Here is a 57,671-nt window from a genome sequence, read left to right on the forward strand (position 1 = left end):
AGACGGGAACGTTTTTTTATTATGCTTAATGGCAGATTCTCTCTATGCTAAGAGCATTATCTCCATGGATTATAAAAACGACCATGATTGAAGAAAATTAATCCAATACTAATCCCCAATATAAGGATAGCTGATAGGATGACAAGGTAATCTTGTTTCATCAAAGATTTATGCACATACCATGTACGTTTTTTGTAGCGACCAAATCGTCGTAACTCCATGGCTGTCGATATGGTATCAATTCGTTCGAGAGATGAAAAAATTAGTGGAAGAACAATTTGGAGATTCCCGCGAATGCGTTTGACCAATCCCACCTTTTGCGACAAATCCAAACCACGAGCCTCCTGAGCCTTACGAATCGTAAAGAATTCTTCTTGAACATCTGGAATATAACGCAAGGTTAAACTCACGGAATAGGCAAATTTATAAGGAACCCCAATTTGATTTAGGCTAGCCGCAAACTGACTCGGATGAGTGGTCATAAGAAAAAGAATGGCAAGAGGGACCGTTGAAAAATACTTGAGCAATAGATTTGCAAGGTAAAAAAGCTCCTGACTGGTTAGATAGAAACGCCCCCAGCCTTCAATAATAACTGTCTTAGCCCCATAAATTTCTTCACCATAGCCAGGTGCGAAAAGGTAGACCATAAGTAAATTAAAGAGAGCAATCGATCCAATAATCTTAACAACGAAAGAAATATCTCGCCAACGAATCTTGGCCAAATAAAAGAGATAAATAGAAAGTAAGCCTACTGCTAGAATAAAACGTGGGTCATAGGTTGCCATACAAGCAACTGAAACCAAGATAAAGAAAAGCATCTTACTTGCCCCAGACAAATCATAGAGGAAACCTTGACCTGACTGATAACCAATTAAACGATTAGACATTAGGGCCTCCTTTTTTCGATATAATACTGGGTTACTTCTACTGGATCACTTGACAATTTCTGACCCAAAGTATAAAGAGATGTCTGCTTGAGATTAGCTGACTCTAGTAAATCCTTCTGATTAAGAATTGTAACAGGCTTGTCGTCTGCAATGATTTCACCCTCAACCACAACGAGACAACGATCGCTATATTCCAACATGAGCTGCATGTCATGAGTAATCATCACAATCGTATGACCTTGCTTTTGAAGACTGTCCAAGAAATTCATGATATCTGTGTAAGTCTTGTAATCTTGACCAGCCGTTGGCTCATCCAAGATAATGATTTCAGGTTTCAAAACTAAGATAGACGCAATGGTCACGCGCTTTTTCTGACCAAAGGAAAGCGCAGAAATGGGCCATTTACGAAAACTATAGAGACCACAAGTCTTCAAGACCTCATGAACACGCTCTTCAACCTCAGCCTCTTCAATACCTCGCAAACGCAAACCAAGAGCGACCTCATCAAAAATCATAGTTTGGCTAATCATCTGATTTGGGTTTTGCAAAACAAAGCCTATACGTTCTGAACGCTCGGCAATGCTATCCTGACTAATATCCTGACCCTCGTAAGTTAATTTCCCTTGACTAGGGACAAAACCGCATAGAGCCTTGGCAAGCGTCGACTTCCCAGCCCCATTTTTACCGACAATCGCTAGTCGCTCACCTTTTTTCAAGCTAAAGGACAGATCCTCTATAATTGTTGGATTATCTCCATAGGAAACACTAAGCCCCTCAACCTTCAAAATAGAGTCACTCGAACTGTCTCTTTTATCTTTCAAAACTCTGTCTGGCAGAGCAAGGTCAGATAAGTCTAAAGCATCTAATTGACTAAGATTTTGTGCACTCCTTGTGTCAAATCCCAACTGACGTAAAACCGTCACATATAGAGGTTCGCGAATCCCATTTTCTAGCAAGAGCGTACTCGATAAAAGCTCATCTGGGCTACCATTAAAGATGAGCTCTCCTTCATTGACCAGTAAAATGCGGTCAACGGGACGATAAAGAACATCTTCTAGGCGATGTTCAATAATAATCGTCGTAGCTCCCACCTCCTTGTGGATCTTATCAATGAGATCAATGGTTTCCTGTCCTGATTTAGGATCTAAATTTGCCAGAGGCTCATCAAATAAAAGAATAGGACTCTCATCAATCAAGACACCAGCCAAACTGACTCGTTGCTTTTGGCCACCTGATAAATCTTGAGGGCGGTGATTCAAAAGAGAGGTCAAGTCTAGACGCTCAGCCCAGAGGGCTACCTTATCTTTCATCTCACTTTGATCAGCACAATCATTCTCCAAAGCAAAAGCCAAATCCTCGGCTACAGTTAGGCCAATAAACTGACCATCCGGATCCTGCAATACCGTCGATACCAACTGTGACTTATCATAGATAGATTGCTTAAAAATATCCTGACCATCTATCCTTACCTGGCCTTGTGCCTGACCTTTATGAATATTAGGTATGATACCATTGAGACACTGAGCTAGAGTCGACTTTCCACTACCAGAAGGACCTAAGATTAGGACTTTCTCGCCCTTGGCAATATCAAAGCTGATATCTTTAAGCGTCGCTTCTGCTTGCGCATCATATTGAAATGTAAACTGATTAAAACTAATGTATTTATCCATGTTTCTACTAAAAAAGAGAGGAGGTATCAAAACAAACTGACAGTCCCACTCTCCTATGATTCATGCTAGTCTTTGGTAAGACTACCAGATTGTGTACGTGAGCTAGCATAGATTGCAAGAAGGAGGGTTCCTCCAATTGCAATTGTAATAAAGTTAGCTACGCCAGCTACAAAACTTTGTGCATAAAGGTATGACCAGGCTTGTGCAAATTGGAGTCTATCACCAATAGGAGTAACGATACCATAGGCAATAAGGAGGGCCAATGCTTGTACTAGGTTAAACCAAATCATACTCATCAAAGAGAACTTGCCAGTTGTGACGTCATATTTTTTACTAAATAGACCAATCACAAGACCTGTAATAGCACTTGCAAGTACCCAAGCCCATGAGATATTTCCGTATTGAATGCCATCTTTAAGCGCATGCCCAATAAAGCCCATAAAGAAACCTGTAATAGGCCCAAAAACAACTGAGAATAGTGCTTGAACAGCATACTGAAGTTGGATGCTAGTGTTCCCAAAAATAGGAATATTAACAAACATACCAATGATAATAAAGAGTGCTGCACCAATACCTGTCGCAACTACTGTACGAATTGAATTATTCTTCATAATCTTACTTTAATCTCCTAAACGTTTAATTTCAATGTGCCAGTTAGAGCCTACACCAATATTATATGCCTTGGCAAAAGACACTTGGTTAATGGCTAAACCGACACGATAGAGGGAATTGATATAAATAATTGGTTGACCAATACGAACATCCGCAAATGATTTTCCATAGGTAACCTGATTTTGATAAACCAACATATCATTGTTAAAGATGGTTACTTCAAAGCGGTCACCAAAGTTTGGGTCTAAAGCGTAAAAATCATCACGTGTGATAGAGGTCCAAAGAGAGCCAAAACGGACATCCAAAATGTCAATCGCACCACGAACTAAATTATCCTCTATGATGGTTTCAACCACTGGAAGTTCTAGAATTTTGTCCACAGGTAACTCAGGACCGACTTCTTCAAAACTGATATGACCAGAAGCTAATTTAGCCCCTGTATAGGCATAAACATCACGACCATGGAAGGTATAAGAAAGTTCTGTATTGCTACGACGATTCTCAACCTCTGAAATCTCACGAACAGCCACGATACCAACAACCTTTTTGATATAAGAAAGTGTCCCGTTATCTGGTGTGACGATATATTGCCCCGTCTTTGTTAAGGCAACCACACTTTTACGTGAGAAACCTACACCCGGATCAACTACCGAAACAAAGGTTGTCCCCTCAGGCCAGTATTCAACGGTCTGAAACAGACGATAAGAAGCCTCAAAAGTGTTGTAGGGGGTAATCTCATGTGTCAGATGATGAACTCCCAAACTAGGTTCTTCCTGAAGGGCCACACCAATCATGGCCGAAACAGCACCATCAACCAAACCAAAGTCTGATTGAAGCACCAATAAATTATTAGTCATAAATGTTTCACTTTTTCTCTTTGAACGGTTTATTTTACCATATTTTATGGGCTTTTTAAAGATGATAGATCCTTGAGCTAGCTATAGTCTTTGACTATGTTTTCTCTAAAATCAAAAAGCCAGCCAAATAGGCCGACCTTATACAATTAGCTATGCTTTCTTCCAACGGCTCTTTTCTGCTACTGCTGTAAAGAGAACGTCTGTTGAAGAGTTAAGGGCTGTTTCACAGGAGTCTTGGATGACACCTACGATAAAGCCGACACCGACAACCTGCATGGCCAAATCATTTGAGATACCAAAGAGGCTACATGCTACTGGCACTAATAGGAGGGATCCTCCAGCAATACCTGAGGCACCACAAGCAGAAATAGCTGAAACCACACTAAGAATGAGTGCTGTCGCAAAGTCGACCTGAATTCCCAAAGTCGTTACTGCAGCAAGCGTTAAGACATTGATTGTCACGGCTGCTCCAGCCATATTAATAGTTGACCCCAAAGGGATAGAAACCGAATAGGTATCAGGATTCAAACCAAGATCCTTACAAAGTTGAAGGTTAACTGGAATATTGGCTGCTGACGAGCGAGTAAAGAAGGCTGTAATCCCAGAGTCTTTCAAACAACGGAAAACTAGTGGGAAAGGATTTTTGCCCATCATCACAAAAGCAATGATTGGATTAACAACCAAGGCAACAAAGGCCATTGTTCCCACTAAAACAAGGATTAGGATACCATAATCTGCCAAAACACCAACACCATTCTCAGAAATAGTATTAAAGACAAGACCAAGGATACCAAATGGGGCCAAGTTGATAATCCAACGAACGATTTGTGACGTCACTTCTGCCAAGGTATTAAGCAAATCCTTCGTATGATTGCTAGCTGTTCGCATGGCGAAACCAAAGACAACTGCCCATACCAAAACACCAATATAATTGGCTTGAGCCAAGGCATTGACAGGGTTATCTACCATCTTAAGCAATAAATCTTTAAAAACTTCTCCCACACCTTGAGGTGCCGTTGCTTTAGTCGCTGCAGCTGCTCCCAACTTCAAAGAAATTGGAAAAATATAGTGAGAAATAACTGCCGTCAAAGCAGCCGCAAAGGTCCCAAAGAGATAAAGAACAATAACTGTCTTCATGTTGCTTTGTTGACCTTCTCGCGTTTGGGAAAGGGCATTGGCAACCAAGGCAAAGACCAAAAGTGGGGCAATTGCCTTCAAACCACCAACAAACATGTCTCCCAAGAGACCAATAACCGTAAACTTAGGAACAAGCAAACCAAGCACAGCACCCACTACCACACCAATGGCAATACGCTTAATTAGACTGGTCCTATTCCAAGTTGAAATAAAACGTTTCATAACTCATTAACTCCTTTTTTATGGTTAGCTTAACCATAAGCATTCGATAGCTTCCATACTATGATAAATATCTGAAATCGTCAAGACATGAGAAAAGCCTGTAGCAAACAGGCTCTCAAATCCTATTTATGACTCAATTTACGAGTCAAGAAATCACCCAAGAATTGGATAAGGAAAATCAAAATCAAAATCAAGAAAGTTGCCAAAATGGTAACTGATGTACTAGAACGGTTATATCCATAATAGATGGCGATGTAACCAAGACCACCGGCACCGATAGCACCGGCCATTGCAGTCTCACCGACTAGGGAAATCAGAGTTACGGTTGATACACGAACCAACTCAGGTAGACCTTCACTAAGGTAAACCTTAATCGTATCCCAAAGTGTTGCACCACTAGCTTGTGCTGCTTCAATAACGCCACGGTCAAGATCTGCAAGCACCACCTGTACTTGACGTGCAAAGAATGGGAAGGTTGCAGCTGACAATGGAACCAAGGCCGCTGTCATACCGAGGTTAGTCCCCACGATAAAGTAAGTGAATCCTTTCAAAATCGCCAAGAGGATAATGAAAGGAATGGCACGGAAGATTGAAGTGATTTTATCCAAGATTTGGAAAACAAATTTATTTTCAATAACTCCACGAGGACCTGTCAATACCAAGAAGAGCCCCATAACAAGACCAAGAAGTCCCCCAATGATGAAGGAAATAACCGTCATGTAGAGAGTCGCATAGATGGCGTCTGGCCAAGAGTTAACCCCCTGCATACCGATACGATAAATATCTGGAAAGTTTTGTTGAATCCAATCTGCCATTATTGGGCTCCTTTCTTAAGTACTTGCAAGCTGACACCTGCATTTTCAATCGCTTTTTGAGCAGCAAGAACCTGATCCGCTTCACCATCCAAGACAACGACCAATTCACCAACAGGAGTATCACCTAGAATCTCAACGTTACCATAAAGGATGTTACTTGAAACTCCGTACTCTTTGAAAAGTTCGGTCAAGAGTGGCTCATCTGTTGAAGAACCAGCATATTTAAGTTGAACGAGAAGGGCTGAGCTTGGTAAGTTTTTCACCAAAGGTTGTGCATTAATCTTAGCCAAGGCATCTTCAATCCCTGCTGCAGTTTCAATAAATTCTTGTGTCAAATCTTCTTGAGGATTTGAGAAGATATCAAGTACACTGCCCTCTTCCAAAAGTTGACCATTTTGCATAACGGCAACACGGTTACAAATATCTTTAACAATTTGCATTTCGTGGGTGATCATAACCACTGTCAACCCAAGTTTTTTATTCAAATCCTGCAATAGTGAAAGAATTTGCTTAGTTGTTTTAGGGTCAAGAGCTGATGTAGACTCATCTGAAATCAAGATTTCAGGATCATTAGCCAAGGCACGGGCAATCGCTACACGTTGTTTTTGACCACCTGATAATTGTGCAGGATAGTTTTCAGCACGATCAGCCAAATCAACCAATTCCAAAAGACCGCGAATTTTTTTGTCTTTCTCTTCATTGCTTAGTTTAGAATGACGAAGGGCAAAGGCTACATTTTCATAAGCCGTCTTTTGAGCCATAAGGTTAAAGTGTTGGAAAATCATCCCAATCGTTTGACGTTTCTGACGCAATTCTTTTGTCGACAATTGGACCTTACCATCTGCAAAAGTCACATCTTTACCGATAGTGATTTTACCAGCTGTAGGCACTTGCAAAAGATTGATCGCACGCACAAGGGTAGATTTACCAGCCCCTGAATAACCAACAATTCCGTAAATATCACCTTTTTCAATCTGGATAGACACATCCTTAACCGCTTGAATAGTGCGGCGTTTCTGCGTAAAGGTGATATCAATATTTTTCAAATCAATAATGACATTACTCATAACTTGCAATTAACTCCTTAATTAGTTCAATGTGGGTGTAGTAATCTGCTAAGCTGACATTTTCATCCCCACCATGGTCACGACTGTTGGCATTTCCTATACCAAAGGCTGCCATAGGAACACCCAAAGCCTGATGAATCATATGCATAGGCCCTGTACCTGCTGCCGTTGGAAGCACAGCAACGCCTTCTTCATAAAAGCCTTTTGCTAACTCAATAACATTGACAATAGCTGGATCAGACATATCACTACGATAACTTTCTTCACCAAGAGTGAAGGTCACCTTGATACGGTCAAATCCTTCTTTTTTGAGGTGTGCCTTGATACACTCCAAAACGTACTCAGGCGTCAAGCCAGGGACCAAACGCATCTCCATCTTAGCTCTGGCTTGGGCTGGTAAGATAGTCTTAACCCCTTGCCCCTGATAACCTGTTGAAATGCCTTCAATGGAAAGGGCAGGTTCAAAATAGTAAGTTTTTAAGAAAGCTCGGCGGTCACTTTCTAAAATGGGTAGTTTTAAGCCGTAAATCTTACGAAGACTATCTGCATTTTCAATGGCATAAGTTTCAATAAGATCCATCTCTCGTTCGTTTGGTTGGACAATCTTTTCATAGATACCGTCGATAAGGATACGTCCCTGATCATCTCTCATGCTTGAGATAGCGTTGAGCAAGTACCACGAAGCCGATTCAATCACTGCACCAAATTTAGAGTGGATATCAACATCAGCACTCTCGACAGACAAGTCAAAGGTAATAATCCCCTTGTTGCCCCCTGTGATTTCCAATTGACCTTTACTATTTCGATTTCCTTGCTCCCAAACCAATAGGTCTGCTGGAAGAAGGTCATCTCGGTATTTTTCCAAATATTTTTCAAGGTCAGTTGATGCAGATTCTTCAGCCCCTTCCATCATAAACGTAATATTTACAGGAAGGTCGCCAACCTCTCGAATATATTTCCGCAGGGCTGTCAAACGAGCTGTAATATGCCCCTTATCATCATCAACACCACGACCATACATGTAGCCCTTACGAACTGTCAGACGGAAAGGTTCATCTGTCCATGGCTGATCATTATCCGCAGGAACCGTATCATAGTGTTGATAGAAAATAATTGTTTTCGCATCTGGATTTGGACTCTTGAATTTTGCCAAGACAAATGGTGCCGTATAGGTCTCGTCAATTGTCACCTCTGCACCAACACCAGAGAAAATCTCACCAAGGTAAGCAGCCACGTCATAGAGACCAATATTTTGAGCAAAAATAGATTTTTTAGAAATCAAAGTCCGCAAGACTTCAAAATAGTGCTGAGCAATTTCATCGTTACGAAATTTTCGTAACTGCTCTTCTTCACTTGAAAATGCCATCAAATCGTCTCCTTCATACACGACAAAATGGCGTGCTCTCACACGCCCTCTGTCTTTAGCTTATTTCTTTGAATTAGCTTTCAATTGATCTTGTGTTGGGGCACCTTTCCATGCTGGAAGGTCAACCTTGTTAGATGCATCATAGATGATTTGTGCTACTTCATCGTTTTGGTATGCTTTAATCAAAGTCTTGATAGCATCAGCTTTATTTGATTTTTCCCAATCTTTATTAGCTGCAATGACGTTAACCCAATCTTTCAAATCTTGACTTGGTTCTTCTTGGAAGAGAGTTGTATCATAGTTAACGTTTTGTTGTTGTGCGTATGAGTTATTAACAACCGCTGCATCTACTGATGAAAGCGTTTGGGCAGCTTGTTCAGCTGAGATTTCTTTGATGTCCAATTTCTTTGGATTCTCAGAAATGTTCTTGATAGTTGCCAATTCACCATCTTTAACATCCAACTTAATCAAACCAGCTGTTTGAAGAAGTGTCAAAGCACGGCTTTCGTTTGTACCATCGTTAGGTACTGAGATTGTAGCTCCTTCTGGAAGCTCTTTAACATCTTTATACTTAGCTTTTCCGTTTTCAGTACCTGAGAAAAGGTGGATTGGGCTAAGAAGTGTGTCAGCTGCCGCAACAACATCACCTTTATTTTCTTTGTTCCAGTTGTTCAAGAAATAAATGTGTTGGAAAGCATTAACATCGATTTCACCGTTTTTAAGGGCTTCATTTGGTTGGTTGTAGTCTGTGAACTCTTTCAACTCGATAGTAACACCCTTGTCTTTAGCCAATTCTTTGACTTTATCCCACAATGGCTCAGTTGTATCATCCAAAGTCATGATACCAACTGTCAAAGTTTTATCATCTTTAGCTGATTTATTACCACCAGCACCACAAGCAGCCAAAGCTACTGTTGAAGCGACTGCCAATCCTGTAATTCCGAGAATTTTTTTAAGTTTCATAACGAACTCCCTTTAATTGTTTTAAGTATAAAATTATTATCCCATAGGATGAGAATTGTATCAAATTGTTTATAATTGTATATATCTATAGTTTTTAACTATAACTCGCCCTAGATTTTAATTATATGAAAAAGCTGAGAATCACTCCCAGCCTTCCTTATTATTTTTTACTAGGAACTTTCAAAGCATCTTTAGTTGGAATATAATCTTTATTTCCAAGGAATTTTTCAGCCAACTTAGCCAAAGTACCATCTTTTTGGAGTTCTTCCAAACGTTTGTTTACAAATGTTTGAAGATCTTTTTGGTTATCTGCGAACAAGAAGTAGATGTATGGTTGTTGATCAGATTTAAGTTCAATCGTCTTCAAGTTGCTCAATTTATTGTTTTTGATGATTGCATTAACAGTTGGTGCATCAAAGATCTTGAAGTCGTACTTGCCTTCATTCAAACTTGTCAACATTTGTGTAATATTTTCATTTGTGTAGTTAAGTTCAACTGGCTTGTCTGAATGTTTATCGTTAAATTCAGTTAATTGTGTCGCTGTCGATGTCCCTTGAACAACCTGCGTTGAGTGTCCAGCAATATCATCATATTTCTTAATATTACTATCTTTTGGAACAGTCAAAACAGCTGGTGTGGTACCAATTGGATATGAGAAGAGGTATTTTTGGTCACGTTCTTCTGAATAAGAGATATTGTTCCCAGCCATTTGGTATTTAGCTGAGTCAAGACCTGTGAAGACTGAAGACCATTCTGTTTTTTGGAATTTCACTTCATATTTGTCAGAGTCCTTGAAGACTGCTTTAGCCACTTCCACATCGTAACCAGTCAATTCACCGTTTTCTTCATATGAGAACGGTGCTGTTGTCCCAACTGTGGCAAAGTTAATTGTTTCTTTAGCACCTGAAGATTTAGATGCTTCTTTTGATGATTTAGATGAACATGCAGCAAGCAATGCTACTGAAGCAATGGCTACACCTGTAATTCCAAGAATTTTTTTAAGTTTCATAATATTCTCCTTTGAGATTGATTGTTTTTATTGTAACAGAATTCACTAAGCTTAACTAATACTTAAACATAATCAAGGTGATAAGAAAATACTATCACCTAAAAATATCAATTGTTTGACAAGAAAAAAGTAGAAAACCAATAACGATTTTCTACCTTATTCCTAATTAATAATGTGACAAACGCTCAATCACTTGCTGGTTATTGAGCACTTCCTGGGCAGGAAAGAAATCAGCTTTGCCATCTTCAAAAAGAAGAACATCAGCCTTTTCATGATGAAGGTGCTTAAAGTGATGAGCAGACATGATAATGGTTTTCCCAGATGAATGAAGCTCATGTAGAAGTTCCCTAAAAAATTCTTCATATTCTTTAGAAAGATTATTGAAGGGTTCATCAAGAATATAGACATCTGGATTCGTTACCATGATACTGGCAAAGGCCACTTTCTTCTTTTCTCCACCAGACAGTTGATAGGGAACGCGATCCCTTAAATCTTCAATTTTCAGCAGGGATAGTGTGTCTTGGACCCGCTGTGAGACTTCTTCTTCGGTCAGACCTAGCTGACGAGGACCAAAAGCAATCTCATCATAGACAGTACTATTAAATAACTGACTATCCACATCCTGAAAGAGGATTCCGAGGCGGCTATAAAAATCTCGTTTTTGACGTTTGTCCTTCAGCCATTCTTTGAGGTCCTTACCTAAGAAAAGAATGCGTCCAGATTCTTCCTGCTTGAAGCCGGTTAATAAACTGATAAGACTTGATTTCCCAGTCCCGTTTTCTCCCATCAACATCACATATTGTCCTTGTCTAATCTCCAAATCAAGACCAGTAAAGACCTTTTTTTGTTCATAGGCACAGGCCACTTGATTCAATTGAAACATCTCATCCTCCTAACAGAATCTGTCCTAAAATCACTGCTACTAGACTTATCAAGGCCAGCCAATCCTTCCATGTGAATGACTGTGATGACTTGACATACTCACCAACAAAGCAACGTGCTTCCATGGCTTGAGTCAGTTCCTCACCATAGCGAATAGCTTTAAGGTATAAAATCCCCCAGATATTACTTCCAATCCGGAAACGATGATTGCCACCAAAGCTTCGTGCTTCAATCCCTTTGAGCAAATCCATTAATTGTTTTCCAAAGACATCGATATATTTTATGGTGATATCTAACTGGAGCAGAACAAGATCAGGAAAATGCAATCCTTTTAATGCCGCTAACATCTCACTTATTGTACTCGTCTCTGAATAATAAGCAATGGCTACAGCAATCAAAGGAAGTCTAAAGAGAAAGAGCGATTGACCTCCGCTAAGTAAGAGATGTGGTAGATAAAGAACTAAAGGAAAAATCAACAACACTACGGTCTTTTTCAAGGTTCTTACTAAAATAGAATGTGGCAGAAAAGCCACTCCAGCTCCTAAAAACAAGGCTAGAATCCACAAAACTGTGAGATTTCGGCTAATTCCTACTGAAATAAGTAAGAAAAAGAGAAGTAAAACCTTAGCAGTTGGATGAAAGACTGATGCTACTTTTAAAGGAGGCGTTTCAAACTTTTGAAGAAGAGCTTCCAGATGGTGACGATTCCGGATAAGAAAGTTATTTCTACCGACTTTAGTGACTACCGGGCGCTCTTCCGACATCCAATCTGGCAGAATCATTTTTCAACCTTTCTACCGAAAATCAAGCGATAGAGGATGAAGAAAATCAAAACAGCAGAAGCAGCGCTCAAGACATAACCCAAGACTTCTGGAATACCTGCAATACTATAATCTGGGAAGAGAGCATTGAATGAGAAACCATTCAACATTCCTTTTGGCGCTTGGGCTTCCACATGATAATGAGCCAATTTTTCCACCAACTCTTTGACATCCCATTCCGCAAAAGCTGTTCCCGTCGCCAATAAACCAAGTGGTGTTAGGATAATCAAGGCTAGGATAAAGAGCAATAACGGACGTAGTTTTTTAGTCGTTAGTTCCTGAGTATTATCAATATTCAAACGTTCAATGAATTCTTGAACACCAGCTGTGAAGAATCCTTCTACCAAACCGATGAGGAGGTGAGTCAAGCCCATTACTGGAAGTGTCACTCTCAAAGGGTATGGATTGTAAAGCGGATTACCACTGCTATCTTTAAAGAGAATAGGCTGAATTCCTAATAAAACTGCAACAGTCAGAGCCGCAGCTACAATCCCAATATAACCTCCAAAAAAGCTGGCAATTATCCTGTTCTTTGTCCACTTATTCAAGAGTTTATAAACAGCATAACCTACAAATGGCATAACAACGGCCATACAAAAGGCGTTAGCACCAAAGGCCAAGATTCCACCATCACCAAAGAGCAAGGCCTGCATAGCCAGGGCCACACTAACTGCTAAACAGGAGGCCCAAGGCCCTAACAATATAGCAATTAGCACTGCTCCAACAGCATGGGCACTAGTTCCACCTGGGGCTGGAAGATTAAACATCATGATAAGGAAGGACAAGGAAGTCCCGATTCCCAACATAGGAATCGTTTTTTTATCCGTATCAACTTTAACCTTTACTTCCTTGACAGCCTTATACCAAATAGGCAACATAACTGCCCCCATTGCCGCACAAGTCGTAGGGCTTAGGTAATTTTCAGGAATATGCATTTTTTATCTCCTCATATCATTTTTTCTCAAATTCAAAGGGGTTAATCCATGTATTTCTTGTCTAAAATAGTCTGCACAGGCATAAATGACGCGACGATTATCCTCAGCAGTTTTTCCTAAGATACGTAACACCAGACCTGGGATATCTAAGGATGAAATAGCAAAATCAGACTCTAAATTCAGATCTTCTAAGTGCTTCTGCAAAGCCTTAACAAAAGCCTCGTCAATATTTGGTGACACCATTACCAAACTATTATAATTACGCCAGCCTTCAAAATAACCAAGTTTAAACATATCTTGTTTCTGAGGCTCTAAGAGGGTCTGATCGCTATAAACAAGCTCATTATCTTGGTAGATTTGTGTCAAATTACGAAAATAATGGTATTGAAACGGCAAATCCTCATGAGACCAACCTGCCGTCACACCATCTGAATAAATCAAGTGGGCAGACTTGTCCATATCAATACGACTTGTTTGGAAATAGCGTGATTTCAAATAGGGAATAACTTCATCAGCCATGTACTCCAAATAGCTATTTTCTTCAAGTGTGATGGACGTATGTTGTTGCGTCAACTGCCCTCTTTCACACTTGTAAACATAGGTAGGTGTTTGGGTTGTTACCAAGGCATGAGCATCTTTATTAACATCAATAGTCACTTGATACTGCTCACCCTCGACAAAGCCCCCACCCATATTAATTAGGAAATAGTAAGGAACACCATTGGCATCTGAATTATCCGCTGACACTCGAGAGTTACCTTCTTGGTATTTCTTGTGGGAAATTGTACGACCATTTCGATTTGAAAATCCAAGATGGACAAAGCCATCGTATACTTGTGTCATCTTACAAGTCCTCTAGTAGGAAATTCTTACGAATCCATTCTTCCACTTCCTTAACATTGTCATCATTATTCAAATTTGTGAAAATGAAAGAATCTTCGTTACGGAAATGAAGGGTATCTTCACGCATACGATCTAGGTTAGCTCCAACATAAGGTGCAAGGTCAGTCTTATTGATCAAGAACAAATCACTCTTAATCATCCCTTGACCAGCCTTACGTGGGATTTTTTCACCCTGAGCAACGTCAATAATATAAATCGTAAAATCAACCAAATCAGGACTGAAGGTCGCAGCTAAGTTATCCCCACCACTTTCAAGGAAAATAACATCCAAATCATGGTCAAAGCGCTCTTGAAGAGTTTCAATCGCTTCAAAGTTCATAGAAGCATCCTCACGAATCGCAGTATGAGGACATCCACCAGTTTCTACACCAATGATACGGTCTTCATCTAAGCTTGAATTTTTAGCCAAGAAAAGAGCATCTTCTTTTGTATAGATATCGTTAGTAATAACTGCTAAATTTAAGTCGGACATACGTCGTGTAAGACGCTCAAGTAAAAGAGTTTTACCTGAACCAACAGGTCCACCAACTCCAATAATTACAGTACGTTTTGTCATTGTTTTTTCCTCTCAACCTTGTTGATATTTTAGGACATGAATAGGCGGAATACCTGTGTTTCATGTTTCATCTGAGCTAATTCAAGACCAGGCGTATTGGCCCCAAGGTAGGACGCGTCCAGTTCTTGAATTTCCTGTGTCATTTTTTCTAATTGCGAAAAGCTACGTAAAACAATCTCTTGTCCAGCAAACTGTCCAAGTGGAATGGCACGAACAGCATTTTGAACCATCGTCGAAATCACGCTATAGCCATAAAGTGCAATGGCTTCACTACATCCCAAGCCCTTGTTAAACACATAGAGCGCAAAGACAATAGCTGGATTGCCGAAGACCTCACCCTTACGTATTTTGGACTGATAGTCATCCAATACCGGAATAGCATGAAGCCTTTGAATGAGTCGAAGCATTTGCTTAGCAATCATTTTAGTCCCCTGTCTTGTTTCACGCGCTTGCGTCGAAACTGTCAAGACCTTATCATAATGCCAAACCTGCTCTAAGTTGTCTGTAGCCATAGCATCATAAACCAGTTTGATTACAAGACCTTCACCATATTTAAACTGACTAGCTAAATAGGCTTCTTGCCACTCTTCGTAACCTTTATCATCTGTTACAGTGTCTTCGCGCAGATAATTTTCCATCCCAAAAGAGTGGTTAAACGATCCAATTGGAAAGGTTGAATCGACAATTTGCACAATTTCAAGATAATCTTGCAAAGACACATTAGCAAAAGGATTAATGTTCATGGGCAGTTAAATTCACATGGCGTAGGGGCTTATCAAGGACCACTTCTTCAATCGTGTAGGCAATCTCTTTTTGAGTCAAGACTTGCTCTACAACTGGGTCAACCTCTAAATAAATCTTGGCATCTTTCACCTCAATCGGTTTATGAGTATTCCCAAGAATATGAGCTGTGATTCCCATTTCATCCATATCTTTAGGTGAGATGACAATCAAATCCTGTGACTCAACACCAATAGCTAGGACATGGTGATCATCGATAAAAAAGGCAGAGCCATTTTGCAATTTTTGTCCCTTATCAAGACGAATACCAAATTCATTCCCGTGATCACTCTTCACACGAATAATTTTTTTGTTAAGGTCATCACTCGAAAGAATGACTGTTTCAATATGGTATTTGTCCACATCGATATCTTTAACAAGAGCGTCTACTTTTGTAAAAATCATACTTTTTCCTTTTCTATTACATTTTAAAAATCTAGCATCAAACTCATATAGCAACTTAATTAAGCGCTAAAAATGTTATGGCTATAAAATACAAAAGAGGTTGGAGGAAAAATTCCAGCCTCATTTATATAGCGTCTTCCTTAGAACAAGAAATAACGTTGAGACAATGATGTCGTATGGATTGGTTCACAAGTAACCAACTCATCATCAATAAAGACATCAAAGGTCTGTGGATCGATACGGATTGTTTTTGGAGCGTAGTCATTAAGCTTCATATCACGCTTAGTCAAGTTACGCGTATTCTTAACAGGAAGAACAATCTTATTCAAACCAATTTCTTCTTTGATACCGTGATCATAAGCATATTGAGAGACAAATGTAAGATTTGTTTCATGAACCGCTTGACCGTAAGCACCATATAATTTACGCATGATACGTGGTTGAGGTGTTGGAAGACTTGAACCAGCGTCACCCATAACACCATAAGTTAACATACCACCCTTAAGCACCAACTTAGGTTTTGCACCAAATTGTGCTGGTTCCCAGATAACCAAATCTGCAAATTTACCAACTTCTACAGAACCGATATAGTCTGCAATACCGTTAGTGATGGCAGGGTTAATTGTATATTTAGCCACGTAACGTTTGATACGGTTATTATCGTTAAACTCTGAATCCCCTTCAAGCGGACCACGCTGAGCTTTCATCTTATCAGCTAGTTGCCAACAACGCATGGCTACTTCACCGACACGTCCCATAGCCATGGCATCTGAAGTCATGATACTAAGGGCACCCATATCATGAAGAACGTCTTCTGCAGCCACTGTTTGTTTACGTACACGTGATTCAGCAAAAGAGACGTCTTCTGGAATTTTTGGATCCAAGTGGTGGCAAACCATAACCATATCTAACAACTCACCAATAGCATTTGTAGTGTATGGGTTAGTTGGGTTAGTTGATGATGGCAAAATATTTTCCTTACCAGCAAAGACCATAATATCTGGAGCATGTCCACCACCTGAACCTTCGGTGTGGAAGGTATGAACGGTACGACCTTGGAAGGATTCCAAAGTATTTTCCATAAATCCACCCTCATTCAAAGAGTCAGTGTGGACCGCAAAAGAAACATCGTATTTATCCGCAACTTTAAGGGAATTATCAATTCCTGCGTAAGTCGCACCCCAGTCCTCGTGTGTCTTAATTCCTGCTGCACCGGCCTTAATTTGCTCTTCAACCACTTCAGTCTCAGAACCAACACCTTTGGCAAGGAAACCAAAGTTAGCAGGCATATCATCAACAGCTTGCAACATACGAGTAATATGGAATTTACCTGGTGTACATGTTGTTGCATTACTTCCATCAGCAGGACCAGTACCACCACCAAAGAGGGTAGTAATCCCGTTATCCAAACCAAATTCAGGAAGGTCGGCAGAAATATAGTGCACGTGAAGGTCAATACCACCAGCAGTCACAATCAAACCTTCAGCAGCAATGGCTTCTGTACTAGCACCCACAACAAAGTCCACATTGTCCATTGTATCTGGGTTACCACCGCGACCGATAGCAACAATCTTACCATCACGAATACCGATATCCGCTTTAATAATACCTGTATAGTCAATGATGGTTGCACCTGTAATAATGGTATCAACAACTGATGGATTGTCACGTGTTTCCGTAGCACTAACACCCATACCATCACGCAAAACTTTACCGCCACCAAACTTAGATTCCTGTCCATAAACAGTAAAGTCTTTTTCAATGGCTGCAAAAAGATTGGTATCTCCAAGACGTACGCTATCACCTACAGTTGGTCCGTAGTGTTGAGCATACTCTTCACGATCCATTTTAAAACTCATCGATTTGTCCTCTTTCTAGTCTAAGAAACCATTGACCTTGTTATTGAAACCAAAAATACGACGTTTCCCTCCAAAGTCAATAAGTTGTACTGTTTTCGTTTCACCTGGCTCAAAACGAATGGCTGTACCTGCTGGAATATCTAGACGTTTGCCTCGCGCCTTTTCACGATCAAACTGAAGACCAGCTTCGTTTGCTTCATAAAAATGGTAGTGAGAGCCCACTTGAGCAGCACGGTCACCCACATTTTTCACTTCAAGACTAATGGCTTCGTAACCACCGTTATAATCAATTGGCTCACTCGCCACATGGTATTCACCTGGAATCATTACATTTCTCCTTACTGAATAGGATCATGAACAGTAACCAGTTTTGTACTGTCCGTAAAAGTAGCTTCAACTTGAATCATTGGAATCATTTCCGCAATACCTTCCATAACATCTTCACGTGTTAAAAGATTGCGAGCTTCATCCATCAATTGGGCAACAGTTTTACCTTCTCTTGCACCTTCAAGCACATAGTCTGTAATCAAAGCAACCGCTTCTGGATGATTCAATTTGATTCCTTTATCTTTACGTCGTTGAGCAATCATAGCCGCAAGGCTAATCATCATTTTTTCCTGCTCACGCATTGTCAATTGCATCGTTTTTCCTCCTTAAATCAATGCTTACCACTTGCCCCAAAGCATCAAAAGCCCTGGAATCCAAGCTGTTACAATTCCTTCAAAAATAGCTAGGTAAGGGACAAATTTCCCTAGGTGCTTCTTAAGGTTAATTTCAATAAAGGCAGTTAGCCATAGAATACCCCACAAGAACCAAATAATACCATACCAAGCATTACCACCGTATCCAGATGTTAAGCAAAGAATCCCTGCTGGTAGCGTATTAATCGCCACAAATAAACTAAACCACCCATACAAACGTTGATCAAAATCGAAAATCGTATTGATAGCTGAGTAAAGGTAGGTGAAGGCAAATAAAAGGCCAGTGGCGCTACCATAAAACCATTCAGCGCCTTGCCCTGTACAAGCTCCATAAGCAATGACAATAATGTTGAGAATCAACCCCAAACCACCCGTAAAGATATTCATGACAACATTTGACTTATCAGGAATACCCTCTAAACGATGGAGTCCATTACTCATCAAAACCATACCAACATAGAGTAGGATGACACCTAACATAAGAACCTCCTAAGTTTTTTATGTTAATATCATACTACTTTGACAACACATGTCAACGAATTTTCAGAAATTTTGCAACATTTACATATTAGTCAAGCTAACATGTGGTGTCAAAAAATGACATTACATTTGGTAATTCTCAATAGGAGTCCTTTGCTTAATCCCAGATAAATAAACAGTTAATCTATAAAAAGCTTCCTTTAGTATTTGACTGTTTCTGACAATATAGTCCGTACAATCTATCATCCAATGTGAGCATTATATTTTTTTCTCGCCTATTTTTCCAACTCATTCTCCAGACCTAAGTCCATAGACCTATTTTTAGTAATTTTACAGTTGGGTAACAAAGTCAAACGTTTTTTATGATAAAGTCTTTTTTGGACAAAAATCCAAAAGGAGAATTATGATGGAAACAAATAACTACACTACTGATTTACAGCTAGTCTCCCAGGAATATTCCGACGAAAAGACTAGTCTTCAAACCAAAACCAAGAAATTCTTGGAACATTTTTCACCAAAAGACATTTGGAAAATTAAGGGACTGATTGTCGCCTGTCTTGTGTCCTGCTTCCTGTATGTCACTTACTTGACCCATTTTTCCTTTGCCTTTCCAGCAACCCTTGTCTTGATCAGTACGATTGAGCTAGGCTGTCGCCTATTAGGTGGAAAAGCAAAGGGAATGCGACTTGAATCGGCAATATTTATGGGCACTAGCCTACTACAAGGTTTACAAATTAGTCTTTGGGGTCTGCACGACAACTGGGGGAGCGCTCAAATTCTTTGCCTTCATGCGAGTATCCTCCTTTACTTAATGGCACGTACTGGACAAAGTAGTCAAGACCGTTTGGGAATTATGGTTTGGCTAGACCTCATATACACTAGCTGCATCTTCCCACTGAAATATTTCTTTATCGGAGCCTGGACACTACTCTATAAAACAGCACCTAAACAAGAGCTCTCTGAAGAAGAAAAACACGCAGTTCAGAACCACAAATGGATGATTCTCATTAGTATCGTGATTGCCTTGCTACTGACTGTATTCGCTGCTAGTCAGCTTAGTTAGGTCTTGCCTGCTTTCGGACAACTTTGGCAACAGTTCTTCCAGACACTTGCTTCTCTACTTGATTTCACTATCTCCTTCAAGGATAACGGATTATTGTTCTCTCGTTTAATAACTAGTATCCCTCTGGCTCTAGGACTTTTTGCTCAACTCGTTGCAACCTATTTGGCAAAAGAAAAGCCACTTAGTCGAAAACGATTTGAAGGCCGTCTTAAAACAACCCGTCAGTTTCCAAAAGTAGCAGCTTATATCGTACTCGGAAGCCTCTGCCTTACTTATGCCCTATTCATATTAACTGCCACTAGTCAAATGGGAGAACTCCTTTCTCTCAACCAAGTCAACATTCCAGCTCATCAAGCCTCACATATTGCTGTTCAGGGCTTCTGGCAATTGGTTCGAGTCTCTACCCTTAACTTGGGAATCCTAGCTGGACTTTACATTTTTTCTAAAGAAAACTTCTTCACCCACAAGGGGCTTCGTTTGTTGAGTACCCTACTCTTTACTTTCGCTAGCCTCTTTGCCCTTATCGCCGGCTGGAAACTCTTTGGCGTTTATATCGCACTCTATGGTGTAACGCCACGCCGCTTACTATCAGGTTGGTTTGTCACAGTACTCTTTATTTGGTGTGTCCTAACACTTATTAGACTTTATAAGCCTATCCAGGCAACCCGTCTCGCTGTATTTTATGCAACTATCAGCTTCACCTTGATTAGCCTCTTAGGTAGCTTTATTTTATAAGAAAAAAGAGTGGAACTAGATTAACTAGTTTCACCCTTTTTATATTGGAGTTATTTTGAATCTCTTGTAGGAAAGGCATACATCACCCAAAGTACTACTAGTAGTGGTGTCGCTTTTAATACAATCCAAGCAACATTGAAATTGGCATCACGTAGACGACGAATCTGCATAGAAATGGTAGGAAGCGCCGTTGCTGCTATAAATAGAATGAAAGCTGTCAATGTAAAGCCAGCAGCTCTTGTTTCCCCAAGTAAGTCCATCAGTAGGAAAATCAAACTACCGATAATTCCATTAATCAAGACAACCCACCAATAGTCTGATCGTTTTGTACGACCATAAAAATCGAGATAGCCTAACCAAAAATTTTTATATGCCTCTAACATGTTTACACCTCTTAATAGTATGCTACCAGTATACTATATTAAGGAGATAGGTGCAAGATGTGAATATTTAGACTACTTAAGTTTTCTACATATATAATAGGAAGATTATTTTAAATAAACTGGAATGGATTGAAATTAGGACTGTCCGACTCAATCTGGCCACTCACCATGGTCACCACACGACCGACATGTTGACGAACACTATTGCGGTGAGCAATAAAAATCATTGTTCGTTTAATCTTAGCAAGATTAGCCATGACCCTGCTTTCAGTATCACTATCGAGACCACTGGTAGCTTCGTCAAAAATCAAGATAGGCTGCTGGGACAAGAGGGCTCTCGCTATCGCCAAGCGTTGTTTTTGACCACCAGATAGACCACCATCTTCAGATACTTGGGTCTGAAAACCTAGTGGCATTTTTTGAATATCCTCTAAGATATCAGCTTGTTGGCAAACTTTAAGAAGCTTTTTCTCGTCAACTTCTCCTTCAAATCCTAATAGCAGATTTTCTAAAATAGTGCCTGTAAACACATAGGTCTGCTGGGGAACGTAAGTCACCATTTGACGCAGCTCCGCATGGCTAATAGCATCTTTATCTAGGGTTACATGACCACTAGATTTTGTGTAATAACCCGACAACATTTTAGCCAAGGTCGTTTTCCCAGATCCACTTTTACCCATGAGGGCGATTTTCTCCCCCTTATGAATCGTTAAATCAATCTTACTAAGCGTCTCTTGCTGATAACTAAAACGGTGACTAACACCCTTAAGAGCAAGTTGTTTAAAGGATAACTCTTTAAGTTTTCCTTTTTCTTCCTTATCCACAACATAAACTTCTTGAAGACGATTATTGGCTACTTTGGCTTGCTGAATTTTAGATTGGAGATTGATAATATTAATTAAAGGAGTTGTAAAATAATTCAGCAACATATTATAGGTAATCAACTGACCTGCAGATAGCTGTCCTTCCATGACCAATTGTGCCCCATACCATAGGATAAAGACATTGGAAACTAACTGAACCCCTGTCTTTAAACCATCCTGTGTTAATTGCCACTTGGCCTTAGACAAAGACTTCTTCAAATAGTCATGGAATTTCACCTCAATTTCCTGATAGCGTCTTTCTTCAACTCTCAAGGATTTTAAGGTTTCAATGCCTCGCAAATCATCAATAACAGCGGTATTGACCTGACTATTTGCCTCCATCAATTGATAATTTTCCTTTTCAAAAAGCTTATAGAAGGCCAAAATGATTAAAACATAAAGAGGCACTACCGTGAGAGTCATCACAAAAAGTGACTGATTTTGTAAAATAAGAGCCACAGCTAGAGTCATCACAATGGTCACATCTAGGAAAATCGATAAAATCGTTGAAGCTAGAGCATCGATAATAGTGTTAGCATCGCCAAAACGTGACGTTATTTCACCAGTACGACGTGAACTAAAGAAACTAATAGGCAAGGAAAGGACATGCTTAATATAAGGAAGAATGACAGCAATGGACAAGTAATTCCCCAATCGATGTAGAAGATAATCTTTGAAAAAAGTAAATACTTGTTGAGCTAGATAAGAGATACATAGGCCTAGCGAAATCATGGTTAGAAGAGTGTAGGCCTCCTGAGGAATCAAGCGGTCAATAATAGATTGCAAATAATAAGAACCAATAATATTAACAAGGGTCACTAGAAAACTTAACAAGACAATAACTGCAATCAAACCCTTACGACGAAACAAAATTGGTAAAAATGAAAGAAGCCCAGGCACATCTTCTTTGTATTTAGTGTAAGTTTCTCCTGGAACAAAAAAGAGAGCAACTCCCGTCCACTCTTTGGCAAACTCCTCTAAGGGCATTTTAATGACCTTCTTGCTAGGATCTGGATCACCAATAACAAGCTTCCCCTTGATTTGACCAAACACCGTATAATAATGTTGCAATCCACCTTCTTTAACCACATGTGCAATAAAAGGATAAGATAGGCTTTCTTGTTTAAACAAGTCTAAATCCGCACAAATAGCCTGAGTTTCAACGCCCAACTGCTTGGCCGCTTCAACCAAACCAAGCGCAGAAGTGCCTTCACGAGAAGTCTGAGCCAACTCTCGCAAATAAGCTAAACTATAAGATGAACCATAGTGTTTAAGAATCATAGCCAAGGCAGCGACACCACAATCACGCTGATCAACCTGTGAAATATATGGATATTTTGACATGGTGACTCCTTATTAAAGACAACCTGCAAAATAAGGCAAGATAGTAATAAGTAGTGAGAATAGTGTAAATAATTTTAGTTTTTTCAAAATAAAACTCCTTTTAACTGTTATTTATGTTTCTATAGTAAACATTTAACCATTAAAAAAGTAGTGACATTTATGTCACCACCATTTCTATAAACCATCTGCCGCTTTACCTGCCTTTATACTTTCTTCTAGCACCGAGTCTTCTAAAACGGAAGCAAACATTATGGCCTTATCGTAATTTTCTGCAGCCTCTTTCTTGTTTCCTTTATGCAGAAGTTCATATTTGGCTTTGAGAACAAAAACATTAGGTTTATAGCTATAGAATTGTGATTTTTCTATAACAGCTAAGGCTTTATCCACAACTGTTAAGAAGTCTGAGAAGGAATTGTGAAAAATCTTCAAAGCAGCGATAGCCATCAAATCGTTAAATAAAACAATATTATAGACATCATCTGTCCAAATTTCCTGATTTAATACTCTCTTTACGATTCTTTCAAAAAGTTTTTTATCATACTGCTTTCTTCCATAAAGATGGAAGAAATAATAGTCAATAACTAATAAATCGTTAGTTGAGAATTTCTTCTTCCTTTTGACTTGTTCAAACAAGTCTTCATATATTTCCTCAACTTTAGGACTCTCTTCCCAACTAGTAAAACTCAAAATATTTTCCAAAATATCTAGAGTTAACAATTCTTCTTCTGGGAGAAGTTCAAAGAATTTCTCATAGACCTCCTCAATTAAGGCAAGTTTAGCCTTTATTCTTTCTGGATTTCTATACGTTGGAAACTTAATCAGACGATTCTTCATCTCGTAGTATTCGTCAGGGATAGTAATATTATCATGATCCAATAAATCGGTCATATTTTTTCCTAGACGTTTTGCAATATAAGATAATTTATCCAAAGACGGGAGCGACTCCCCTTTTTCAATGCGAATTAACTGACGAACAGTCAATTCCGCACCATCTAAACATAACACTTCACGTGACATCTGCTGGCGATCACGCTCAGTTTTGATTCTTAGTCCAATGCTGTCTTTTATGTTCAAGAGACACTCCTTTATTTCGAAATTTTAAAAACATTATATCATAATTATAATATAATTAATATACAGTTAATGCATTTTTAACAGAACAATAGTCAAAATAAGCTATTTTTATACATTTTATATAGGAAAGACCTTCCTTTGTATCAAAAAAACATGCAGTTTAAAACTACATGTTTTTTTATTTCTGTTTACTTTGGAATCGCCATTCAAAGCGAATGCGATCATAAGTTGGATAAATAGCATTAAGCAACCCAAAGGCTAAGGTAAAGCCAGCTAAAACATCTGTTGGATAATGAACACCTACATAAATACGCGAAAGTCCAACAAGGAAAATCAGAAGCCCAGTAATACCATAAACTGCTATTTTAGATTCTTTTTTCGCCAAACGCTGAGCAAGAACAATGGCAATTGCTCCAAGAATCATAAAAGTTCCCAAAGAGTGACCACTAGGGAAAGAATAACCACTAGCGTGCACTAAATGCGTAATTGATGGGCGTTGACGCTGGTAAATATACTTCAAACTTACAATCAAGATACTAGCGAGAAGCCCACTGGCACCTACAAAGATAGCTTCTGCTTTATACTGACGTAGATAAAGCCAGATTACTGCTACGATTGCAATAATAGCCTGTACGGGCGTATTCCCAAGTATGGTAATCGTTTTAAAAAAGCGTGTCAATCCTGCTGGTAAGTCTCCTCGAACCCAAGTTTGAATGTTGCTATCAAATCCTGTCAAGGCTTCAGGGTAGAACTTAACCATGTAACCGAGAGCAACAAATAACAATAAGGCAAAAGAAGCATAAGTATAATGTGTGTGTTTGTGTTTCATATTTATAATTTTACTAGAATAGACTTAAGTGGAGCATAAATCAAAGCAAAGGCTAGCGCAAAAATCAAACCTTCAAGTAAATTGAAAGGTACTACCATAGCGAAAAGGTATTTATAGAGACCTATAAATTGCGCAATATCAAAGTTGGCAAATTTAGCATAGAGTGGTACTGCATAAATATAGTTAAGAATAACCATAACAACTGTAAGCAAGACAGTTCCTACAACAGAACCAAGAATATAATTCTTGCTTGTTTGATTTTTCTTCCAAAAATAGCTTAGGCCCCAAACAAAGACGCCTAGAGCAACAAAATTCATAGGAAGTCCAATCATTGATCCTGGTCCACCATTGTTTAGCAAGAGCTTCAACAATGAACGAAGCAAGAGAACACCAATGGCACTCTTAAAATCAAAGATAACCAAGGCAATAAGAACAGGAAGAATTGAAAAATCAACCTTCAAAAAATCTGCTGCTGGAATCAATGGAAATGAAAAATAAAGCAACAAGAATGAAACTGCGGATAAAATGGCAATGTAAGCCAATTTACGTGTGTTTGTCATAAAAAAATTCCTCCAAATTTTAACAATTTGAAAGAAGTTCCCAATGGATTTGCCCATGCCAAAAAAAGCCTACGCAAAAAGACTGGTCTTCTTCCATCCAGACTGTACTGTCGGTTGAGGAATTACACCTCATCAGCTTGCGCTCGCGGACTTATCCAAAGAATCACCGCCGGTCGGGAGTTTCACCCTGCCCTGAAGACCTTTTAAGGATAACATAAAAAAACCTTGGTGACAAGGTTTTCAAATTATGGATTTCTAATCTGTTGATAGTCAATGACTATAATTATTCTTTTAAAACAAAATGAAGTATCTATTTTAATTTATCGTGTTGATAACGGTGACTCAGCTCTAGCCCCTCAAATTGTTGCTGACGAAGCGCTTCGTAAACAATCATACAAACAGTATTGGACACATTTAGACTACGCACATGTTCATCATTCATCGGAATACGAATAGCTTTTTCAGGATGCTCACGCATAAAATCTTCAGGTAGGCCTGTATCCTCACGACCAAACATAAAATAGTGGTCCTCACCATCGGCATAGGCCTCTTCTGAATAAGTCTTATCCGCAAATTTCGTGACTAAATGCAAACGGCCCTCTTGATTTTTAGACATGAAATCTGCCAAATTGTCATAATAAGTGATGTCAAGCCTATCCCAGTAGTCTAAACCTGCACGTTTCATTTTCTTGTCATCAATTGGAAAGCCCATAGGACGGATGATATGAAGAGGGCTATTAGTCGCTGCACAGGTACGTGCAATATTTCCGGTGTTTTGTGGAATACGAGGTTCAAACAAGACAATATGATTACGTGACATCTCAATTCTCCTAGACATAAAAAATACCATGTCGCCCGGAGTCAAGCTCAGCAGACGACATGGTTGTGGACGTTCATTAGCTTAAATCATGACAGGTTAGATTTAAAATAACGAATCTTTGAATATATTTTAGCACTTCTGGTCTAAAAGTCAATACTATTTAAAGAAAAATTTCACCTTTATTCACTTAAATAGGAATAGTTGATAAAGCTAGCTGAAAAGGATGATTTTTCCGCTAAAATAGAGTATCATAGTAATGATTATTTGGAGGTAACTCATGCGTATTATTGTCGTAGGTGCCGGTAAAGTCGGTACCGCACTCTGTCGTTCTCTTGTTGAAGAGAAGCACGATGTTATTTTAATTGAAGAAAAGGAAGAGGTCCTCAAACGCCTCAGCAAACGTTACGATGTTATGGGCTTTGCTGGAAATGGGGCTAATTTTAAAATTCTGGAACAAGCCGAGGTTAGTAACTGCGATGTCTTTATCGCGATGACTGACAAAGATGAAGTAAACATGATTTCAGCCGTTCTGGCTAAACAAATGGGTGCCAAAGAAACCATTGTTCGTGTGCGTAACCCAGAATACTCAAATGCTTATTTCAAAGACAAGAACTTTCTTGGATTCTCATTAGTAGTTAATCCTGAACTTTTAACAGCTCGCTATATTGCCAATACAGTTGAATTTCCAAACGCCCTATCAGTTGAGACTTTTGCTAATGGACGCGTTATTCTGATGGCATTTAAAGTCACTGAAAATAGCCAATTGTCTGGTATGACAATGGAACAATTCCGTAAGAAATTTGGCAATATTCTAGTTTGTACGATTGACCGTCAAGGTGAACTCATCATTCCAGATGGGAATGCTACCATGCAAATTGGGGATAAAATTTATGTCACTGGTAAACGTGTTGATATGGCACTTTTCCACAGTTACATCAAGCCAAAAAGTATCAAAAAACTTTTGTTGATTGGTGCTGGACGTATCTCCTACTACTTGCTCAATATCTTGAAAAACAATCGTATTAAGGTCAAATTGATTGAGCAAAAAATGGACCGTGCACAAACCTTTAGTCAGGTCTTCCCTGAAGTTTCTGTTATCTTAGGTGACGGTACTGCTAAAGACCTTCTTCTCGAGGAAAGTGCAGCCAGTTATGATGCCGTAGCTACCCTAACTGGAGTAGATGAGGAAAATATCATCACCTCTATGTTCCTCGAAAGCCTTGGTATTCACAAGAATATTACTAAAGTCAACCGTACCAGTCTTTTAGAGATTATCGATACACGTGAGACAACAACAATTGTCACACCTAAGAGTATTGCCGTTGACACTGTAATGCACTTTGTCCGTGGGCGTTATAATGCTAAAGACTCTAGTCTCGATGCCCTTCACCATGTGGCTAATGGTCGTATCGAAACCTTGCAATTCCAAATTAAGGAAAACAACAAAATCGCCGGGAAGAAACTTTCTGAGCTTGAATTTGCTAATGGTGTCCTTATCGCTGCTATTATTCGCAATGGAAAATCTATTTTCCCAACGGGAGAAGACAGACTCGCTATTGGGGATAAAATCGTGATCGTTACACTCTTACAAAATGTAACTCATATTTACGACTTGTTGAAGAGGTAAGCTGCCATGAATCGATCTATTGTCCGTTTTCTTATTGCCAAGCTCCTGCTTATTGAGGCTGCACTCTTGGTTGTACCACTTATCGTTGCCCTCATTTATCAAGAAGATGCCAAAGTATTTGCCAGCATCTTGGGGACGATGGGGATACTACTTTTTATCGGAGTGCTTGGTACTCTCTTTAAACCTAAGAACTACCACATTTACACAAAAGAAGGAATGCTCATTGTAGCCCTCTGTTGGGTACTCTGGTCCTTCTTTGGGGGATTACCATTTGTTTTTGCTGGGCAAATTCCAAGTGTCATCGATGCCTTCTTCGAGATGAGCTCTGGTTTTACAACCACGGGGGCTACTATTCTCACAGATACTGGGGTGTTGACCCATTCTCTCCTCTTCTGGCGAAGCTTCGCCCACCTAATTGGAGGGATGGGGGTACTGGTCTTTGCTCTAGCCATCATGAACAACAGTAAAAATGGTCACCATGAGGTTATGCGTGCAGAGGTACCCGGTCCAGTCTTTGGTAAGGTTGTTGCCAAGCTCAAAAATACAGCTCAAATTCTTTACATCATCTATTTGACTATGTTCGTTATTTTTGCTGTTATTCTCTGGCTTTGCGGTATGCCACTCTTTGATAGTATCATCACTGCTATGGGAGGTGCAGGTACCGGTGGATTTGCAGTCTATAATGACTCTATCGCTCACTATAACAGCGATTTGATTACTTATGTGGTTACAGTTGGCACCCTACTATTTGGGGTTAACTTCAACTTATATTTCTATATTCTGCTTCGCAAAATCAGATTTTTCTTCCAAGATGAAGAGCTACGTACCTATCTTACGATTGTTGCAGTATCAACAGGTTTAATTATCCTCAATATTTTTGGGATGTACCACAGTTTAGCTGACTCGTTTAAATACTCATTCTTTGAAGTGTCAACCATCATCACAACCACGGGATTTGGTCTAACAGATATTACCAAATGGCCACTATTTTCTCAGTATATCCTACTTCTCCTGATGTTTATCGGGGGGTCAGCGGGTTCTACAGCCGGTGGTTTCAAGGTTATCCGTGCTATGATTATTGCTAAAATTGCACGTAATCAGACCCTGGCTAGCCTCTATCCTAATCGTATCCTGTCACTTCATATTAATGGAAGTGTTCTCGATAAAGAAACGCAGCACAGTGTTCTCAAATACCTAGCTGTATATGTACTCATTATACTAAGTTTAGTCACTGTTTTGTCACTGGATAATCAAGACCTCTTGATTGTGACAAGTGCTGCTGCTTCAACCTTTAACAACATTGGACCTTTACTTGGAACGAGTGATAGCTTTGCTATTTTCAGTCCTTTATCTAAGCTTATCATGGGATTTGCTATGATTGCAGGACGTTTGGAAATCTATCCTTTATTACTCCTCTTCCTACCAAAAACTTGGTCAAAAACTTAAGCATAGAAAAACTCCTTTGGATTCATTTATCCAAAGGAGTTTTATTACGTTTTAGACTAAAATAATCTGGCACCGGATCATCTCCAGTCTCTGATAAAGGGTGACATCTTAAGATACGGGCAATTCCCATAAGAACTCCCTTTAAACCGTGCTTTTCTATTGCTTGGATCATATAAACCGAACAAGTTGGACGAAAACGACAAGACGGTGGAAATAGGGGAGAAATCCATCTCTGATAAGCCCTGACCAAGGCAATCAGAAATCTTTTCATTATTTGACCTTATTGACAGCAGCGTTATGAAGCTGGCTGATTTCTTTCTTATTTAGACGGCGTGATTCACCTGGACGAAGCCCTGTCAAATCAAGGGTTCCAAAACGGGTACGAGACAACTTATCAACGAGCAAGCCCACTGATTCAAACATTTTCTTAACCTGGTGGTTACGCCCTTCATGAATTGTCAATTCAACAACTGAACGGTTCTTTTCATGGTCTACTTTGATAATATTGTAACGTGCTGGCTTGGTTTTCTTGCCATCAATGACCACACCACGAGTTAATGGACGGAGATTCTCCTTGGTCGCAATACCTTTGACACGCGCCAAATAAACCTTATCAATCTCATTACGTGGGTGAATCATTTTATCGGTAAAGTCACCATCATTAGTCAAAATAAGAAGACCAGTCGTATCCCAGTCAAGACGACCAACAGGATAGATACGTTCCTTAACGTGGGGCATGAGGTCAATCACCGTCTTACGATTTTTCTCATCAGATACCGAAGAAATAACCCCTCGTGGTTTATTAAGAAGATAATAGACCTTCTCTTCATTATAAATTGGGCTACCATTTACCTCAACAATATCACCATTTTTGACAATGGTTGCCAATTCCGTAACGGTCTTACCATTTAGGGTCACACGACCTTCTTTAATCAGTTCCTCAGCCTTACGACGGCTGGCCACACCAGCGTGGGCAATATATTTATTAATTCGCATTCTTTTTCTACAGCTTAAGCTGTATCCTTTCTACCTAGCATCTCTGCTATGTTTCTCTATTTTTAATGATTAGTTTCAACAAGGTTTACTCTTAATTGTCCGAGTCCTCAAGCTCTTCTGGAGCATCTTCCCTAAAGAGACTTGTTTCCTGCTCTTCAAGTTCTAGTTGGTCAATCGCCACAAGTTCGTCTAAACTGTTAATTCCCATATAGTCTAAAAAATAATCAGTAGTCGCATATAAGTTAGGACGACCGACAGCATCTTTTTTACCAGCCTCTTGAATGAGATCGAAGGCCTGAAGTTTAGCAATAGCACCACTAGAATTAACACCTCTAATGTCATCGACTTCAGCACGTGTAATAGGCTGTTTATAAGCAACTATAGAGAGAACCTCAAGACTCGCTCGGGATAGACTCTGGTTAATAGGCGTTTTAGAATAGTCACGAAGGAGACTTGCAAAATCTGGCTTAGTCACCAGCTTATAGGTATTTGACGATTCCAATAAACAAAGAGCTGAATCCTCGTCTGCCTCGTACTTGGCTTGTAATTTCTCCAAGGACTGAGTCAGACCCGTCACTGGCATTTCCAAAAGCTGTGCCATAGCACGTAGACTAAGACCATCTTCACCAGCCACAAAAAGTAAAGCTTCTAATCGTGCTAAGTGACTACTCATTCGTCCATTCCTTTCTTAATGTGATTGTACCAAAAATTGTTTCCTGCTGTACTGATATGCGATGTACCTTAATCAATTCAAGAGTTGCCAAAAAGAGGGTAATTACTTGATTCATATCTTTAGCATCTGTGAAAAGTTCATCTAAATGTAGCTCATTTTTTGAGCCGAATGCTTCCTCAATAATCAGCATCATGTCTTCAATCTTATAATCGTCACGCGCAATGGTCGTGTGATTGCGACGAATTTCTTCCTGCTTTTCAGCCATGATTTTTGAAAAAGCCAAGAAAATGTCTTGAATGGTCTTATCCTGATTCAGCGTCACATCTTCATAAACCAATTCAACTTTTGGTTTTGAAAAATACTGAGCTCGTACCTCATGCTGCTTAGCCAACTCTTGACTAGCTGCTTTGAAGCGTGCATATTCTTCCAACTGACTCAAGAGCTCTAGTTCTGGATCATCTGCTTCAGGCTCAGCTTCCACCACTGTCGGCAGAAGCTTACGACTCTTAATCAGCATGAGCTGACTAGCCATAAGCATATATTCCCCAGCAACTTCAAGCTTCATGGCTTGCAAGGTTGCCAAATAAGCCAAGTATTGCTCGATAACCTCAACAATGGGAACATCGTAAATGTCTACCTCATACTTAGAAACCAGATGGAGCAACAAATCCAGTGGCCCCTCAAAATCTTTTAACTTAATATCCATTAGGTTTTATAGTATTTCTCCAAGGTCACTGGACTTTTTAGTCCCAGTAAACGAGCAAGTTCAAAGGCGCCCGTTCCCTTTTCAATCTGTCTAAGAATAAATTGCTGACGCAAGACTTGAGCAGTTACATTCGATAAGCCACAGTCACTAACATAAGTCTGGATTTGCTTATACAGCCATTGTCGAGTATAGACCTTACCCAAAAGCAAGCCCTGACTGTTCACATCTTTAATAGCCAACAAATACTGTTTCACATCTGCTTCAAGTCTGAGAACACGCTTAGTCGTTCCCTTGGCCACAGTTACAACACCAAAATCCAAGTCAATATCGGCCCAGTCCAACTCCAAAATCTCTGAAGGTAAGAGTCCCAACTCTAGAATCAGCAGACAAGCCAGCTTACCAACCCCTTCACGCCCCTCATAAAGCGATGAAAGATCCAGTATTCGCAACTTATCCTCCTGAGAAGATGTTGTAACCGTATCTGATAGTTTGAAAAATTTCTCTAATTCACCCTTTTGATAGAGGTATAGCAAAAATTGATTGACCGCAGAGCGCTTACGCTTTTGTACGGATGGCTTCCATTCCTTCAGTTGGTTCTCATATAGCTTGAGACTGGTTTGATCAATTTGTCCTGAAATAGACATTGCAAACTGCTTAAGATCGTAAGCATAAGCTTGCTTTGAACTCTCCGAAATGACCTTAGTAGCCAGAAAATCAGTGATCTGAGTTGTCAGTTGTTTTTGGAATGATGATATAGTCATGTGTAAAGTCATGTAAGAGGCTATTAACCGCCTTTAGAATCGATTTTCGTGTGATAATTCCTTTGAAAATACCTTGGCTATCAACCACAGGAAGGAAAGGATTATCAACTAGCTTATGCATTACCTCGTTTAGATTAGCATTATCTTCCACTGTTTCCACGACATCTGATGTCATCGGCCCGATATCATGGTTAACCATCTCCCACTCTTGCAAGTTATGTTCATCTTGATAACGCTTAATATCTGTCAAAGATATGGTCCCAAGATAGTGCTTATCCTTAGTCAAAACGGGAACGCGCGAATAACCATTGCTTGTCAAAAGCAAGACCACATGATCAGCGTTGTGACTATCAATAAAAATAGCAACCTGATCTGATGGAATTAAATAATTATCTAAATGAGCCAACAAAAAATCTTCAAATTCTTTAGCAATCATCGTTCAAATTCCTGTGTAAGTTCTGAATAAAGTTCATGGTCACGTGTGTAATATTCCACACGAATTTTTGAACTGTTTATAATCACCTTAGCATAAAGTTTCTCATGGATAGGTCCACGTGGCTGTGAAACAGATCCTGGGTTGATAAACACTGTCTTACCATTTCGCCAAGCTGCTGCCGCATGCAAGTGTCCATAGAGGCAAATATCTGCATCCTCTTGTTGCGCCCAAAGATCTAACTTGTCCCAGGTAAAATTAATGCCATAGAGATGACCATGTGTTTGTGCAATAATCACATCTCCAAGTTTAACGACCAAACGTTCTGGATAACCTGAATCATAATCACAGTTTCCTCGAACTACATAGATACCTTTCCAAATAGGATCACTTGATTCTAACTCCGAATCTCCGTTGTGGAAAATGGCATCCACCTTTCCTTGATAACGTTTTTTTATATCTGCTACAATATCACGATCCCCATGGGAGTCACTCATTACGATTATTGTTTGTTCTGCCATGCTGGGAAGACCTCCATAAGTTTCTTAACAGCTTGTCCACGGTGAGATTGTTCATTTTTCTCTTCTGCAGAAAGCTCTGCTGCTGTTTTACCCGTATTACCAACTAAAAAGAGAGGATCATAACCAAAACCATTGTCACCTTTAGGTTCTCGGCCAATATAACCCTTCCAGTCGGCATCAACAACCAAACTATCACGTCCAGGTGCTGCAACAACTAGGGTTGTATGGAAGTTCGCCGTACGTTTGCTATCATCAAGCACCATAGCGAGCTCATGCAATAATTTAGCATTATTTTCAGCATCTGTGGCATCAGGGCCTGCAAAGCGTGCAGACCAAACGCCTGGTAAACCTCCAAGAACATCTACCTGCAAACCAGAGTCATCTGAGAGGACCATTTTACCAGTTAAGTCAGAAATGGTTTCCGCCTTCAAGCGTGCATTTTCCTCAAAGGTCATACCTGTTTCAGCAACTTCAGGAAGGTCTGGATAATCATTAAGATTCTCTACCTTAATGCCTAGTTTTCCAAATAGTTTACGAAATTCCTTAGTTTTTCCTTCATTGCGTGTCGCAATCAATAGGACATCACCAAAATCTGATTTGTTATCAGAACCAAAGAAATCACTCAAGGTGACACCTTCTCTTGGCACATGAACATAGACAAGCTTATCCCCTTCACTAACTACCAAGGCCCCTTGATGTTGCGTAACAGCTAGGTCACGACCAGTTTGCTCTTTCAAGCAATCCAAAATAAAGGATACCAAGCGAAGGTCTGAAGAATGTTTAGCAATATGTAACTGGAAACCACTAACAGCCAAAACGTTAGTCAAGGCTTGGAAAAGGTCAACAAATTGTTCATAGGCCTCATCACCACCAAAACAAGTCAAGTGATTGTAGCTTCCAAAACTAGCCAAATACCAGTCTTGTTCGTCTTTATATTCTAAAATTGATTTAGTCATTTTCTAACTCCTTGTCCAAATCGACATGTTGGACAGCAACTTCTTCACCCAGCCATTGTTCTGCGATTTCTTTAAAACCAAGCACACTAGCTGTGGTGTAATATTCTTCCGTCTTGTCTTCGACTTCACGGCTACGATTAATTTCAAAATAATTGAGCAAAACGGAAACATCACGAACTGTTTCAGCTCCGCTATCAATTAGCTTGACACTTGGCCCCATAACATTCTGGATGATAGGACGTAAAAGTGGGTAATGGGTGCAACCTAAAACCAAGGTATCTACCTTACCGACTAAAGGTGCCATGCTCTCATAAACAATCTTTTTAGCCACACTTGAGTTAATTTCATTGGATTCAACAATAGGGGCAAAGCGAGGACAAGATAAACTCAAGACATTCATTTGTGGTGCCAGATGCTTAATTTTTTGTTCATAGATGTTAGAGGAAATCGTCATAGGAGTCCCAATGACGCCAATATGACCCGATTGACTAGACTTAATGGCAGCACTAGAACCAGGCAAAACCACACCTAGCACTGGGATATCCAAGGCTCCTTTGATTTCCTCCCAAACTACTGCTGTTGCCGTATTACAAGCAATAACGATCATTTTTACATCTTTGGTCAGAAGAAATTTAACCAACTGCCAGGTATACTCTCTGATTTGTTCTGCCGGTCTAGGACCATATGGCGCCCTAGCAGAGTCACCAATATAAACAATAGACTCGTGAGGCAACTGACGTTTAAGTTCACGTACCACCGTCAGTCCTCCGACACCAGAATCTAAAAATCCTATAGGTCGATTATCCATCTTGCCTCCTTATCCCCTAGGTTACATGTAAAAAGCTGAGATTCACGTCCCAGCTCCCCACCATTATTTTTTCTTTTTCTTGCTATCTGCAAGTGCTTGTTTTTGTTGTTTGATAATTTGGTTATATGTTTGACGCACTTTTGCTTCATTTGGCTTTTGACCCGCAGCCGACATCATGGTACGAACAGCGTCCACATTCAAACGAGGATTTTCAGCCAATTCTTTCTCCATTTGTTTGCGGGCAAAGTATGCGCCTCCATAAAAACCACCCAAAAGGGCTACAAAAACAAGAATAATCCAAAGGACGGTGTTCATAAATTCATTTCTCCTATAACGTTGATTTACCTTATATTATAGCAAAAATGGCCCCTACTGACAAATAAGACGTTGATTCTTAAAAACGTCTAGAAAAATAGTTTTTTCGTTTAAAATACCGATAAAATGAGACTTTCAGTATTTTTCACTTACAACTGTAAAGGACTTGTAAGATTTCTAGAACAAAAATAGGTTATTATATAGGTTGTGGAATTATTATTATGTTTATATAAAGGGGTTTATTTATGCTCAAGGAAGCAACTATTTCCGAACGAAAAATTGTCAACGCATTTATTGAACTCTTAGAGGAGAGTTCACTCGAACAAATCAGCATCACAGATATCATCAAGAAGGCAAATCTCAGCAGACCGACCTTCTACTACTACTATTCAAATAAGGAAGATTTGGTTGAAACAACCTTCTCAAAGATTTTAGATAAAATCTCAAGTATTCTTCAGGAAGACATGACCTACCAAGAGGGTGTTGTCACTGAAATGCTACGATATCTTAAGGAAAATCAAAAACTCTGTCTCACCTTGATGACACACATTCCAAACATCAATGAGATGATTCGTGAATTCATTATCGAGACTATCCTTAACTCTGATATTGAAAATGTTACAGAGCTCATGGAACAAAGCTATCATATCCCTGCCAAATATTCATTGGAAGTTTATGTTAGCACCATTGTTACCATTTTAACACTATGGCTCAAAGAAGGCTGTATCGAATCCCCTGAGGAGTTAGCCGATATCATTCTTGAAGCTGTCATCATTAAAGTAAAATAAGCTAGAGCCTTTAAGGCCTAGCTTATTTTTTTGTTAAATATCAAAATCAAAACCATCAAGAGTGGCAAAGTAATCATTCATCGTCTCTGCACGACGAATCATACGAGCTGTGCCATCTTCTTGGTAGAGAATTTCTGCAGAACGAAGACGTCCGTTATAGTTGTAACCCATTGAGAAACCATGAGCACCTGTATCGTGGATAACCAAGGTATCTCCAATACGAGCTTCTGGCAATTCACGGTTCTTAGCAAACTTATCATTATTTTCACAAAGCGAGCCTGTCACATCAACTACTTGAATATCACCATCTGGATTAGTCATATTCGTGATGTGATGGTAGGCATCGTACATAGCTGGACGGAGCAAGTTAACCGCAGAAGCATCTACACCAACATAGCGACGATAAGTGTCCTTAATATGAAGAACCTTAGTAACGACAAGGCCATGAGGTGCTGTCATGAAACGCCCAAGTTCAGTGTAAATACTGATATGTCCAAGACCATTCGGAACAAGGATTTCATCAAATTTAGCATGAACCCCTTCACCGATAACGGCAATATCATTTTGTTTATTGGCTGGTGTGTAGTCCACTCCAACACCACCTGATAAGTTGATAAAGTCAAGACTAACACCAAGTTCATTCTTGATTTCTACCGCCAATTCAAACAGTTGAGCAGCCAAGGTTGGGTAATACTCATTCGTTACTGTATTTGATGCTAAGAAAGCATGCAAGCCGAATGATTTCACTCCTTTTTCTTTAAGGTAAGCATAGCCTTTGAAGAGCTGTTCCTTAGTCATCCCAAATTTTGATTCTTCAGGATGATCCATGATATCAGTACCGAGAGAGAAGACGCCCCCTGGGTTAAAGCGCAAAGAAAGGGTTTCAGGAAGTCCTGCAGCCTCTTGCAAGAAAAAGATATCTTCGTAAGCATCAAGGTTAATTGTCGCATTAATATCACGAGCGTAAACAAACTCTTCTGCACGTGTATCATTAGACGTAAAGCTAATGGCGCTACTATCAAAACCAATTTTCTTACTCATGACAAGCTCTGTATCGGTCGCACAATCGACGCCACACCCTTCTTCCTTCAAGATTTTGAGGATTGCTGGATTAGGTGTAGCTTTTACAGCAAAGAATTCTTTAAAACCTGGATTCCACGAAAAGGCTGCGTTAACTGCACGCGCTGTTTCACGAATACCTTTTTCATCGTAAAGATGGAAAGGTGTTGGAAATTCTGCAGTGATTTGTTCAAGTTTATCAGCCGTAATAAAAGGTGTTTTTGTCATTTGATTCTCCATTTTTTACAATAGTAATCCTATTATAGCATAAGAAAAGGCTTGAAACCCAATTTTCTAATAATCTCAAGGCATATTTCATGATACAATAGACCTATAACCTAAATAAAATAATGGGGGATTATTTATGAAAAAATATCTTTACTCTGGGGCTCTTGCTCTAGCAGCCATCTTAACGCTCTCAGCATGTGCCAAGCCAAAACTTGATGCCAAGCTTTCTGTTAACGATATTGTCTATATGTCAGGAAGCGACCTCAAGCTCAAGGATGACCAAACCCTAGTCGAAGTTTCATTCAAACTCGAGAATACTTCGGAAGATATGGAAAATGAGCTCAAAACATCTGCTAAACAATTCTACCTCAAAGATAAAGATGGTAAGAAAGTCACAGCAAGCAAGCTCGACAAGGGCGACCTACCTACTCTCTTCAATAAAAATAAGAACGTAGAGGACGCTACAGATGACTTTGGAAAGCTTGAAGCTGACGACTACAAGACTGTCTCACTCTTTTTCGAAGTTAACAACGACGAAAGCTATAAACTCTATTTTGAATCAAAAGATGAAAAAACAGAGGGACAAACAGTTTCTACTAGCCTAAAAGATTTCGATGGTAAAACAACTACCAATGTTAAAAAGGCTATTGACGCTTATTTCAATGCAGTTCTTCTAGGTGGTGAAAGCAAAGACTACAGTAAATTTGTTTCTAATGACTTGGATAAAGCCAAGGGTGAACTTAACCAATATTTCTCAGATAGCCTTCAATACAGCTATAATGAAACTGATCATATCAAACCAACTGGTGATGAAATTCCAAAAGTTTTTGGTTGGGTCCAAACTGCTAACCGTGAACGCGGTAGCTACACTGTTGATAACATTATCGTCGCTAAAGATAAAGCAGAGTTTAACGTCAGCATGTCAACTATCAGTATGAAAGCTGCAGACGATGCCTACGGTGCTAATCACCCAAATCTCACAGATGACCTTAAAAACTACCTACAAAGCAATGGTGCCAACGCTGGAAATGTCGACCAACTAACAAGACAATACTACATGGAAACTTACCTACCAAATTCAATCAAAGAAGTAAGCCCATCAGCACCAAAGACAGAAGGAACTAATATCTTTGATAATTACTCAGTCGAGCTTACTAAAAAAGACGACAAGTGGGCCTTCCCAGATAAAGATAGCTATGTCGGAAAATGGGATTACTATCCACTCTTCTACGCTTACACAGGTCAGCAAGGAACACTCACAAAAAACTATTAGACATTAAAAAAATCAGCCATCTGGCTGATTTTTTTTACTAATTACGTCTAGCAAAGAGTCGCAAGATATTCAAGAATAAGTTAATGAAATCCAAGTAAAGACTAAGTGCCATAGAAACTGCCCATCCATCTGTGACCTGACCATTGGTACCATAATAAACCTTCTTAATCATCTGGTTATCGTAGGCAATTAAACCTGAGAAAATAAGAATTGATACAATACTAATCACAAAACTCATCATGCTACTTGCAAAGAAAATATTAATCAAGCTAGCCACAATAATCCCAATCAAGGCTGCCATAAGGAACTTGGCCATGCCTGATAAATCTCGCTTAATGGTAACTCCGATAAGTGCCATGATAAAGAAAACAATGGCAGTGCTAAGGAAAGCTTGGAAAACAATGGCTTGCGTATATTGTACGCTGATAAAGCTAAGTGTAAATCCATTCAGAGCAGAATAAACCAAAAATAAAGGTAGAGCCGCAGGTGTATTCTTTCTCGCAGCACCACTAGCCAAAAAGACCAAACCAAACTCTAAAAAGAGTGCTGCCATGTAAACCCAAGAATAATTCATGAGAATATTGACAAAAAGATGCGAAAGAGGAAAGAGCATCAGATAAGAGATGACTGCTGAAAGTCCCACTCCCATACCGACAAGACCATAAATCTTTCCGAAAAAGCGGTTCAAGCCCGCATCACTAGTCGTATAAATTGCATTTGATTCCATAGTTATCTCCTAAAAATAATGAATTATTGGTGGTGGCTTTGTAGAGTCTTGCGACGGAAAAACTTACGATTTTTTATTCGGTTTCGTAAGGGTGTCGCCGCTTCTTTAACCGCCCAATACTTATCCACCATCGTAACAATATAAGATTCCTTATACTTCGGCGGTGCAATCGTTGCTCCCCACATATGCTTGAGGATAATATCCTCTTCTTTTTTGTTTAGATTAACAAGCTTTCTGGCATTACGAACAGCAATACGTGGGTGTACCCAAGCATGACTCTTATTAAATTTAGTTACTCGCCAATCATAATAGAAAAAATCATGTAAGAGACCGCCTCGAGCAGTACTCTTGGCATCCCAGCCAAATTTTTTAGCAATCTTATAGCTGGTGTAACTAACATTAACCGAGTGTTCTAAACGTGTCGAATGATGGTGCTGTACAACCCCATCCAATTTTTGAAAACGTGGGTGTGAAATCAAATGTCCCACAACTTCCATGAATTCTTTATCATCTTCTGGTCGTTTCATAATAATACCTCATTAATGTTTCTAATGCTTCTTAATTATACCACTAGTCCTTAAAATTACTTTAAAAGTCAGTTGTTTTCTCCTAAAATCATCCTTGAGACCTAGAGACTAAACATGAGAATTCCTGCTGCAACAGCAACATTCAGACTCTCCGCCTGACCTGGCATGCTAATATGTACGAGTTGATCAGCAGACTCAGCCATATCCTGACTAATTCCCTGACCTTCATTTCCCATCACTAAGGCAAAATTGCCATCTGTCTTAACTGCTTTATAGTCAACAGAAATATCTGAGAGAGTCGTTGCCAAAACAGGTACCCCTTGCTTTTTGCAAGCCTCAACCATGTCAAGAATAGGTCCACGATAGATTGGAAGATGGAAATGACTTCCCTGCATAGAACGCAAGGTCTTCTGATTATAAATATCAGCTGATTTATCTGACAAAAAGACTCCGTCATAACCTGCGGCATCCGCTGTGCGAATCATTGTTCCTACATTGCCAGGATCCTGAACATCCTCCAAGAGAAGATACTTCCCTGAGAGAGATTCTGGCAAGGCTTGAGATTGTTTAGCAACTTCTGCCACAATCCCTTGGGGGGTCTGAGTTTCACAGAGCTCCTTGAGCACCTCTGGACTAACCAACTTCACCTTAGCCATATTAGCCACACGATTAGCCATTTCCTCAAGCACGAAAACTTGAAGAATATCGGCACCACTTGCCTTTGCTTCCTCAAAAAGATGCCATCCTTCTAAAAGATAGCTAGTTTTACGGTGCTTGCGCTGCAATAATTTTCTAGCAGATTTAATGCTAGCATTTTGCTTTGATTGAATGATTTCCATACACTCATTATAGCAGAAATTCCTTGATAAATCTTGGACTTGACCGACTTTATAGCAAGGATTATACTAAAGGAAAGAGCTTTCAAAAGGAGGTCGTAGACCATGCAAAAAGTAAGATTATTAGTCTCAGGAAGAGTCCAAGGTGTTGGTTTTCGTTATTCAACCTATGCTCTAGCACTAGATATTGGAGATATATACGGTCGGGTTTGGAATAATGACGACGGAACTGTTGAAATCCTAGCTCAGTCAGAAAATCCTGCTAAGTTAGCTAAATTTATTCAAGAAGTTCGAAAAGGACCTTCAAAATGGTCTAAAGTAACCTATGTCGATGTGACCATGGCAAACTTCTCAAATTACAGCGATTTTCGGATGGCTAATTAAGAGGAAGCCACCGTTTTTAGCTTGTTCTCTTTCTTAAAAAAAGGTAAAATAGACAAGTATAACTAAAAAACAAAAGGAATGATATTGTGAATAAAAATCAAAAACGTCTAGCCCTGATGGGGCTTGCTGCCAGCATGCTTTTCTTCCTATCAGGATGTGTGAGCCTTGATAAGTCTGGTAATCCTACTGGTTGGGTCTGGAACCTCCTTGGTCGCCCTATGAGCCACGTCATCACCTACTTCGCAGATAATCTTGGTCTCGGCTTTGGTCTTGGTATTATCTTTGTTACCATCATTGTTCGTTTGATTATCTTGCCACTTGGTCTTCACCAATCTCGTAGCGCAGCCTACCAATCAGCAAAACGTGAGTACCTTGCGCCTATCTTGGAACCAATCAACGAACGTTTGCGTAACGCTGAAACTCAAGAAGAAAAAATGGCTGCCCAGTCTGAACTCATGCAAGCTCAGCGTGAAAACGGTCTAAGCTTGATGGGTGGTGTCGGCTGTCTTCCTCTATTGATTCAGTTCCCATTCTTCTCAGCACTCTACTACGCAGCACGTTACACTCCTGGTGTACTTCAAGATAACTTCCTCTGGTTTAACCTTGGTCACCGTGACTTCCCATTGATTATCATCATCGCAGCTCTTTACTACTTCCAATCTTGGTTGTCTATTCAACAAGTTCCTGAAGAGCAACGTAAACAAATGGCAGCGACGATGTACAGTATGCCGATCATGATGATTTTCTTTGGTATCAGCTCACCTGCAGCCGTAATCCTCTACTGGTTCGTTGGTGGTATCTTCTCTATTATCCAACAGTTGATTACCAACTACATCATCAAACCTCGCTTGAAAGAAAAAGTGGCTGAAGAGTTCAAAAAGAACCCTCCAAAAGCACCTCGTACAACACCAATCAAGCGTAAAGATGTAACACCAAAAAATACTCAAGCAATTGCAAGTAAACCAAAGAAAAACCGTAACGCCGGTAAGCAAAATCGTAAATAAGCTACAAAGCACTCTTGGCAAATACCAAGAGTGCTTTTCTTATAGATTAATTCAGACTAGCCTAACTCCTAATAGCGCCGGCAACCAAAAAGGGAGTGCGACAGAACAACTGTTTTGTCTCACTCCCACTAGTTTCAAATATTGGACACCTTAATGCCAACAGTCACTTAGGCTGTTTTTTCTACACTAAGGATTTCTACAGAGTAGCTACCTGCTGGTGATTCGATAGCGACTTTGTCGCCAACTTTCTTACCAATCAAGGCTTGAGCAATTGGGCTTTCATTTGAAATCTTACCTGAGAAGATGTCAGCACCGGCTGCCCCAACGATATGATAAGTATCTTTGTCGTTTGTACCAACTTCTTGAACAACAACAGTTTTACCAATTGCAACCTCGTCATTAGCAACAGCATCACTATCAACGATTTCTGCATAACGAATTTTTGTTTCAAGAATCTGAATTTGTCCTTCAACAAAGGCTTGCTCGTCTTTGGCTGCTTCATACTCAGAGTTTTCTGAAAGGTCACCATAAGAACGTGCAATCTTAATACGTTCTACAACTTCTGGACGACGGACGAGTTTGTACTCCTCCAATTCCGCTTCAAGTTGTTCTTTCTCTGCTTGTGTCATTACATATGTTTTTTCTGCCATTTTTTTCTCTTTTCTATTTTTTGAGCCGTTGGCTGCATCATCAAAATCACTATTCGTTTGCTTGGTTTTAATGAGCCAATCAGACTATTTATCTTTTAGTTTGCTGTTAATGTAAGTTTCAACGTTATGCTGATGCTCTTCATAGCTTTCAGCAAAATAGACATTACCAGTGGTTACATCTGCCACAAAGTACATGTACTTGGTAGATGATGGATTGATAACCGCTTCAATCGCAGACAGACTAGGACTATCCACAGGACCTGGCATCAACCCCTTATGAACATAATCATTATAAGGGGAGTCAATGTTTGTGTCAATAGTTGCATCTTCTTTCAAGGTCGTTTCCTGACCAAGTTTTCCAAGAGCATAAAGAACTGCGATATTACTTTGTAGAGCCATGTCTGAGTTTAGACGATTATAGAAGACGCTAGCAATATTTTTACGGTCGTCATCTGTAGCTCCTTCTTTTTCAACAAGAGAAGCTAGGGTCAAAATCTCATTAACATTGTGTCCACTAGATGAAATCGTCGCATAGTAAGGTGATAGGTAGGTGTCCATCGTTGACAACATTTCCTCTGCCAAAGACTCCACCGTCGTATCATCATGAATGTTATAAGTCGCTGGGAACAGATAACCCTCTAGGACATACTTAGCATCCGTAGAATTCGGAAGGTTTGCCAACAAGGTTGGATACTTCGCTTTCATCTTAGTAATGAAAGCATCATCCTTCATCAATTTCAAGAAATCTTTCGCCTTAAGTCCAGTTGATGATTTTTTGCCTTTTTTAGCTGAAGAATTAACTTCAACTGCCTTGGAAATTTGATCAATGGTATATCCTTCTTTGACTAAGACCGTACCAAGAGATGGCTCCTGAGGTTTATCACTTCCTTTTTTCTGAAGTGCCTCAATAATTTCATCCATGGTCATGCTAGCCTGAAGGTTGTAATAACCACTTTTCAGATTTGAGATGTTCTTAAACTTGGTATAGTAATTAAAGACCTTACCAGACTTAATAACACCAGCTGATTCCAAGAGTTGGCCAATATAACTGCTACCTGAATTTTCGGGAATTTCAACACTAACAAACTTAGTTGAATTAACATCTTTTGCGCCAACAGCATCACTAACATAACGATAACCAAAGAATGCAGCTACTGACAAGATAAGTAGCAAGAAGATAATAATATTTCTTGCAATTTTCCCAGCACGACGGTTATTTTTATTGCGTTTGTGATTTCGGTTAGAACGTGAAATCGGCTCTTCGTCGACAATGTCAGCCTGTTTACCATCTTTTGGCGAAGACTTTTTCTTCTTCACTTTCTTGCCTTTCTTTTTCTTAGGTTTTCCAGAGGGTTCTAGAGCAATACTCTCATCATCCTCATTACCATCAGCTACTAGCTCTGATTGAACCTTTTCTTGCGACGCTTGGTCACTTGTTGCATGATGTTCCTGCAAGAATGCTTCTTTTTGACGTTCTGAGGTCAATTTGGCCTCCAATTCTTTAGGGTCTGTATAAATAGCTTCGTTAGACTTAGCTTCAATGAGCTCCTTGGCAACATCTGCAGGAATATACTCCTCTTCAGATGCTTCGTTAAGGCTAGTTTCCCAAACTGGACGTTTAAAACGACGTTTCGACGTTTCAGTCTCCTGAGGAATATTTACCTTTTTCTCCTCCTCAATTGGCTCTTTAGGAATAGACGCTAGGTTTGAATGAGCATCAGATACTAAAGACTCCGCTTGAGAATCTGAAAACAAGCTAAGACTATCTTGTTGAGAATCTCGGGCTGTCTCAGAAGTCATAGATTTAGCAAAGGCACTGTGAGAAACAGAATGTGAACTAAAATCTTGGTTACTTACTTTATTAGACACTGAATCACTACGAGTTGTAGCGCTCTCAGCTGACGTTGAAAGTGGTGTCTCGGGCATAGTTGCACTTTTATTATGCTCCTCCTCGCGAAGAGAACGGAGCCGTGTTGCTTCTTGTAAATCTCGGAGAATCTGATCTTTGAAGCTTAGGCTATCTTCAGAAGCTTCCGAGTGTTCATTAAACTTGTCCGTCAAGGCATACCTCCTCTATAGTAACAAACGCCATTATATCTTAAAAAGTCAGTTAATGCAAATCAATTGGTCCTTTGTCACAGTAACGTAACACTGAAATCAATGGGTTTCTGGGTTCTCCCAGACCATATTATACCAAGTGCTTCCACCATGCTTTGATTCTGATTCTCCCTCATCAGTAAAACCATTCATCTCATAGTAGGCAATCAAGTAATCATGACAAGTCAAGCTAATACCTTGGCGTTTTTGAGCAATAGACAGATCTTTAAGCGCTGCAATCAAGGCTGTTCCAATACCTTGCCCTTTAAAATCTTTGGAGATAGACAAACTAGTAACTGCAATAAAACCTCCTTGACTAGCATTAGGAGCCACCTTATGGAACAGGTCATCTGTGAGGTAACGTTCCGTAATCACAGGTCCTTCGATGTAGCCAGCTACAACGCCATCAATTTCAGCAATTAGAAAGGTATCACAAATCGTCTCTAAACGCTCTGCAATAGCCTCTGGAGTTGCAGCCTCTTCAGGCGAAAAATTTTCTTGTTCGATACGAACAACATCAGCCCAATCATCCTCTCGGGCATGTCGAATAAGCATATCAAATTCCTTTCTATTAAGAGAAAGAGCTGAGCGAAATCGCTACAGCCCTTAATATATTACATGTGTGTTTGCAAGCTTGCTAGAAGCTCTTCAAACGAGCGTTCGTAAAGTTGGATATCTCCAGCTCCCATAAAGACATAAACAGCATTGTCATGGTCAAGGAGAGGTGAGACATTTTCAACTGTAACCACTTTGGCAGGTTTATTAATCTTAGCAGCAAGATCTTCAACCTTAACATCACCATGGTCAACCTCACGCGCTGAACCGTAAATTTGCGCCAAATAAACAGCATCTGCTTCACTCAAAGCTTCAGCAAATTCATCAAGAAGGGCGATGGTACGTGTGAAGGTATGTGGTTGGAAAATAGCAACAATCTCTTTAGATGGGTACTTTTGGCGTGCTGCATCAAGCGTTGCAATAATTTCAGTTGGATGGTGAGCAAAGTCATCGATGACAACAGTACCACTGATAATTTTCTCTGTGAAACGACGTTTAACACCTGAGAAAGTTTTAAGGTGTTCTGCAACCAAATCCATGTCGAAACCAGCTACATAGAGGGTCCCAATAACCGCAGTTGCATTCAAGATATTGTGACGACCATAGGCTGGCACATGGAATTCTCCAAGAATTTGTCCATCGTGTTTTACCTTGAAATTAGACCCTGTCGTTGTACGAACAATGTCTGTTGCTATAAAGTCATCATTTTCTTCGAAACCATAGTAATAGATTGGCGCATTGGCTGTAATCTTACGAAGGTGTGGATCCTCACCGTAAACAAAGAGTCCTTTTTGCACTTGCTTAGCATAGTCATCAAAGGCAGAGAACACATCATCGATACTTGTAAAATAATCGGGATGGTCAAAGTCAATGTTAGTGATGATTGAGTATGCTGGGTGGTATGGCATGAAATGACGTTCATATTCATCAGACTCAAAGACAAAGTATTGTGCATTAGCAGAACCTCGTCCAGTTCCATCACCGATAAGGTATGACGTGTCGGTGATATTTTTCATAACATGTGACAAGAGACCTGTTGTAGAAGTCTTACCATGTGCACCTGCCACACCAAAGCTAGTGAATTGATCCATGAAGTGACCCAAGAACTCGTGATAACGCTTAAAGCTGTAGCCATTTTTAATTGCATAAGCAACTTCAACGTTGTTATCTTCACGAAAGGCATTTCCAGCAATCAATTCAACATCTTCTGTGATGTTTTTTTCATCGAAAGGAAGAATAGGGATACCTGCTTGCTCAAGACCACGTTGAGTGAAGTAATATTTTTCCACATCTGAACCTTGAACCTTGTGTCCCATTTGGTGGAGCATCAAAGCCAAAGCTGACATACCAGATCCTTTAATTCCAATAAAATGATAAGTTTTTGACATAGTTTCTCCTTACAATCGCACTGCGATTAGTTTGCGTCTTCTAAATGCGTCAAATTTAATTCTTGAGCAACTCGGTGTTCACGGTAAGTTTGACGTTCTGGGTAATTATAAACCTGGCTACGTTTCAAGAAGTCATAGCTATTTTTCTTGACGTTCTTACGAGATGGGTTACTAGGCTGTTGATAGGTTGGAGCCACTTCTGCCAAGATGTAAGAATCTTGTTGCAGACGATTTGCCAAGTGATGGATCTTTGAGTGCTTCCCATTAGGTGCTAAAGTTCGCTTGATAGCACTTACAGGAGCTCCCAAGATAGAGGCTGTCACTGGTCCTTTATCCGTTGTTACAGCAGCTGGCTCAACAGTGGCCTCAAAGCTTGGTTTGGCTTCCACCTTAGGCTTAGCAGTCAATTGACGGCTATTAGTATGTTTGGTTTGTTGAACTTCTTGGCGGAGGAATTTTTGGCGTTTCTCTCGTACATCACGCTTAGCCTTTTCACGGGCTTCCTCAGCATAAGTCATGCCAGCTTCTTGTGTCTCCACTCGTTTTGGAGCCTTCTTACGATTGCTAGGCTTAGCTGACAAGAAATCATAGTTCGGCAACAAATCATTGTAGTCCTTATCTTGGTAAGGGCTACGGATATTTGTGATTAAATCTTCATTTTCGTATAGGCGCATAGAGACCGGTTCTTGCAAGCAAGGTTCCCCGTCTGGAATCAGCGGAAATTGTCGTCTTTGGCGATGCATAAAAGACTTCCTTTCATTTTCGAGATGATGCGTATCTTAATATAAATAATCGGGAATGGGAAGATACGTCTTGCAATATTCTATTATAGCCTAATTCAAAAGATTTGCCTAGTAGCATTTTTACCTCTTAGTATTTCAATATCAAATATAACAAATTAAGATATTGCAATACCAAGAATTTCTTTAATATCCTCAACGGTCATGCTGGCACGGCTTTCATTGCCATCCAAGACGGTTGTTACCAGGTTTTTCTTGCCTTCTTGAAGCTCAAGAATTTTCTCTTCGATAGTCCCTCTTGTAATCAAACGGTAAACTTCGACATTTTGTTCCTGACCTATACGATGCGCACGACTAATAGCCTGCATTTCTACCGCTGGATTCCACCAAAGGTCAATCAGAATAACCGTATCAGCACCAGTTAGATTCAGTCCCACTCCTCCTGCTTTTAGAGAAATCAAAAAGGCATCTCGGCTTCCTTGATTGAAGGCTCTGGTCATCTCTTGACGACTATCAGATGGCGTTGACCCTGTTAGCTTATAAGAGGAAATACCTAATTCTTGTAAGAGCCCCTCTGTAATATCTAACATCCCACGAAATTGTGAAAAGATAAGAACACGGTGGTCTGATTCCTTAATTTGACTAAGCAACTCTCTTAGGCTATCTAATTTTCCGCTATCTCCAGCATAGTCCATAAAAAGAGCTGGGGTATCACAGATTTGTCGTAAGCGGGTAATTCCTGACAAAATTTCCACCTTACGACGGTTGATTTCCTGATCACTTGCAGAAATTAAACCTTGCTGCATCTGTTGCAATTGCGCTAAATAGATAGCTTTTTGAGCATCTGACAATTCACTTTGGTGAGTGATTTCAATCAAATCTGGTAAATCAGGAAGGACCTCTTCTTTCCTACGTCTTAGAATAAAGGGAGAAATATACCTAGCCACTTCCTTTGGTGTTAACTTAAGGAAAGTTTTCTTAGCCGGTAAAAGTCCTGGTAGAATAATTTGGAAAATAGACCAAATCTCCAACAAATGATTTTCAATAGGCGTTCCAGATAGTGCTAAGCAATGTGGAACAGAAAAATCACGTAGATATTGGGCAATCTTTGTCTGTGTATTCTTCATGACCTGAGCCTCATCAAGAATGAGATAGTCATATTTACCAGCCTTGTAGGCATCAAAATCCTGACGGAAGGAAGCGTAGCTTGTAATAATAATATGGTGGTCTTCAGCAATGATGTCATCACGTCTTGGCTTGAGTCCATAAGAAACCGCTACATCTAACTGAGGAGCGAACTTTTTAAACTCATCCTGCCAATTGTAAATCAGGCTTGATGGTGACAAAACCAAGACTCGTTGCTCTTCTTCTAAATGTGCAGAGAGATAGGCAATGGTCTGCAAGGTTTTTCCCAACCCCATATCATCGGCCAAGATACCGCCAAAACCATAGTGATGCAACATAGATAGCCACTGAACACCCTTTTCCTGATAGGGACGAAGGTCAGCTTCTACCTTATAAGTTGGCAAATCAAAGGTCTCTGGTTTACTCAAATGTTGCGTTAAGAGTTGGAAATCTTTTGAAAATCGAACAGAATCACTTTCTGAAAGAGCCTCCATTAATTGATAGGCAGTCAATTGATTTAGTTCTAGGTGACCTTGCCCTGAATATCGAGCTCTTAGAGTTTTGAGACTCTCACTAATACGATGCGTCGCTTCGTCAAAAACAATCAACTGACCACTACGATTGATAAAATAGGGCGAACTTTCCATCAAAGCTGCTAAAGCATGATCCACATCTTCATCGTCAAGACTTGAAAAATCAAAGGAAATATCTAATAAATTCCCCTGACGCTCTACCTGAACCTGCGGACTCTGTTCAACCCGTAAGTCACGCAACTCCTGCCCAATCAGAACCGTCCCTGTATTTTCAAATTCTGCTAGAGTATTCGTAAAGAAATCATAGAGCTCTTGACTGCTAATTAATCGTTTAGATGACTGAAAATCAGGGGTGAATTCATGCTTAGCCATCAAACGGAAAACAGCCTGCTCATGACGATAGTTACTCGTAAATCCTAAATGACTCAACTCTTGTCGATTATGGACTAGGAAACCATCAAAATCAAAGGCTAATGTAAGTATAACCTCACTGTCACCTTTCAGATCAAAGTGAAATCTCGGTGTGAAATCCTTGATATTAAAGGCTTTAGGAGCTTTAACTGGTCCCATAGTCCTAAAATCAAAAAGACTAGCAGCCAAGATGGCTTGTTCATCAAGATTAAAGCTGACATGCTTATTCAAATCGCTTCCGATTGGAAGAGAGCGTAAACCAACCAAAAGTTTTTGTTGTTTTCGATTCAAGTGATAAAAAACACCTTGATAAAAGAGAATACGATTATTAAAAAAGGCCTGACTATTCTTCTCAGCAACAGTCAATTCAATCATCTTAGGCTCGACAGAAATATCAAACGAGAAGAGATGGGCATCAGCAGTCAAATCCTCAACCAAAAGTCGGTGATATTCGGTTCCTTCCCATTCAAACCTAAAGCCATCCAAATCTTGCATCCGTCTCAAACCTTCCTCAAAAAAACTGTAGGGGAGACAAAGATGACGTGCATTATTCGGTAAAATAAAGTCTAAATTAGTCTTAGCTTCATCTGGAATCATCCGTCCTAAGAAGTCTAAAAATGCCTGTGAAGCCTGGTCAAATTGAATAAGCGATAGGGGTTCATAATAGTTCTTACCTATCTGATAATAACTCTCAGCCTCTACAAGTTTGAGAAAGGCAGGAATATCTCGAATAACATAAGAACGTTCATCTGGTAAGCGACGTAAACGTATACTCCACCAAATCTCTGAACCAAAGGTAGATTCCTCTCCCTCTACCATCAAGCAATATCTAACAGTATCATCCTCATTTAGGGAAAGGCCTTCTAAAAATAAACCACCAAAAGAGTGTCCTCGCTCTTGTCCCTGAGAGGACTCTTGTTCCTCTTCCAATTCTGCCAAGAGACGCTGGCCTTCTTTATCGTTTTTTAGATAATACTCAATAGCTGCCAAATGGGGACAATAGCCTTTTTGAGCGAAATAATCACAGTCACACGTGATTTCAGAATCATTGAGTGCATAAATTAAATGATGTTGGTCAACTGTTGTATCCAACTGAGTTTCTGAGACCTGATGAATGGTAATAAGATCCTTTTCAAAAAGTTCAATACCCTCATTACGGACTCTACCCGGCATCAATTTTGCCATAGTATTCACCCCTATCTTATCCCTCTATTATAGCACAAAATCCTTATAAACTAGGCCTTCACCAAGATAAAACAAAAAACACTCCCGAAGGAGTGTCGCAGATTATTATTCGTAATCAAGTTTATCTGAGTGACCTGAACCATTACCAACATAGTAACCTGTCTTACAGTTAATACTGAAGAGGTAAGTTCCATCTGGAAGGTACAAGTTGTAGTAACCATTACCATTGATGATGTTGACTGGCTCAAGGATGAAGTTATCTCCTGAGAAGTAACCACGTGAGTGTGATGTTTCGATAATCTTATCAAGAACACCATCAGCCCATGTCCAAGCTGGGTTACTTGTATCTGCTACTACGTTTGCATTATAAGGCACACGTGAGCGATTACGTTGAAGGATTGATGGGTTATAATTTGTGATTCCGCGTGTTACAACTGTTGAAGCTGCAGCTGAGCCACCAGTAGTTCCTCCAGTCGCACCAGTTGAACCTGCTGAGTTAGCTGCTCCATTTTGCGCTCCAGAAGTATTTGATGCGGCCGCACCATCACCATTAGAAGCTGCTCCAGATGCGTTATCACCTGAAGGTGCAGCAGGACTAGCAGTATTAACACTTTCAGAAGCTGTCGCTGCAGACGTTGCACTCGCAGCCTTAGCTTTTTCTTCAAGTTGAGTCTTACCACCCTTAATAGCTTCTTGGACAGTGCTGTCGAGACTCGCATTTCCAGTTGTTGTTACACTTTCTGGAAGATTATTAAAGTTAGCATCTGATTTAACAGCAATAGAGGCATTATAGTTACCATCTACAAGAGCATCTGACTCAAACTGACTGTTAATCTTTTGTACAGCTTCAATTTGTTTCTTCAAGTTATCATATTTTTTCTTAGCTGCATCATAATACTTGGTTTTCTCCAATTTCTTGAGCAGCTTTTCCAAATCTGATAACTTACCAAATTGGTCATTAGCGAGTTTTGTTTGCTCGTCATCTGTGAAGAAATTCTTATACATTTCTTCAAATGCCTTATTATCAGCAGCTGACGTATCCTTGCTTGATGATGATGTCACTGCTGAAGAAGCTGTGCTTGTTGTTTTCGCCGATTGGCTATGTGTTCCTTTATAAAGAGCATAGCTACCACCGATAATAGCTAAAGCAAGAACTGCTAGAGCACCTATAACAACACCTTTACGACGGTAAACTGGAATGTCACCATCAAAGGCACTCTTATGCGATGGTGAAATAGACTCTGAAGAGATTCTGTCTTCTGCAGATGGGCGATTGACTGCCATAGACACTTTTGGTGTTGTCTTTTCTTCATCAGCTTTTGCTCCAGTTACCCCTGCCACCGTTGATGCAATAGCTGCCAAATCAATAGTGTCTGAAATAGCAGCATCATCCAACATAGGTTTTGAAGCTTGTGGCTCAGTATCGTCAATATTGGCAACAGCAGAATTTTGTGGTTCTGGATCATCAATGTTAGCAATCAAAGGATTGTTATCATCAACATTATCGACCAATGCATCGTTATAGGCTGGCTGATTAGTTGAAGTAGAGGAATCAGCGAGTGCATCACCAAGGTCAAATTTTTCTGTTTCTGACGTGATGAAACGATCAGCATTTGTTGACGTAATGATAACTTCAGAACTTTGACTTTCTGGTTCTGCAATAACCTCAGGTTCAACAGGGGCATTTGGCAACTGCTTGTCAATATGAGATTGAGTTTCATCAGCCTTGTTATCTGTAGCACCAAAACCAAATGTGACCGGTGTTACTTCTTCAGTAGCTGTTGTTGAGTTGATTGACTCATTAGCCATTGATTGACCAATCAAACCTGAATCCGCAAACTCCTGACGTTGCTTTTGAATAAAGGCATCCAAAGGTGATGTATCGCCGTCAGCTTCAATTTTCTTTGAAAATTTTTGTGAGGCAACTTCTTCACGGTGTTGCTTGATATACTTATCCAAAATGCTATCTGTTTCTGTTACACCAGCATTAATCTCAGCTTCTTTTCGGACAGCCTCACCGACCGTCATTTCCTTGGCATCTTGGAAATCTAGCTCTTGGCTACCTTCATAGCCATTTTGTGTTTTATCTTCTGACACGTTTAATTTACCTTTCTAGCCTCAGAACGGCGAACACGCTCTCCAAAATATTGATACAAATCAACACGGAGGGTCCCGTTATAAAGCTTACGTTTTTTATCGGCTTTCATACCGTATTTGCTTTCAAAGTGTTCATCGCTGGTCAAGATAAACTTGCTCCAAGTTTTAAGTGGCGCAAAAGTTTGACCCATTTCATTATACAAGATATCCACAGCCTTGTCATCCAACAAACGCTCACCATAAGGAGGGTTTGAAATAATGACACCATTGATTTTATCTGTTTTCAGGTCCTGTAAACGCATTTGTTTCAATTTAATAACATCTTCAAGACCTGCCTCACGAGCATTGGCTTTTGCAATTTCAACCATACGGCCATCAATATCACAACCCATAATATCTAATTCAATATCGTAGTTTGCCTTGCTATCTGCTTCATCACGTACCGACTGTACTAAATCCTTATCCACCCAATTCCATGCTTCAAAGGCAAAATCACGATTAAATCCTGGTGCAATGTTCATGCCAATCATTGCAGCCTCAATACAGAAGGTCCCTGAACCACAAGTCGGGTCAATCAATGGTTTATCCGGATACCAATTACTAAGTTCAAGGATAGCAGCCGCCATATTTTCCTTAATCGGTGCTCCACCTTTATCAGTACGGTAGCCACGCTTAAAGAGACTAGCACCTGTGGTATCAATCAAAACCGTAGCCTTATCCTTCAAAATAGAGACTTCAATCTTAAATTCCGCTCCTGTTTCTTGGAGAGGCACTCCTTCTGGACGGTGGAAATACTTCTGCAATTTCTTAACGACAGCTTTTTTTGAAATTGCCTGAACAGATGGCTCATTATGAAGCTTTGATTTAACACATTTAGCCTTAGAAATTGGGAACTTTACACCTAGCGGAAGATAATTTTCCCAGTCTAAAGCAAAAACTCCCTGAAAAAGTTCCTCAAAGGTACGTGCTGGAAATTCACCCACTACAATCTTGATACGATCTGCTGCCCTCAACCAAAGGTTAGTTTCAGCAATTGCACGAACACCACCTTGGAAACGCACCTTACCATTTTCAACCTGCGTGTCATAACCTAACTCACGCAATTCACGTCCAACCACAGCCTCAAGACCTGCTGCTGCAGTTGCTACTAATGTAAATGTTTCTTTCATTGTCATCCTTTTATCTCATTGTTACGAGTACAAACTTTCTTAACCGATAGCTTATTACCCACTCTTTTCTTTAAATATAAAAGAGAGAATTCTTGCTAAAAGAAGGCTGAGACATGTGTCCCAGCCTCACCTATATGCAATTTTCTATAAGCCATGTTTTGTTCCAGAAGTGACTAGGTACCACTTCCTTCGATAATCATCTGTCTACTGCAAAGCAGTCAGGATGGTCCGTTCGTTTCCAGCCATCCCATGCCCCTACCAAAGTTTGGGTTGCTAGCTTGAGGGGTTTACCGCGTTCCACTTTTTAGGTTTCCCTAAAAACTCCGTCACTGTGGCACTTTCAGAGCTACTAAAACCTATCCTAAGACTTAGCCAGTTCACTCGCCGTAACTTGAAAATCAAGTCCCTAGGCTTATTAATTCACCTAGCACAAACACTACTGGCATCACAGCCAGTGCTAGCATGGACTTTCCTCATGGAAGACTAGCAACCATGCGATTATCCGAAAATTGCACAAACCAGTTTTATTCGACGATTTGTTTTCCAAAGACCTCTTTCTCCAAACGACTGATACGTTTTAAGATATCATAGTTTGAAGCCGAAGCAACATTGGCATTCGCACGTGATGACTCACTTGTCGCACTTGCGTATGCTGGGCGACTAGCAGGAGCTGATGAAGTCTTAGCCTTCAGTTTTGCATTTTCTTCTTGCAATTCCTTAACTAGAGCAATATAGACACCGTAATCTTTGATTACATCGTCTAGAAACTCATCAACTTCTTTTTTATCGTATCCACGCATGCTTGTTTTAAATTCTTGTTCGTAGATTTTCTTGGGCGTTAAATTAATCTTAGCCATTTTTATTCTCCAATACTTGTCTTATCTAACTTACTAATACTTTACTGTCTAATGTTCTTATGATACAGAAAAAAAGATAAAAATGCAAGTTTAAAATTCAATTATATCCTATTCCGACATGACTTCATTGAGGTCATCAAAAGTCAGTCTAGATACGGGATAACCCCTTGCTTCTAACATCATACCGTAAAAATATTTCAGATTTGTTTCATTTTCAGGTTCATAAAATAAATAAGCCTGATCTGTATTGTCAATGAGAAACTGATTAAATTGTTTAAACTGTGCTGGAGATTGGTAAGCGGGGAAGCTGTACTTGACAAAATCAACCTGCTTAAAGGCTGCTAGTTTTGTTTGATTACCTTCATTCCAATTCTGACCATGCGTTTCAAAAGGGAAGATAGTCGCTAACTTCAAAGGATAGTCTTTTTGAAGTTCTTTGGCTACTTCTAGTGCCCAAAATTCAAAACCGAGGTTCCCAGTAAAAATCATCCAATCCACACCATCATCCAAGAAACGCATCAAATCACGTTTGATTGCTTTCTTGATAATGGTTACTTTAGGGTCCTTGTCTTTAAAAATACCGAGTTCAAAGCTCTTATAGCCAGTTACCAGTAGTGATGTCATTTGTTGTTTTCCTCGTTCATTTTATGGTATAATGAAATAGTCTTTATGCATATCTTATAAAGAAGAAGGGAAAGAAATGGTAAACTATCCCCATCAGATATCTCGTAAGATAGCACAAGTACGTCCTAAAAAATCAAATAGAGTTGACTTTGCCAATCGGGGGATGAGCTTTGAATCTGCTATTAACGCGACTAATGATTACTATTTGTCGCGTGGTTTAGCCGTTATTCATAAAAAACCTACCCCTGTTCAAATTGTCAAAGTCGATTATCCCAAACGCTCACGGGCAAAGATTGTAGAAGCTTACTTTAGACAAGCTTCTACTACCGACTACTCCGGCGTTTACAAAGGATACTACATTGATTTTGAAGCCAAAGAGACACGACAAAAGACATCCATGCCTATGAAAAACTTTCATGCGCATCAAATTGAGCACATGTCTCAGGTCATCAGTCAAGATGGGATCTGCTTCGTGCTACTTCACTTCTCGACGCTTAAGGAAACCTACCTTCTGCCTGCCAAAGACTTAATCGCTTTTTATCAGATTGATAAAGGGACGAAATCAATGCCTCTTGATTATATCAAAAAAAGAGGCTATGCAATTGCAGAAGCAGCTTATCCTCAAGTTCCTTACTTAGAAATCATTGAAAAATTATTAGGTGGTAACACATAATGGCTAAATTTAATTTCAGCAACTTTAAAGAATCACTTAACGGTTTGACTAAACGTGCTAAAAACATCAAGGTCAAGCGCTCAGATTCTTCTCGCTATAGCAAAGGAAAACGCTCTGCCGCTTCAGACCAAAGTTTGGGCTGGCGTATTGCAAAATACGGATTTATTGGACTGCTCACTTTCTTTGTAGTCTGTGTCATCGCTGGTGGTAGCCTCTTTGCCTACTATGTTAGCAGTGTTCCTAAACTTACCGAGAACAAACTGCAATCAACAAACTCAAGTAAGATTTACGACGCTAATGGTAGTCTTATTGCCGACTTGGGAGCTGAGAAACGTGAGAGTGCATCAACAGATGAAATTCCAACAACTCTAGTTAATGCCATCACCTCTATCGAGGATAAACGTTTCTTCACTCACCGTGGGATTGACGTCTACCGTATCATGGGGGCAGCTGTTAACAACCTTCGTCGTAGCAGCACCCAAGGGGGGTCTACGCTCGACCAACAGTTGATTAAGTTGGCTTACTTCTCAACTAACACTTCTGACCAAACCCTTAAACGTAAGTCACAAGAAATCTGGTTGTCACTCCAAATGGAGCGTCAATTCACTAAACAAGAAATCTTGACCTTCTACATTAATAAGGTTTATATGGGTAATGGTTACTACGGTATGAAGACGGCAGCTAAATCTTACTTTGGTAAGGACTTGAGCGACCTCTCTGTTGCCCAAGCAGCTCTTCTTGCTGGTATTCCACAAGCACCAACACAATATGACCCTTATGCTAATCCAGATGCTGCCAAAGAACGTCGTAACACTGTTCTTGACGAAATGTATGAAGACAAGAATATTTCTAAAGAAGAGTACGAGCAAGCTAAAGCAACTGATGTATCAGATGGCCTTCT

General features: G+C 39.8%; 61 protein-coding genes, 1 other RNA gene and 1 riboswitch (1 of these 63 only partly in view). Of the genes, 10 read left to right on the forward strand and 52 right to left on the reverse strand.

Going from position 1 to position 57,671, the window contains the following annotated elements:
* Nucleotides 1-56 precede the first annotated feature (56 nt).
* The 21 genes from H7T98_RS04785 to H7T98_RS04885 form a co-directional block, all read right to left on the reverse strand.
* Nucleotides 57-887, reverse strand: coding sequence for an energy-coupling factor transporter transmembrane component T family protein (locus tag H7T98_RS04785; protein ID WP_037599013.1), 831 nt, complete (start codon nt 885-887; stop codon nt 57-59).
* A complete protein-coding gene (locus tag H7T98_RS04790) occupies nt 887-2,557 on the reverse strand; it encodes an ABC transporter ATP-binding protein (protein ID WP_201061385.1) in 1,671 nt (556 codons plus the stop codon). Before H7T98_RS04790 ends, H7T98_RS04785 begins: the two co-directional genes overlap by 1 nt.
* Before the next feature lie 65 nt (nt 2,558-2,622).
* A complete protein-coding gene (locus H7T98_RS04795) occupies nt 2,623-3,168 on the reverse strand; it encodes an ECF-type riboflavin transporter substrate-binding protein (RefSeq protein ID WP_048790680.1) in 546 nt (181 codons plus the stop codon).
* 9 nt (nt 3,169-3,177) lie between these two features.
* Nucleotides 3,178-4,026, reverse strand: coding sequence for an S-adenosyl-l-methionine hydroxide adenosyltransferase family protein (locus H7T98_RS04800; RefSeq protein WP_048790679.1), 849 nt, complete (start codon nt 4,024-4,026; stop codon nt 3,178-3,180).
* 150 nt (nt 4,027-4,176) lie between these two features.
* On the reverse strand, nt 4,177-5,385 hold the full coding sequence (sstT, locus tag H7T98_RS04805; RefSeq protein ID WP_013990053.1) for a serine/threonine transporter SstT: 1,209 nt from the start codon (nt 5,383-5,385) through the stop codon (nt 4,177-4,179).
* Between the two features lie 122 nt (nt 5,386-5,507).
* Nucleotides 5,508-6,200: a methionine ABC transporter permease gene (locus H7T98_RS04810; protein ID WP_013990052.1), complete on the reverse strand. Its 693-nt coding sequence runs from the start codon at nt 6,198-6,200 to the stop codon at nt 5,508-5,510.
* Entirely contained in the window at nt 6,200-7,267 is a 1,068-nt protein-coding gene (locus H7T98_RS04815; protein ID WP_013990051.1) for a methionine ABC transporter ATP-binding protein, read from the reverse strand. The genes H7T98_RS04810 and H7T98_RS04815 overlap by 1 nt, the downstream gene beginning before the upstream one ends.
* Nucleotides 7,260-8,633 (reverse strand): M20/M25/M40 family metallo-hydrolase, encoded by a 1,374-nt coding sequence (locus tag H7T98_RS04820; RefSeq protein WP_002883790.1) that lies wholly within the window; start codon nt 8,631-8,633, stop codon nt 7,260-7,262. Before H7T98_RS04820 ends, H7T98_RS04815 begins: the two co-directional genes overlap by 8 nt.
* 60 nt (nt 8,634-8,693) lie before the next feature.
* A complete protein-coding gene (locus tag H7T98_RS04825) occupies nt 8,694-9,596 on the reverse strand; it encodes a MetQ/NlpA family ABC transporter substrate-binding protein (protein ID WP_002886572.1) in 903 nt (300 codons plus the stop codon).
* 160 nt (nt 9,597-9,756) lie between these two features.
* Nucleotides 9,757-10,605: an amino acid ABC transporter substrate-binding protein gene (locus H7T98_RS04830; protein ID WP_002886570.1), complete on the reverse strand. Its 849-nt coding sequence runs from the start codon at nt 10,603-10,605 to the stop codon at nt 9,757-9,759.
* A gap of 166 nt (nt 10,606-10,771) precedes the next feature.
* Nucleotides 10,772-11,488: an energy-coupling factor ABC transporter ATP-binding protein gene (locus H7T98_RS04835; RefSeq protein WP_002886569.1), complete on the reverse strand. Its 717-nt coding sequence runs from the start codon at nt 11,486-11,488 to the stop codon at nt 10,772-10,774.
* Between the two features lies 1 nt (nt 11,489).
* Entirely contained in the window at nt 11,490-12,269 is a 780-nt protein-coding gene (locus H7T98_RS04840; RefSeq protein WP_048790678.1) for an energy-coupling factor transporter transmembrane component T, read from the reverse strand.
* Entirely contained in the window at nt 12,266-13,243 is a 978-nt protein-coding gene (gene cbiM, locus H7T98_RS04845; protein ID WP_048790677.1) for a cobalt transporter CbiM, read from the reverse strand. Before cbiM ends, H7T98_RS04840 begins: the two co-directional genes overlap by 4 nt.
* Before the next feature lie 3 nt (nt 13,244-13,246).
* Nucleotides 13,247-14,086, reverse strand: coding sequence for an urease accessory protein UreD (locus tag H7T98_RS04850; protein ID WP_070655601.1), 840 nt, complete (start codon nt 14,084-14,086; stop codon nt 13,247-13,249).
* A 1-nt stretch (nt 14,087) separates the two neighbouring features.
* The gene (gene ureG, locus H7T98_RS04855; RefSeq protein WP_048790675.1) at nt 14,088-14,702 is read right to left on the reverse strand and encodes an urease accessory protein UreG; all 615 of its coding nucleotides are present in this window, start codon (nt 14,700-14,702) and stop codon (nt 14,088-14,090) included.
* A gap of 29 nt (nt 14,703-14,731) precedes the next feature.
* On the reverse strand, nt 14,732-15,445 hold the full coding sequence (locus H7T98_RS04860) for an urease accessory protein UreF (RefSeq protein ID WP_002886562.1): 714 nt from the start codon (nt 15,443-15,445) through the stop codon (nt 14,732-14,734).
* On the reverse strand, nt 15,435-15,887 hold the full coding sequence (gene ureE, locus H7T98_RS04865; RefSeq protein ID WP_002949549.1) for an urease accessory protein UreE: 453 nt from the start codon (nt 15,885-15,887) through the stop codon (nt 15,435-15,437). Before ureE ends, H7T98_RS04860 begins: the two co-directional genes overlap by 11 nt.
* Nucleotides 15,888-16,027: 140 nt before the next feature.
* A complete protein-coding gene (gene ureC, locus H7T98_RS04870; RefSeq protein WP_002886560.1) occupies nt 16,028-17,746 on the reverse strand; it encodes an urease subunit alpha in 1,719 nt (572 codons plus the stop codon).
* A 15-nt stretch (nt 17,747-17,761) separates the two neighbouring features.
* A complete protein-coding gene (locus H7T98_RS04875) occupies nt 17,762-18,073 on the reverse strand; it encodes an urease subunit beta (protein WP_002886559.1) in 312 nt (103 codons plus the stop codon).
* Between the two features lie 11 nt (nt 18,074-18,084).
* Nucleotides 18,085-18,387, reverse strand: a complete 303-nt coding sequence (locus H7T98_RS04880) for an urease subunit gamma (protein WP_002886558.1) — start codon at nt 18,385-18,387, stop codon at nt 18,085-18,087.
* A 24-nt stretch (nt 18,388-18,411) separates the two neighbouring features.
* Nucleotides 18,412-18,927, reverse strand: coding sequence for an AmiS/UreI family transporter (locus H7T98_RS04885; RefSeq protein ID WP_048790674.1), 516 nt, complete (start codon nt 18,925-18,927; stop codon nt 18,412-18,414).
* Between the two features lie 406 nt (nt 18,928-19,333).
* Here H7T98_RS04885 and H7T98_RS10185 point away from each other — a divergent pair, with 406 nt between their 5' ends.
* Nucleotides 19,334-19,990: an urease cluster protein gene (locus H7T98_RS10185; protein WP_260319154.1), complete on the forward strand. Its 657-nt coding sequence runs from the start codon at nt 19,334-19,336 to the stop codon at nt 19,988-19,990.
* A gap of 3 nt (nt 19,991-19,993) precedes the next feature.
* The gene (locus H7T98_RS10190) at nt 19,994-20,725 is read left to right on the forward strand and encodes a DUF4153 domain-containing protein (RefSeq protein ID WP_229103931.1); all 732 of its coding nucleotides are present in this window, start codon (nt 19,994-19,996) and stop codon (nt 20,723-20,725) included.
* 50 nt (nt 20,726-20,775) lie between these two features.
* On the opposite strand, the gene H7T98_RS04895 is transcribed toward H7T98_RS10190, so the two are convergent.
* From H7T98_RS04895 to H7T98_RS04920, 6 genes are all read right to left on the reverse strand, one after another.
* The gene (locus H7T98_RS04895; protein ID WP_002886546.1) at nt 20,776-21,108 is read right to left on the reverse strand and encodes a DUF805 domain-containing protein; all 333 of its coding nucleotides are present in this window, start codon (nt 21,106-21,108) and stop codon (nt 20,776-20,778) included.
* Nucleotides 21,109-21,218: 110 nt separating this feature from the next.
* The gene (locus H7T98_RS04900) at nt 21,219-23,315 is read right to left on the reverse strand and encodes a peptide cleavage/export ABC transporter (RefSeq protein ID WP_201061387.1); all 2,097 of its coding nucleotides are present in this window, start codon (nt 23,313-23,315) and stop codon (nt 21,219-21,221) included.
* Nucleotides 23,316-23,489: 174 nt separating this feature from the next.
* A complete protein-coding gene (locus tag H7T98_RS04905) occupies nt 23,490-24,389 on the reverse strand; it encodes a helix-turn-helix transcriptional regulator (RefSeq protein WP_073685698.1) in 900 nt (299 codons plus the stop codon).
* A gap of 178 nt (nt 24,390-24,567) precedes the next feature.
* Nucleotides 24,568-25,218, reverse strand: coding sequence for a phosphatase PAP2 family protein (locus H7T98_RS04910; protein WP_118172047.1), 651 nt, complete (start codon nt 25,216-25,218; stop codon nt 24,568-24,570).
* Between the two features lie 2 nt (nt 25,219-25,220).
* A complete protein-coding gene (locus H7T98_RS04915; RefSeq protein ID WP_037598980.1) occupies nt 25,221-25,778 on the reverse strand; it encodes an ECF transporter S component in 558 nt (185 codons plus the stop codon).
* Nucleotides 25,779-25,859: 81 nt separating this feature from the next.
* Nucleotides 25,860-25,982, reverse strand: a riboswitch (FMN riboswitch).
* A gap of 106 nt (nt 25,983-26,088) precedes the next feature.
* Nucleotides 26,089-26,598, reverse strand: coding sequence for a tRNA (cytidine(34)-2'-O)-methyltransferase (locus H7T98_RS04920; protein WP_118172046.1), 510 nt, complete (start codon nt 26,596-26,598; stop codon nt 26,089-26,091).
* A gap of 277 nt (nt 26,599-26,875) precedes the next feature.
* Here H7T98_RS04920 and trkA point away from each other — a divergent pair, with 277 nt between their 5' ends.
* A complete protein-coding gene (gene trkA, locus H7T98_RS04925) occupies nt 26,876-28,225 on the forward strand; it encodes a Trk system potassium transporter TrkA (protein ID WP_014633874.1) in 1,350 nt (449 codons plus the stop codon).
* Nucleotides 28,226-28,231: 6 nt separating this feature from the next.
* On the forward strand, nt 28,232-29,671 hold the full coding sequence (locus tag H7T98_RS04930; RefSeq protein ID WP_129852174.1) for a TrkH family potassium uptake protein: 1,440 nt from the start codon (nt 28,232-28,234) through the stop codon (nt 29,669-29,671).
* Between the two features lie 22 nt (nt 29,672-29,693).
* Here H7T98_RS04930 and yidD read toward each other — a convergent pair whose 3' ends face one another.
* From yidD to H7T98_RS04980, 10 genes are all read right to left on the reverse strand, one after another.
* Entirely contained in the window at nt 29,694-29,942 is a 249-nt protein-coding gene (yidD, locus tag H7T98_RS04935; protein ID WP_013990033.1) for a membrane protein insertion efficiency factor YidD, read from the reverse strand.
* Nucleotides 29,942-30,667, reverse strand: a complete 726-nt coding sequence (locus tag H7T98_RS04940) for a pseudouridine synthase (RefSeq protein ID WP_002883686.1) — start codon at nt 30,665-30,667, stop codon at nt 29,942-29,944. Before H7T98_RS04940 ends, yidD begins: the two co-directional genes overlap by 1 nt.
* Nucleotides 30,668-30,758: 91 nt before the next feature.
* Complete coding sequence (gene scpB, locus H7T98_RS04945) at nt 30,759-31,340, reverse strand: SMC-Scp complex subunit ScpB (RefSeq protein WP_201061390.1); 582 nt, start codon at nt 31,338-31,340, stop codon at nt 30,759-30,761.
* Nucleotides 31,333-32,046 carry a segregation/condensation protein A gene (locus H7T98_RS04950; RefSeq protein ID WP_003092139.1) on the reverse strand — a complete coding sequence of 238 codons (714 nt, stop codon included), beginning with the start codon at nt 32,044-32,046 and terminating at the stop codon, nt 31,333-31,335. Before H7T98_RS04950 ends, scpB begins: the two co-directional genes overlap by 8 nt.
* Nucleotides 32,046-32,807, reverse strand: a complete 762-nt coding sequence (xerD, locus tag H7T98_RS04955) for a site-specific tyrosine recombinase XerD (protein ID WP_195187769.1) — start codon at nt 32,805-32,807, stop codon at nt 32,046-32,048. The genes H7T98_RS04950 and xerD overlap by 1 nt, the downstream gene beginning before the upstream one ends.
* On the reverse strand, nt 32,761-33,243 hold the full coding sequence (cbpB, locus tag H7T98_RS04960) for a cyclic-di-AMP-binding protein CbpB (RefSeq protein WP_049545711.1): 483 nt from the start codon (nt 33,241-33,243) through the stop codon (nt 32,761-32,763). The genes xerD and cbpB overlap by 47 nt, the downstream gene beginning before the upstream one ends.
* Nucleotides 33,240-33,761, reverse strand: coding sequence for a metallophosphoesterase (locus H7T98_RS04965; RefSeq protein WP_201061392.1), 522 nt, complete (start codon nt 33,759-33,761; stop codon nt 33,240-33,242). The genes cbpB and H7T98_RS04965 overlap by 4 nt, the downstream gene beginning before the upstream one ends.
* A complete protein-coding gene (locus H7T98_RS04970; protein ID WP_198463494.1) occupies nt 33,743-34,717 on the reverse strand; it encodes a nucleoside-triphosphate diphosphatase in 975 nt (324 codons plus the stop codon). Before H7T98_RS04970 ends, H7T98_RS04965 begins: the two co-directional genes overlap by 19 nt.
* Nucleotides 34,710-35,525 (reverse strand): glutamate racemase, encoded by an 816-nt coding sequence (gene racE, locus H7T98_RS04975; RefSeq protein WP_002889898.1) that lies wholly within the window; start codon nt 35,523-35,525, stop codon nt 34,710-34,712. Before racE ends, H7T98_RS04970 begins: the two co-directional genes overlap by 8 nt.
* 63 nt (nt 35,526-35,588) lie before the next feature.
* Entirely contained in the window at nt 35,589-35,840 is a 252-nt protein-coding gene (locus H7T98_RS04980; RefSeq protein ID WP_002883695.1) for a YneF family protein, read from the reverse strand.
* Between the two features lie 245 nt (nt 35,841-36,085).
* On the opposite strand from H7T98_RS04980, the gene H7T98_RS04985 reads away from it, so the two are divergent.
* Nucleotides 36,086-36,628, forward strand: coding sequence for a TetR/AcrR family transcriptional regulator (locus tag H7T98_RS04985; RefSeq protein WP_002883702.1), 543 nt, complete (start codon nt 36,086-36,088; stop codon nt 36,626-36,628).
* A gap of 33 nt (nt 36,629-36,661) precedes the next feature.
* Here H7T98_RS04985 and H7T98_RS04990 read toward each other — a convergent pair whose 3' ends face one another.
* Entirely contained in the window at nt 36,662-37,915 is a 1,254-nt protein-coding gene (locus H7T98_RS04990) for a diaminopimelate decarboxylase (RefSeq protein ID WP_080611179.1), read from the reverse strand.
* Nucleotides 37,916-38,051: 136 nt separating this feature from the next.
* Between H7T98_RS04990 and H7T98_RS04995 the strand changes: the two genes are divergently transcribed.
* Complete coding sequence (locus H7T98_RS04995) at nt 38,052-39,188, forward strand: DUF5105 domain-containing protein (RefSeq protein ID WP_155124075.1); 1,137 nt, start codon at nt 38,052-38,054, stop codon at nt 39,186-39,188.
* Between the two features lie 37 nt (nt 39,189-39,225).
* On the opposite strand, the gene H7T98_RS05000 is transcribed toward H7T98_RS04995, so the two are convergent.
* From H7T98_RS05000 to H7T98_RS05010, 3 genes are all read right to left on the reverse strand, one after another.
* Entirely contained in the window at nt 39,226-39,915 is a 690-nt protein-coding gene (locus tag H7T98_RS05000; RefSeq protein WP_155124074.1) for a Bax inhibitor-1/YccA family protein, read from the reverse strand.
* 23 nt (nt 39,916-39,938) lie between these two features.
* Nucleotides 39,939-40,442 (reverse strand): HD domain-containing protein, encoded by a 504-nt coding sequence (locus tag H7T98_RS05005; protein WP_155124073.1) that lies wholly within the window; start codon nt 40,440-40,442, stop codon nt 39,939-39,941.
* A 101-nt stretch (nt 40,443-40,543) separates the two neighbouring features.
* The gene (locus H7T98_RS05010; RefSeq protein ID WP_002883652.1) at nt 40,544-41,281 is read right to left on the reverse strand and encodes a TrmH family RNA methyltransferase; all 738 of its coding nucleotides are present in this window, start codon (nt 41,279-41,281) and stop codon (nt 40,544-40,546) included.
* A gap of 102 nt (nt 41,282-41,383) precedes the next feature.
* On the opposite strand from H7T98_RS05010, the gene H7T98_RS05015 reads away from it, so the two are divergent.
* Complete coding sequence (locus tag H7T98_RS05015) at nt 41,384-41,662, forward strand: acylphosphatase (RefSeq protein WP_002886522.1); 279 nt, start codon at nt 41,384-41,386, stop codon at nt 41,660-41,662.
* 86 nt (nt 41,663-41,748) lie between these two features.
* A complete protein-coding gene (gene yidC, locus H7T98_RS05020; RefSeq protein ID WP_002883649.1) occupies nt 41,749-42,666 on the forward strand; it encodes a membrane protein insertase YidC in 918 nt (305 codons plus the stop codon).
* Nucleotides 42,667-42,833: 167 nt separating this feature from the next.
* Here yidC and greA read toward each other — a convergent pair whose 3' ends face one another.
* From greA to H7T98_RS05075, 11 genes are all read right to left on the reverse strand, one after another.
* Nucleotides 42,834-43,316 carry a transcription elongation factor GreA gene (gene greA / locus H7T98_RS05025; protein ID WP_002883697.1) on the reverse strand — a complete coding sequence of 161 codons (483 nt, stop codon included), beginning with the start codon at nt 43,314-43,316 and terminating at the stop codon, nt 42,834-42,836.
* A gap of 84 nt (nt 43,317-43,400) precedes the next feature.
* Complete coding sequence (gene mltG / locus H7T98_RS05030; RefSeq protein WP_155124072.1) at nt 43,401-45,377, reverse strand: endolytic transglycosylase MltG; 1,977 nt, start codon at nt 45,375-45,377, stop codon at nt 43,401-43,403.
* A 96-nt stretch (nt 45,378-45,473) separates the two neighbouring features.
* Nucleotides 45,474-45,968 carry a GNAT family N-acetyltransferase gene (locus H7T98_RS05035; RefSeq protein WP_201061394.1) on the reverse strand — a complete coding sequence of 165 codons (495 nt, stop codon included), beginning with the start codon at nt 45,966-45,968 and terminating at the stop codon, nt 45,474-45,476.
* Between the two features lie 59 nt (nt 45,969-46,027).
* Nucleotides 46,028-47,356: a UDP-N-acetylmuramate--L-alanine ligase gene (gene murC, locus H7T98_RS05040; protein ID WP_049545701.1), complete on the reverse strand. Its 1,329-nt coding sequence runs from the start codon at nt 47,354-47,356 to the stop codon at nt 46,028-46,030.
* A 26-nt stretch (nt 47,357-47,382) separates the two neighbouring features.
* Nucleotides 47,383-48,099 (reverse strand): hypothetical protein, encoded by a 717-nt coding sequence (locus H7T98_RS05045; protein ID WP_049545700.1) that lies wholly within the window; start codon nt 48,097-48,099, stop codon nt 47,383-47,385.
* Nucleotides 48,100-48,254: 155 nt separating this feature from the next.
* Nucleotides 48,255-51,350, reverse strand: coding sequence for a DEAD/DEAH box helicase (locus H7T98_RS05050; protein ID WP_049545699.1), 3,096 nt, complete (start codon nt 51,348-51,350; stop codon nt 48,255-48,257).
* A gap of 105 nt (nt 51,351-51,455) precedes the next feature.
* Nucleotides 51,456-53,447, reverse strand: a complete 1,992-nt coding sequence (locus tag H7T98_RS05055) for a cell division site-positioning protein MapZ family protein (protein ID WP_049545698.1) — start codon at nt 53,445-53,447, stop codon at nt 51,456-51,458.
* Between the two features lie 2 nt (nt 53,448-53,449).
* On the reverse strand, nt 53,450-54,616 hold the full coding sequence (locus H7T98_RS05060; protein WP_037598046.1) for a THUMP domain-containing class I SAM-dependent RNA methyltransferase: 1,167 nt from the start codon (nt 54,614-54,616) through the stop codon (nt 53,450-53,452).
* A gap of 142 nt (nt 54,617-54,758) precedes the next feature.
* Nucleotides 54,759-55,126: RNase P RNA component class B (gene rnpB / locus H7T98_RS05065), an RNA gene on the reverse strand.
* A gap of 14 nt (nt 55,127-55,140) precedes the next feature.
* A complete protein-coding gene (gene gpsB, locus H7T98_RS05070; RefSeq protein ID WP_049545697.1) occupies nt 55,141-55,473 on the reverse strand; it encodes a cell division regulator GpsB in 333 nt (110 codons plus the stop codon).
* A gap of 108 nt (nt 55,474-55,581) precedes the next feature.
* Nucleotides 55,582-56,097 carry a DUF1273 domain-containing protein gene (locus tag H7T98_RS05075; protein ID WP_049545696.1) on the reverse strand — a complete coding sequence of 172 codons (516 nt, stop codon included), beginning with the start codon at nt 56,095-56,097 and terminating at the stop codon, nt 55,582-55,584.
* Nucleotides 56,098-56,173: 76 nt separating this feature from the next.
* Between H7T98_RS05075 and recU the strand changes: the two genes are divergently transcribed.
* Nucleotides 56,174-56,770, forward strand: coding sequence for a Holliday junction resolvase RecU (recU, locus tag H7T98_RS05080; protein WP_002886506.1), 597 nt, complete (start codon nt 56,174-56,176; stop codon nt 56,768-56,770).
* Nucleotides 56,770-57,671 carry the start of a penicillin-binding protein PBP1A gene (gene pbp1a / locus H7T98_RS05085; protein WP_049545695.1) on the forward strand. The gene runs 1,393 nt beyond the window's last position, so only the first 902 of its 2,295 coding nucleotides appear in the window; it begins with the start codon at nt 56,770-56,772; the stop codon falls past the right edge of the window. Before recU ends, pbp1a begins: the two co-directional genes overlap by 1 nt.

The organism is Streptococcus sp. 23.2 (assembly GCF_016648665.1).
GTDB classification, from domain to species: Bacteria; Bacillota; Bacilli; order Lactobacillales; family Streptococcaceae; genus Streptococcus; species Streptococcus salivarius_E.

What these genes read in the sequence shown, in the direction of transcription:
- H7T98_RS04885 (WP_048790674.1), bottom strand. Translation starts at nt 18,927, where the DNA reads ATGTTAGGTGTCATCCTACTCTATGTTGGTATGGTTTTGATGAGTAAT.
- H7T98_RS04880 (WP_002886558.1), bottom strand. Translation starts at nt 18,387, where the DNA reads ATGCAATTGACAATGCGTGAGCAGGAAAAAATGATGATTAGCCTTGCG.
- H7T98_RS04895 (WP_002886546.1), bottom strand. Translation starts at nt 21,108, where the DNA reads ATGTTAGAGGCATATAAAAATTTTTGGTTAGGCTATCTCGATTTTTAT.
- racE (WP_002889898.1), bottom strand. Translation starts at nt 35,525, where the DNA reads ATGGATAATCGACCTATAGGATTTTTAGATTCTGGTGTCGGAGGACTG.
- H7T98_RS04850 (WP_070655601.1), bottom strand. Translation starts at nt 14,086, where the DNA reads ATGACACAAGTATACGATGGCTTTGTCCATCTTGGATTTTCAAATCGA.
- H7T98_RS04920 (WP_118172046.1), bottom strand. Translation starts at nt 26,598, where the DNA reads ATGTCACGTAATCATATTGTCTTGTTTGAACCTCGTATTCCACAAAAC.
- cbiM (WP_048790677.1), bottom strand. Translation starts at nt 13,243, where the DNA reads ATGCATATTCCTGAAAATTACCTAAGCCCTACGACTTGTGCGGCAATG.
- H7T98_RS05050 (WP_049545699.1), bottom strand. Translation starts at nt 51,350, where the DNA reads ATGGCAAAATTGATGCCGGGTAGAGTCCGTAATGAGGGTATTGAACTT.
- H7T98_RS04830 (WP_002886570.1), bottom strand. Translation starts at nt 10,605, where the DNA reads ATGAAACTTAAAAAAATTCTTGGAATTACAGGTGTAGCCATTGCTTCA.
- H7T98_RS04950 (WP_003092139.1), bottom strand. Translation starts at nt 32,046, where the DNA reads ATGGATATTAAGTTAAAAGATTTTGAGGGGCCACTGGATTTGTTGCTC.
- H7T98_RS04970 (WP_198463494.1), bottom strand. Translation starts at nt 34,717, where the DNA reads ATGACTAAATCAATTTTAGAATATAAAGACGAACAAGACTGGTATTTG.
- H7T98_RS05005 (WP_155124073.1), bottom strand. Translation starts at nt 40,442, where the DNA reads ATGAAACGACCAGAAGATGATAAAGAATTCATGGAAGTTGTGGGACAT.
- H7T98_RS04860 (WP_002886562.1), bottom strand. Translation starts at nt 15,445, where the DNA reads ATGAACATTAATCCTTTTGCTAATGTGTCTTTGCAAGATTATCTTGAA.
- scpB (WP_201061390.1), bottom strand. Translation starts at nt 31,340, where the DNA reads ATGAGTAGTCACTTAGCACGATTAGAAGCTTTACTTTTTGTGGCTGGT.
- H7T98_RS05060 (WP_037598046.1), bottom strand. Translation starts at nt 54,616, where the DNA reads ATGAAAGAAACATTTACATTAGTAGCAACTGCAGCAGCAGGTCTTGAG.
- gpsB (WP_049545697.1), bottom strand. Translation starts at nt 55,473, where the DNA reads ATGGCTAAGATTAATTTAACGCCCAAGAAAATCTACGAACAAGAATTT.
- H7T98_RS04995 (WP_155124075.1), top strand. Translation starts at nt 38,052, where the DNA reads ATGAAAAAATATCTTTACTCTGGGGCTCTTGCTCTAGCAGCCATCTTA.
- H7T98_RS04785 (WP_037599013.1), bottom strand. Translation starts at nt 887, where the DNA reads ATGTCTAATCGTTTAATTGGTTATCAGTCAGGTCAAGGTTTCCTCTAT.
- H7T98_RS05015 (WP_002886522.1), top strand. Translation starts at nt 41,384, where the DNA reads ATGCAAAAAGTAAGATTATTAGTCTCAGGAAGAGTCCAAGGTGTTGGT.
- H7T98_RS04985 (WP_002883702.1), top strand. Translation starts at nt 36,086, where the DNA reads ATGCTCAAGGAAGCAACTATTTCCGAACGAAAAATTGTCAACGCATTT.
- greA (WP_002883697.1), bottom strand. Translation starts at nt 43,316, where the DNA reads ATGGCAGAAAAAACATATGTAATGACACAAGCAGAGAAAGAACAACTT.
- H7T98_RS04790 (WP_201061385.1), bottom strand. Translation starts at nt 2,557, where the DNA reads ATGGATAAATACATTAGTTTTAATCAGTTTACATTTCAATATGATGCG.
- H7T98_RS04815 (WP_013990051.1), bottom strand. Translation starts at nt 7,267, where the DNA reads ATGAGTAATGTCATTATTGATTTGAAAAATATTGATATCACCTTTACG.
- H7T98_RS04795 (WP_048790680.1), bottom strand. Translation starts at nt 3,168, where the DNA reads ATGAAGAATAATTCAATTCGTACAGTAGTTGCGACAGGTATTGGTGCA.
- cbpB (WP_049545711.1), bottom strand. Translation starts at nt 33,243, where the DNA reads ATGATTGCTAAAGAATTTGAAGATTTTTTGTTGGCTCATTTAGATAAT.
- H7T98_RS04930 (WP_129852174.1), top strand. Translation starts at nt 28,232, where the DNA reads ATGAATCGATCTATTGTCCGTTTTCTTATTGCCAAGCTCCTGCTTATT.
- H7T98_RS04840 (WP_048790678.1), bottom strand. Translation starts at nt 12,269, where the DNA reads ATGATTCTGCCAGATTGGATGTCGGAAGAGCGCCCGGTAGTCACTAAA.
- H7T98_RS05000 (WP_155124074.1), bottom strand. Translation starts at nt 39,915, where the DNA reads ATGGAATCAAATGCAATTTATACGACTAGTGATGCGGGCTTGAACCGC.
- H7T98_RS04800 (WP_048790679.1), bottom strand. Translation starts at nt 4,026, where the DNA reads ATGACTAATAATTTATTGGTGCTTCAATCAGACTTTGGTTTGGTTGAT.
- yidD (WP_013990033.1), bottom strand. Translation starts at nt 29,942, where the DNA reads ATGAAAAGATTTCTGATTGCCTTGGTCAGGGCTTATCAGAGATGGATT.
- H7T98_RS04825 (WP_002886572.1), bottom strand. Translation starts at nt 9,596, where the DNA reads ATGAAACTTAAAAAAATTCTCGGAATTACAGGATTGGCAGTCGCTTCA.
- ureG (WP_048790675.1), bottom strand. Translation starts at nt 14,702, where the DNA reads ATGACAAAACGTACTGTAATTATTGGAGTTGGTGGACCTGTTGGTTCA.
- xerD (WP_195187769.1), bottom strand. Translation starts at nt 32,807, where the DNA reads ATGACTATATCATCATTCCAAAAACAACTGACAACTCAGATCACTGAT.
- H7T98_RS04915 (WP_037598980.1), bottom strand. Translation starts at nt 25,778, where the DNA reads ATGACAAACACACGTAAATTGGCTTACATTGCCATTTTATCCGCAGTT.
- H7T98_RS04820 (WP_002883790.1), bottom strand. Translation starts at nt 8,633, where the DNA reads ATGGCATTTTCAAGTGAAGAAGAGCAGTTACGAAAATTTCGTAACGAT.
- ureC (WP_002886560.1), bottom strand. Translation starts at nt 17,746, where the DNA reads ATGAGTTTTAAAATGGATCGTGAAGAGTATGCTCAACACTACGGACCA.
- H7T98_RS04875 (WP_002886559.1), bottom strand. Translation starts at nt 18,073, where the DNA reads ATGATTCCAGGTGAATACCATGTGGCGAGTGAGCCAATTGATTATAAC.
- H7T98_RS04990 (WP_080611179.1), bottom strand. Translation starts at nt 37,915, where the DNA reads ATGACAAAAACACCTTTTATTACGGCTGATAAACTTGAACAAATCACT.
- H7T98_RS05045 (WP_049545700.1), bottom strand. Translation starts at nt 48,099, where the DNA reads ATGCATCGCCAAAGACGACAATTTCCGCTGATTCCAGACGGGGAACCT.
- H7T98_RS04940 (WP_002883686.1), bottom strand. Translation starts at nt 30,667, where the DNA reads ATGCGAATTAATAAATATATTGCCCACGCTGGTGTGGCCAGCCGTCGT.
- H7T98_RS05010 (WP_002883652.1), bottom strand. Translation starts at nt 41,281, where the DNA reads ATGGAAATCATTCAATCAAAGCAAAATGCTAGCATTAAATCTGCTAGA.
- sstT (WP_013990053.1), bottom strand. Translation starts at nt 5,385, where the DNA reads ATGAAACGTTTTATTTCAACTTGGAATAGGACCAGTCTAATTAAGCGT.
- H7T98_RS05075 (WP_049545696.1), bottom strand. Translation starts at nt 56,097, where the DNA reads ATGACATCACTACTGGTAACTGGCTATAAGAGCTTTGAACTCGGTATT.
- H7T98_RS04810 (WP_013990052.1), bottom strand. Translation starts at nt 6,200, where the DNA reads ATGGCAGATTGGATTCAACAAAACTTTCCAGATATTTATCGTATCGGT.
- trkA (WP_014633874.1), top strand. Translation starts at nt 26,876, where the DNA reads ATGCGTATTATTGTCGTAGGTGCCGGTAAAGTCGGTACCGCACTCTGT.
- H7T98_RS04910 (WP_118172047.1), bottom strand. Translation starts at nt 25,218, where the DNA reads ATGAAACACAAACACACACATTATACTTATGCTTCTTTTGCCTTATTG.
- H7T98_RS04835 (WP_002886569.1), bottom strand. Translation starts at nt 11,488, where the DNA reads ATGTTTCAATTGAATCAAGTGGCCTGTGCCTATGAACAAAAAAAGGTC.
- H7T98_RS04965 (WP_201061392.1), bottom strand. Translation starts at nt 33,761, where the DNA reads ATGGCAGAACAAACAATAATCGTAATGAGTGACTCCCATGGGGATCGT.
- ureE (WP_002949549.1), bottom strand. Translation starts at nt 15,887, where the DNA reads ATGATTTTTACAAAAGTAGACGCTCTTGTTAAAGATATCGATGTGGAC.
- H7T98_RS10185 (WP_260319154.1), top strand. Translation starts at nt 19,334, where the DNA reads ATGGAAACAAATAACTACACTACTGATTTACAGCTAGTCTCCCAGGAA.
- murC (WP_049545701.1), bottom strand. Translation starts at nt 47,356, where the DNA reads ATGTCAAAAACTTATCATTTTATTGGAATTAAAGGATCTGGTATGTCA.
- H7T98_RS05035 (WP_201061394.1), bottom strand. Translation starts at nt 45,968, where the DNA reads ATGCTTATTCGACATGCCCGAGAGGATGATTGGGCTGATGTTGTTCGT.
- recU (WP_002886506.1), top strand. Translation starts at nt 56,174, where the DNA reads ATGGTAAACTATCCCCATCAGATATCTCGTAAGATAGCACAAGTACGT.
- H7T98_RS04980 (WP_002883695.1), bottom strand. Translation starts at nt 35,840, where the DNA reads ATGAACACCGTCCTTTGGATTATTCTTGTTTTTGTAGCCCTTTTGGGT.
- H7T98_RS04900 (WP_201061387.1), bottom strand. Translation starts at nt 23,315, where the DNA reads ATGTCAAAATATCCATATATTTCACAGGTTGATCAGCGTGATTGTGGT.